This is a genomic window from Dermatophilus congolensis, from assembly GCF_900447215.1.
GTDB lineage: Bacteria > Actinomycetota > Actinomycetes > Actinomycetales > Dermatophilaceae > Dermatophilus > Dermatophilus congolensis_A.
On record NZ_UFYA01000001.1, the window covers coordinates 2,476,125 to 2,533,795 of the forward strand.

The following is a 57,671-nucleotide window of genomic DNA, read 5'->3' on the forward strand; positions in this document are numbered from 1 at the left end:
GCCATGGGCGATGCCGCACTCGAATTCCTCATCGACGTCGTCGGCGACATGGATCCCTGGATGACCGACGTACCCAGCGTCCAAGTGGAACACGCCAGCATCCTGCCCGAACCACTACAACAGCTCATGCTCCGCTCCCGCATGAACTTTGGTATCGTCACCCACTCCATCTTCGACTTCGCCGAAATGGACGTCTACAGCGCCAACCTCAGCACCCGCGCCCTCGTCGACGCCTACCCCCTGCAACGCATATACCGCTCCTTCCACGCCTCATGCCTGTCCTCAGACAGTCCCGCCACCACCTGGATGGACGCAGACAACGTCTTCACCTCCATCCAAGCCGCCGTGGACCGCACCGCCAGCAACGGCACCACTCTCGGATTCGCCAACGCCCTCACCATCCCTCAAGCCATCCTCATGTACACCTCACGAGCAGTGCGCGTGGCGCCCCATACCGGCCTAGGACGCATCGCTCAAGGCGCCTTCGCCAACTTCGTCATCCTCGACCGCGACGTCTTCACCACCCCAGCCAAAGAACTCGGCCAAGTGCGCGTCGCCTCCACTTGGATCGACGGCGAACGCGTCTACCGCCGCGACACCTAAAACACAGATCACCACCGGTCGATGCATACACCCCACCTGCCAGCCCCACCCCAGCAACCATGAATATCAGCCGCACTATTCAGCCGCGCCACCGACAAACCGATTGGGCACCAGGGAACCCCGATGAGGTGCACACACCTCACCTATGAACACAACCCAGGGAAGGTGCCATGCCTCAGTCCGCCACACCACACCGAAGCATCCATGAAGCAGGCACCGACAGCGTCCTGACCCCCAGCGACGCCCAACGCCTCTCCTCCGAAGGCCCCCGAAGCCCCCGTGTCAATCTGCTCATCCTCGGAGCCTCCGGCGATCTCACCCGACGCCTCCTCCTACCTGGACTGGGCACTCTCCTCCTAGCCGATCCCGAACGACGGGTCCGCATCCTCGGCGCCGCCGCCGATGACCTCTCCGACGAAGAATGGCGCTTACGCGTCCTGCAAGCTCTTGCCGAAGGAGGCTGCGGACAACGCGGTGCCTCCCGCCTGGCCGAACGATCTAGCTACACCAAAGTTGACCTACTCAGCTCCGCCGCAGTCCGCGACCTCATCGCCGAACTAGGCGACGAGCCCGCCATCATCTACTTCGCGCTGCCCCCACGCATCACCCGCAAAGTTCTTGAAGTGCTCGCCACCATAGGCATCGGCCCCAACATTCGCCTCGGCCTAGAAAAACCCTTCGGCAACGACCTGCAAACCGCACGCGAACTCAACGAACTCCTACACAGCTTCGCCGACGAATCCCAGATCTACCGAGTAGACCACTTCCTTGGCCGATCCGGAGTGCTCAACCTTCTCGGATTCCGATTCGCCAACCGCGTCTTCGAACCCCTCTGGAACTGCACACACATCGAATCCGTCGACATCATCTTCGATGAATCCCTCGCCCTCGAAGGCCGCGCCGCCTACTACGACCACGCCGGCGCCCTCATCGACATGATCCAATCCCACCTCCTGCTCATGCTGGCCCTGACTGCCATGGAAGACCTCTCCCGACTCGAAGAGCTCGAACTACGCGACCTACAAACCCACCTCCTACGCTGCGTATCTCTCTGGGACGAAGACCCCGCCCAATCCTCCCGCCGTGCTCGCTACTCCGCCGGCGTTGTCGAAGGCAAGAAAGTACCCGCCTACGTCGAGGAAAAAGGCGTCAACCCCGACAACATGACCGAAACCCTCGCCGAGGTCACCGTCCGCATCAACAACGAACGCTGGGCAGGCGTGCCCTTCCGCCTGCGCAGCGGCAAAGCCCTAGGAAAAAACGACCGCCGAATCGTCCTGCACTTCAAACCCGTCGGACACCTACCCACCGGATTCGGCCCCGCCCCCGGCGCCAACACCCTCACCATCTCCCTGTCACCAGAAGAACTCCAACTCGACATCGCCACCAACGGCTCCGGCGACAAATTCAAACTCGAACGCAGCCGCATGACCGCAGTCCTTGGAGAAAGTGCCATTCGCCCCTACGGCGAAATCCTCGGCCACATCATGGACGGTGACCAACTCCTATCCGTCCGCGGTGACACCGCTGAAGAGATGTGGCGCATCCTCACCCCCGTCGTCGAAGCCTGGCGCAACAACGAAGTACCCATGCACGAATACTCCGCAGGCACCCACGGACCCGACGAATGGGACACCTTCGTCTAACACCACCACGAGGGCCGACGAGCCTTAACCCGCCGTCGGCCCTCGTCATTTAGCCTTCCACCATGGCTCGTTATCTCGACATCCACCCCATCGACCCCCAACCGCGCCTCATCGCCCAAGCAGTCACCATCCTGCGCGAGGGCGGAATCATCGCCTACCCCACCGAGTCCGGATACGCACTCGGCTCAGCCATCGGAAACGCCACCGGGAAACAACGCATCAGCGACATCCGCAAACTCGGCAAAGAACACCAGTACTCACTCATGTGCAGCGACTTCGCTCAACTAGGGCAACTGGTCATGCTCTCCAATAGTCAATTCCGTCTCGTCAAAGCAGCCACTCCCGGCCCCTATACCTTCATCCTCAAAGGCACTTCCGAGGTGCCACGCAAACTTCTAGACCCCAAACGCAAAACCGTCGGTGTACGCATCAGCGACCACAAAGTCGTCCAGGCACTACTCACCGAACTGGGCGAACCTATGCTTACCAGCACACTCATCCTCCCCGACGAAACCACCCCCATGATCAACGGTTGGATGGTCAAAGAAGAACTTGACCACCTCGTCGACGCCGTTATCGACGCCGACGACGCTGGCATCGATCCCACCACTGTTATTGATCTCACCAGCGATATTCCCGAAATTCTGCGCCGCGGAGCCGGAGACACCGCCCTTTTCGACGCATGAGCAAACCCTCAGCCGCAATAGTCACCACGACAGGCCTAGACTTGCTCCATGAGTACGCCCCTGGATGTCATCACCCCTAAAGTCTCCGCCGCGATCGCAGCTGCCCTCGGCGACGAATACGCAGGCGCAGACCCCGTACTCCGACCAAGCCAATACGCCGACATCCAAATCAACGCAGCCCTCGCACTGGCCAAAAAAGCAGGCAAGAAGCCTCGCGACGTCGCCGAAGCCATCGTCGCCAATCTCGACCTGGCTAACGAAACAAGCAACATCGAAGTAAGCGGCCCCGGATTCATCAACCTGACCTTCTCCGACGAATGGCTCGCCACCCTCGTCACCGACCTCGCCCATGATGAGCGCCTGGGTATTCCCGCCCAAGAACCCACCAACATCCCGATCGACTACTCCGCCCCCAACGTCGCCAAAGAAATGCACGTCGGGCACCTACGCACCACCGTCGTCGGTGACTGCCTTGCCCGCACCCTCGAAAAACTTGGGCACAACGTCATTCGCCAAAACCACATCGGCGACTGGGGAACCCCCTTCGGCATGCTCATTGAGCACCTCCTGGAAGTCGGTCTCGAATCCGAAGAAGCAGCACTGCTCAAGAACAACCCCAACGCCTTCTACCAAGCTGCCCGCGCCAAGTTCGACGGCAACGCTGAATTCGCCACCCGCTCCCGCAGCCGCGTAGTCAAACTGCAAGCCGGAGACCCCCAGACCCTTGAACTGTGGGGAACCCTCATCGAACTATCCAAGGCCTACTTCAACCGCATCTACACCGCCCTGGATGTCACCCTCACCGACGATGACCTCGCCGGTGAATCCACCTACAACGACGAACTTCCCGACGTCTGCCACCAACTCGAAACCAGCGGCATCGCAGTCGTCGATGACGGTGCCCTGTGCGTCTTCCTCGAAGAATTCACTGGCCGTGAAGGCAAACCCGTACCACTGATCATCCGCAAATCTGACGGCGGATACGGCTACGCAACCACCGACCTAGCCACCATTCGCCACCGCGTCCGTAACCTCAAAGCCAGCAGAATTCTCTACGTTATCGGCGCACCTCAGGCACTCCACCTCAACATGATGTTCGCCACCGCTGCCAAAGCTGGCTGGCTGCCCGAAGACGTCGAAGCCACTCACATCAAGATCGGTAACGTGCTCGGCGAAGACCGTAAGATCCTGCGCACCCGCTCGGGGGCTCCCCTGCGCCTCATGGACCTTCTCAACGAATCCGTTGCCAAAGCTAAACGTCACATCGATTCTGCCCGTCCCGAGCTTGCCGAAGAAGAACGCGCAGAAATCGCCCGGCAAATCGGCATCGGCGCCGTCAAATACGCAGACCTCTCCGTCGCTCACGACTCCGAGTACGTATTCGACCTAGACCGCATGCTCAACCTCACCGGCAACACCGGCCCCTACCTGCAATACGCCGCTACCCGTCTACGCTCCATCTTCCGCTCCGCCGACGAAGCTGGAATCGCCGTGGCAGACACCATCTGCCTACAGCAACCCCACGAACGCGCCCTAGCACTACACCTGCTCGAATTCGGTAGCACCGTCGCCGCAGTCGGGGCTCTATGCGAACCCCACCGCCTCGCGGCATACCTGTTCGACCTGGCCCAACTCTTCAGCGCCTTCTACGAAAACTGCCCCGTCCTGGGCGCCGAGGACGAAGATATCCGCGCATCCCGCCTAGCCCTGTGCAAAGTAACCCTCGAGGTACTCATTACCGGCCTAGACCTCCTGGGCATCCGCGCACCCGAACGCATGTGACCCCCAGAGGCGGGCGACGGCTCCCTGGCCCGCCCGCCCCTGGCAATAACCCCATCCACCGGGACAACAAAACCCGGCGAAATGTGCGTCATATCCCACCGACCTCAGAACCCTAGAGACAGCGCACCGCCCCCACATACCCTGCAGTATGGCGACGGTGACCCAAACTATGCGTCAGCTGCAAAATCCGCAGCTCACAAGCACTCTGAGGGATTTATGCATACAGCATGAAATCGCCCTACTCATGCTCCACGGCACCTGTGTGACCAGCACCACTGACGCTCCCCGACTCGACCTGGCCTACCTACCCACCCACCAAAACATCGACCACCTCCGCGTCGTCACAGCCTTCCTCGCCATCCTTCCCACCGAACGGCTGGACGTCATCGCGCTCAACTGGGATGACCCCATCGCCGCCCACACCGCGTTCGAAAATGGACGCCCCCTCTACGAAAACGAGCCCAACCTCTTCACCACACTGCGCCATCAAGCCGCCATCGACTACGCCCACTCACACTGGCTCCACGATTTCACCCTCCCCACCCGCACCCCCTACTGGGAAGCGTGACCTACCACCAAAAATCGCCTGTTAGCCTGGACACGAATCCATCACGACCGGCTGAGGGACTGGACCGATGATGCCGGGGCAACCACGCCAAACCCCTGCGCGCACGGTGCCACATCCTGCGGCCTTCACCCGAAAGCCGACAGATGGACTCAACCGCGCACGAATGCGGACATGGATGTGGCCTCCTACGCACAGAACACATCCATGAGAGGCCGCACGCACATGCACGACATCTCACCGATCACCCGCGCCATCCGCACCGGCATCGCCGAAGACCCCAACCACGGCGCCGTTATCCCACCGCTATACCTCAGCACCACATACACATTCGAAGGCTTTAACACCAAACGCATCCACGACTACAGCCGCGACACCAACCCCACCCGAGACATCCTCACCCGCGCCCTCGCCACCCTTGAAGAAGGTGTAGGCGGTGTCACCACTTCTTCGGGAATGGGCGCCATCACCACCCTCTTATTCATGCTGACCAACAGCGAAGACCACATTCTCGTCCCCGCCGACTGTTACGGCGGAACCTGGCGACTCTTCGAATCTCTCGCCGAACGCGGACACTTCACGTGTACCACCGCCGACTTCACTGACATCAACGCAGTACGCGCTGCCCTCCAGGCCCACCCAACTGCACTTGTGTGGATCGAAACCCCCTCCAACCCCACCATGCGCATCACAGATATCGCTGCCGTCGCCGCCGCGGCCCATGAAGCAGATGCTGTCGTCGTCGCCGACAACACCTTCCTGACCCCACTGCAACAGCGACCCCTGAGCCTTGGTGCTGACTACGTCATGCACTCCACCACCAAGTACATCAACGGACACAGCGACGTTATCGGCGGAGCCATCATCGCCTCCACCCAACAAGGCGCAGACAACCTACGCTTCTGGGCCAATAACCTCGGAACCGCCGGCAGTGCCTACGACAGCCACATGATCATGCGCGGACTACGCAGCATCGGTCCCCGTATTGCTGCACACCGCACAAACGCCCAAGCAATCGCCGAAGCACTCCAAGCTCACCCCGCAGTAGAACGTGTCTACTACCCAGGCTTGCCCGACCACCCCGGACACGATCTGGCATCCCGCCAACAAGACGGTTTCGGCGCCATCGTCAGCTTTGATTTGTGCGGTGGCCTCACTGCAGTCAAAGCCTTCTTAGACGGCCTCCAACTGTTCACTTTCGCCGAATCGCTTGGCGGCACCGAGTCCCTCATAGAACACCCCACCACCATGAGTCACGCGACCATGACCGAACAGGCACGCCAAGCCGCAGGAATCACCGAAGCAATGCTGCGCCTAGCTGTGGGGATCGAGGACATCCAGGACCTGCTGACAGATCTCACCATGGCACTCGATCGTGCCCATCGGTCCTGAGGAGAGCAACGCACCAACTCACGTGGCGGCACAGGAACACCGAACGCACCTTGCCGTCACGTGAGTGGCGAATTCACCTTCGAAATCACTATAAAAATTCCCGCCGCGGCGATAGAGCAGCAGGTAAGGCGGCTGTCGCTGCTGTTGCTGACCCCGGTGCGTGGTACGTAAGTTGTGGCATCCAGGCCATGTAGGCCCTTTGTGCCTCGGGGTTAATAGAGAGAGCACATTTGCAGTAGTCGTCGGGCTCTTCGAAGTATGTATCGAAAGCCATGATGTCGCGATTGGCGTACATCCACCCATATGCGTAATGAATGTATTGAGGGTTATCTCCGCCGGATTCCTCTGATCCCCGTATGACACCCCACTCGGGAAGAGCGAACTTTTTGCCGTGCGTGCGGGCAAACGTGCCCCAGTAGTCCCAGCCTTGCGGACGTGTCCTGTGTTCTTTCCACCCTTTCTGGTCGTACGGCGGGGACCAGTCGTAGGCGTCGATACCGACAATGTCTACGACGTCGTCTCCAGGCCAGGCAGTCGTTGCATCAGGCAGCGAATTTCCGCGACCCTCATTGGGGTTCCAGACAATCCGAAGGTCGGGACCGCCGGATTTAAGCGAGGTTGATGCCTGCCGAAAAGCTGTTTTAAAGGTGCCGACATTGGACGGTGTTGCTTTCCAAGGCCAATTCACGATGTTGAATTCCCACCCAGGGCGGACATACGCATTGGGGTACTTCGTGGCGATCAAAGCGCCTAGTCGTTTGAAATCTTCGTTGTATGCGCCTTGGGCGGCTTTCTCTAACGTCCCGTCTTTAGGGAAGAGCTGCACAGAGATGTTGAGTGTTCCGGAGAAACCGGCAGGAATGGTTTTCTCGGTGAGCCACCAGTCGCTGAGGTGTTCCTCCCAGCTTCCGCGGGTAGGGGACACGCCCAAGACATCTAGTTTGTGTCCTCGCATTTTTTCAAACGCGCCAGTGATTTTCGGATCATGTCCAAATACGCCGCTGTCCCAGAGAAGTCCGCTGGGTCTGGGAGTGTATCGATAGTTCTTATTGGGTGATCTGTCGATATCGTCAGGAATTCCAGAAGAAGAACAAGAAGAGACTGCAATTAACGTTGCGAGAAGCGTTGCGATAGTAGCTGTTACGCGTACCCAGCGGCCGCGGTATTTAACGACGCATGATGTAGCTGTCATGAGACCCCCGGGTGTGTGCCGTGACGTAGTGGAGCCCCCCGCTCCGACCCTTGTCCTTTTCGACGATACCGGGAGAATCTGGATATATACAGAACACAGATATGACTTCTGTTGGGATACGGGCAAGTGCGAGGCATCTCTGCTGGGTCAAGGGCTCTACGATGAGTTGTCATGGACATATCCCGACAATCAAAGGGTCGCCTCGCGAACAGCCCGGCGACCCTACGTCCGGTCGTTCTTCTTTCACCGATAACAACCGTGGGGGCTCACCACGGTGAGGGTGGCCGATGACCTCTGCATGGTTCCTCCTCGGTATTTTGATTTTGTTGATTGCTGCGAATGCATTGTTCGTTGCGGTGGAGTTTTCATATATCACCGTTGACCGATCTCGAGTGCAAAAAGCTGCGGCTGAAGGAGATCCGACGGCGCAACAAGTCGAGCGCGGTCTGGGTAAGTTGTCCGAACAGTTGTCGGGAGCTCAGTTAGGTATCACAGCCTGCAGCCTGATTACTGGATATGTGGCTGAGCCTTCTGTAGGTCAGCTTCTGGCTGCTGCCCTGAATGCAACAGCCCTTCCGGCCTCGGTGTCGATGGCTGTATCCGTATCCGGAGCCTTCATTATTGCCACTTTTACTCAGATGGCTTTCGGGGAACTAGTTCCTAAAAGTTGGGCGATTGCTGAACCAAACCGCGTAGCCCGTTTGGTTGCTTATCCGCAGGCTTGGTACATGCGTTTGTTTGGTTGGTTGGTTCGTTTTTTTGATCGAGCCGCCGAACGAGTGGTGCGCGCGTTAGGTATGGAACCCGCAAGCGAATTAGATCAAGCTCGTAGCCCCGCAGAATTGACTGCACTGGTGCAGTACTCAGGCGAAGAAGGCACACTCGATAAAGCCACAGCAGAGCTGGTGGCGCGGTCAATTGAATTCGGTGACCGCACAGCCGCTGAAGTGATGGTTCCGCGCCCACGTGTGAACTTCGTGGAACGAGAAACCACAGTGGAAGAGCTGATCGCCCTTGTTATCGAATCAGGACACTCCAGATTCCCCGTCCAAGGTGATGACGTCGATGACATTGTGGGCATCGTTCACTACAAAGCCACATTGGGAGTACCCATCCAGATGCGCGCGCAGCGTCGCGTCGAAGAATTCATGGTTGCACCGTACGTAGTTGCCGAAACGATGACGCTGGATCCGCTCATGCGTGAATTGCGTGAGCCTGGGCTGCAAGCAGCAATCGTGATTGATGAATATGGCGGTACCGCAGGTCTGGTGACTTTGGAAGATCTCGTCGAAGAAATCGTTGGCGAGATTCGAGACGAACACGACCAATATGTGCGCAGATACCGGCGCACCAATGACGGCGGATGGATGATTTCTGGATTGCTCAGGCCAGATGAAGCCTCAGCAATTATTGGCCTAGAAATCCCCGAGGGTGAAGACACCGACACGATGGCTGGGCTCGTAGTGGAGCAGCTGGATCGGATCCCAGAGCCAGGAGACCAGACCGTTCTTGAAGTGAAAGACCCACAACGTCTTGATGACAAAGAACGAGCCGTGCCTGCGTGGATCAGACTGACGGTGGTGAGCCTGGATGGCCATCGCGTGGATCGGATGATCGTGCACCGCTTCGACGAAGATCCGCGCGTATCTGAGCTTGGTCATGGCGACTCGTCTGTGGAGTCCGAGAATACGGCTAACGACGTTGAGGGTGGTGCACGATGAACGAAGGTGCCGCGCTGGCGATCATGCTGGTGTTTCTCGTGTTTAACGCGATCTTTGTGGCTGCAGAGTTTGCACTGGTTTCAGTTCGCCGCGACCAGCTAGAGCCACTAGTCCACGAAGGTAAATGGTCGGCGCGAATCACCATGAAGGTGGTTAAAGACGTCAACGTCGCGATTGCCGGCACCCAGCTGGGTATTACAGCCTCGTCGTTGGCAATTGGTGCAGTAGGTGAACCTGCACTGCATCACCTCATGGCGGCTCCGTTTGCATTCATGGGGGCGCCAGCGTGGCTGGTAGGACCGGCAGCGTTGGTGTTGTCTTTGGTCATCGTTATCTACCTGCACATGGTGTTGGCAGAGATGGTCCCCAAGAACATTGCATTGGCGGGGCCCTTGAGGGCCTCGTTGGTGCTGGGACCTTTCATGTACTTTTTTGACTTCCTCGCTCGACCGTTTTTGTGGTTGATGAATGCGACGGCGAATGTGGCGCTGAAACTGATGCGGGTAGAGCCTAAGAATGAGGTGACGGCGGCCTTCGATCGGGATCAGGTGCGGTCTTTCATTGAAGAGTCAGGGCGCGAAGGCGTTCTGGATGAAGATGAGACGGCGCTGCTGGCACATGCCCTTGACTTCGAAACGGGCGTGGCCTCGGATGTGGCATTGCCTGCTGACTCGTTGAGGACAGTCCCGGATTCAGTGTCGATTTTAGAGCTGGAGCAGTTGGCTGCCCAGACAGGATTCAGTCGCTTTCCGGTGGTGGGGGGCAAGGGCATGTACATCGGTTACGTGCACGTCAAAGATGTATTGGGTGCCCCGGATGCCTCGCAGCCAGCAGTGCCGCGGTACCTGAGCCCGTTGCCCTCGATTCCAGCGGACATGGGTTTGCGCGAGGTAGTCAGGCGTATGCAGCGTAGCCAAGTGCATTTGGCAGTGCTGACCGGGGAGGAGGGGGTTCCGGCGGGCTCTCAGGGCGCGGTAATTGCGTTGGAGGACGTGCTGGAAGAGCTGGTCGGTGATGTGCGAGAGGCGATTGCGGTGCCTGATGCTGCATCGGCGGGGCGTGGGCCGCAACAGAATGTGTAAATAGTTTTACGACAAACAACGTCAGGGGCTTGGCCATAACAAATGATGCGTTATGACCAAGCCCCTGACGTTGTTGCTTGAGGTAACCAGCTCCGGATTAGCCGTGCTTGGCGTGGAGGGCATGTGCCTCGGCGAGGTGTTTTTCGAGTTCTTTGTGCTCTTCTACCAGGTGTTTGAAGCGGTCATCGATGCTGCGCAGGCTGCGCTCTTCGACGAGCATTTTCTGGTAGGTCTCTTCGCGGTATTCGGCGTCGACATCGCTGTCCAGGTCGATGTAGGTCATGGCGTGGCGGTTGGTGTTGTTGATCAAGGAGACCGCTTTGCCCTTGGGGGACAAGAGGGAAGCAATGACCGTGATCGCTAGAACGCCGATGATGACGCTTAGAGATAGGCCGATGCCTACCTCAGGTACATGGATGGGTTCGCCGTTGTTGAGCCATGGCAGGTTGTTCTCGTGCATGGCGTGCAAGATCAGCTTGACTCCGATGAAGAACAAGATCGTGGAAAGGCCCCAGCTGAGGTAGATGAGTCGGTCCAGGAGCCCATCGATGAGGAAGTAAAGCTGGCGCAGCCCCATGAGGGAGAAGGCGGTTGCCGTGAAAACGTTGAAGACGTTTTGGGTTAGGCCGAAGATCGCCGGGATTGAGTCCAAAGCAAAGAGTAGGTCCGTGCCACCGATGGCGACCATGACCAGCAGCATGGGAGTGAGGTGGCGTTTTCCGTCCACCATCGTGGTCATGCGGTCGCCGTCGTAGTAGTCGGTGGTGTGGAAGATCTTACGTGCGATGCGGACGATGATGTTGTCAGCTTCTTCGGTAGGGTCTTCTTCTTCACCGCTGAGTTCGCTTTTAACCATGCCGAACGCGGTCCAGATGAGGATGGCACCGAAGATGTAAAACACGGCAGCGAAGGCGTTGATGACTGCGGCGCCGACGAAGATGAATGCGCTGCGGGCCAAGAGCGCGAAGACGATGCCGAAGAGCAGAACTTTTTGTTGGTCTGCCCTGGGCACTTTGAAGCTGCTCATGATGATGAGGAAGACGAAGAGGTTGTCGACGCTCAACGCTTTCTCGGTGATGTATCCGGCGAACCATTCCCCGCCCATTTCGGCGCCGCCGATTACCCATACCGCTGCTCCGAATGCGACGGCGATGCCCACATAGAGAGCCGACCAGATCGCGGCTTCTTTGAGTGTTGGTATGTGTGCCTTCCGGATGTGGAAGAAGAAGTCATACGCCAGGAGCGCGACGATCAGAGCGATCGTTCCCTCCCACACGATGGCGGGGATATCCACTTGCTGCCCTCTCTCGAGTCTGGGTCGGTAAGCCACGAAGGAAGCACACGGGGGGGCGATCTGTAGGGTGTTGTCGTGGAACACCCTTGCCGAAGCAGCAGGGGACGGAGCTGGTCCGGCCTCTGGGCCTGTGGCCCCCGTAGCGCTGCCGACACCGGGACGAGCGAGAACGTCGTCGCATGTCGGTGATCCGTGTGGCGATTCCGCGGACCCGGTCCACGCAAACACCAGAGCTCGTTACGTGCCGGTACCCCGGGCAGGGTGTCGGTCGTTCTCGAACTCGTCTTCGCGAACAGGGATGTGACTTGAGCCTACACGGGAGTTTGTGCGGCGTTGAAGATGGTGCAAGCCAACCTTTAGCGCGGGTCGTCTCCAGAGGGCTGGTGATGCAGGCAGGTCAGTAGGTGCTGGCTGCTTGTGCGGGGGTTTATCGGGGCGTTCCTTCGAGGCGGTTTCGTGCTTCTTGCACGATGCGTGCTGCGGCGGCCAGGGCACGGCTTTCGGCGTCGTCTCGGGCTTGCGCTGCGAGCATGTCGGCGCGTAGGCCGCGTAGCAGGGTTGGGAGTGCATGGCGTACGTCGAGGTCGTCGGTGGCGACGATTTCGCAGGTTGCGAGGTGGTGGACGAGTGCGGTGAGGCTGGTGCGTGCCACTGCGGTGCCGATGTATTTGTCGATGCTTGGTTGGGTTCCTGACTCGAGGCTGTCGAAGAGTGCCCCTCCGGCGATGGATAGGGGGCCGCGGTTTTCGTGGGAGCGCATGAGGGCTATGGCGGCGATGAGCCCGGATTCGTAGCGCACGCACATGGCGTTGGACATTGCTTCGGCGAGAGCTTCGTGGGGATCGCCTTGGGCGCGGGGGGTTGCCTCGATTCCGCTGTGTCGGGTGGTTTGCCACAGGGTGCGTTGGATATTTCGGTGGGAGCGGACGAGGCGGGTCAGGTCGGTGCTGGAGATGTTGAGGTCCAGTAGTCCGGCTATGTCTGAGATGAGTAGTTCGCTTCGGCGGGCCCAGTGGTGGTGTTGGGGGACGTCGATGGAGAAGAGGAGGTCAAGCAGTACGCGGCGGCAGATTGTGACCGACTCGTGTTCAGCGAGGACGTTCAAGGCGGTGCGTAGCCGTTCTGCGAGCTGCACACCTGTGGTTCCGGGGAGTGCGGTGCTGCTTGTGGGGCCGGTGGGGGGCCGTTCGGTTCCTGTGGTGGGGCAGTGGTTGTCGTATCGGTTGCTGCGTTCGAGTTTGGTGAGAGTGCTGACGGCGTCGAGGCGTAGTGCGTCCAGGCCTTCGAGCTTCAGCTGGGTGATGGTGGGGTCGGAGCGGTAGGCGTCTCGCATCAGGACGTGCAGGCGCGCGAGTCTGATGAGGCATTCGGCGTCGGCAGTCGCGATGAGAGGATTGCGTATACGCACGATGACCTCGCGGGGCAGCAGCGGACATGGGCAGGGTGGGCTTCGCTGGAACGTCACGCCCGTGTGAACCGGTCCCCTATTCCGGTGTTGCTACCGCTGCGGCCCGTTGTCTGGACCTCGAGCACTTCGACGATGGGCGAAGCTAACAGCAATCTCGTTAGACCAGTGGTTTGCTCGCGACCTGGGTTGGGTCGCGGCCGCTGGAACGATAGTTGCGGTCACTCTGTGAGTGAGCCTACTCGTCGTGTGTCCCACGGGGCTGAGGCGTGGCTTCCTTGGTGGTCAAGATCGGGTAAATGAGTGATCTGTGATGGGTTGGTTTTTTTGGTGTCAGAAAGCTTCTTTCCTGGTGAGGAACGGGGGCATGATGGGGGTGTGGGCGTGGCTATGGCCTCGCATGGATTGTGTTCTGGCTGAAGGAGTCTGCTGTGCAAAGTGTGCGTAGGTCGCTATACAAGATGGGTTTGGTCCGCGACACGGACCGTGGCTGGCTGGGTGGAGTGTGTGCTGGCCTGGCAGGCAAGTTTGGTATGGACGTGAAATTGATGCGGGTGTTGGTGTTTGCGGGCATGGTGGTGGTGCCAGGAAGCCCAGCGGTGCTGTATCCGATTATGTGGGTATGTATGCCACGCCAGGACTGGCGTCCTGGCGTGATGGGTGGGCATTCGATGCCGGTTATTGGCCATAGCCCCCAGGACTACGTGCCACCTCGCCGTTGACCTGTGCGCTGGGTGGGGTAGCGGCGTTGGTTTTTAGTAGCGGCGTAGTACTGACACGAGGAAGTTTCCGTTTTCGTACGGTTGGAGATCCCAGCTGGCCAGGTTCAGGGATGGGGTCAGCCCTGCTTGGGCTGCGTCCTGGAAGAATTCGTCGAACTCGTATCCGCGTCCTGCGCCGAATCCGATGACCGCTCGTCCAGCGGGTGTCAGGTGTGCGGCCAAGCGGGTGAGTACGCGCTGGCGAGTGCTGGGGGCTAGGAAGGTCATGACGTTGCCAGCGCACACGATCAGGTCGAATGGGTCAGTGATCTCATGCGCGGGCAGGTCGAGGGCTGCGAGGTTTTCGGTGATCCAGGTGGCTTGGGGGTAATCCTGGCGCGCTGCCTCGATGAGGACAGGGTCGCCGTCGACGCCAACTATGGTGTGCCCGTGTTGGGCCAGGTAGCCGCCGACGCGTCCGCTGCCACATCCGGCGTCCAGGATGCGGCAGCCTCGGGTAGCCATGGCGTCGATGAGTCGGGCTTCGCCGAAGATGTCTTCACCGTTGGCGCTCATGGTGCGCCAACGGTCGCGGTACCAGATGGAGTGGTTGGGGTTCTGGGCAATGATGTTGTCCCAGGCGCTGGGTTCGTAGTCGTTGGCGGGCGCGGTCATGGAGGCCTCTTTTCGTAGGGGTAATGATTGGTTGCTGCGTTGCACCCTACGTGGATGTGTTGGGTGGTTAGCGGCGGTGTATCTGTCCCACGGTGAGGTCGCTCAGGGTGCAGGTGGCGGCTTTGATTCCGGCGAAGAGCTCACGGATTTCGCCTTCGGCCCATTCAGGTGAGGTGTTGGTGGTGTCGTCAGCGATGCCGATGGCGTCAATGCCGGCGGCGCGGGCTAGGGCCACAGCGCGAGGTAGGTGGAAGCGTTGTGAGACGACGTACATCTGGGTGATTCCAGCTTCAGCGGCGTTACGCATGGAGGCGTAGGTGTTGATGCCGATGGGGTCGTGGTCGATTTTGTCTGCAGGGATTCCGTGTTCGCGTAAGTAGTTGGCCATGGTGGTGGTTTCGCCCAGTCCCCCGGAGTTGCCGTCGCCGGTGACGAGGATGCGTTCGGCGAGGTTGGCGTTCCACAGTTGTAGAGCAACATCCAGGCGGGCAGCCAGGAACGGGCTGGGGCGCCCTTCGGGATATGCCTGGGCGCCGAGAACCATGACGGTGGCTGGGTGTAGGCCCTCGCTGTTGGTGCGGTCGGTTGTGATGCCGAGTTGGTGGGCGGAGAAAACACGCCATTGGGAGGCTCGATAGATCCACAAGCTGGATCCGGCCATGGCGAGGCTGATGCCTCCAAGCGTGACGCCAGTGGTGAGCAGGGTGTAGATGAGGGGTTTTGGCAGTGCGATGTTTTTCATGGCAGGTGCGTTCCGGCAGGAACGGTTCTAGCTCCGTCGTGTTCAGTGGCGGTCAGGGTGGTTGTTCCGGTGATGACGATGTCGTTTTCGAATGTCCAGTCACCTTCAATGGTGAGGGATTCTGCCTGGCATAGGGAAGGCGGTCCGGCGGGGAACCGTGCTTCGAAATCAGCGATTTTCTTGTAGTGGTTGGGGTCCAGGGTGATGGTGGGGGCGGTATCGGCGGTCATGACCAGGTGTCCGTGTGCGTCTCGGTGGTAGACGTCGGAACGGATGAGCAGGAGCTCGTTGGTGGTTTTGACTGGAAGGAAACGGGACCGGGGGACTTCGATGGCGGTGGCGTCGTCAAAGATTTCGATGGCTGCGCCCATGGCAGATTCGATTTGGATGACGGGGGTGGTGGTGGCGTCTTTGGGGTCGACCGTTTTTCGGTTGGCGATCATAGGCAGGCCGATGGCGCCGTTTTTGTGTTGGAGGGTGCGCAGAAGTGCAGGTAGGTGGAGCCAGAGGGTGTTGGTGTTGAAGTAGGCGTGCTTGGTGATGTCTTGGAAGTCATCGAGGTCTTCGGGCAGGGTTTGGGCGACTTCGCGTAGGACGAGCCGGTTGTCGCTGAGGCGTTGGGCGAGGTGGCCGCCTTTGCGGTCCATTTGGGTGCGTTTGCACACTTCCATGGCGAAGGCTGAGCCGGTGGAGGCGAACCAGCCTGCTAGTTGGGCGTTGGGTGCGGCCCCGAGGTTGTCTGCGTTGGAGACGTTGGCGTATTCGTATCCGGCTTCGATGAGTTGTTCGAGGATACCGGTGTCTAGTAGTGAGGGGTAGAGGTCGCCGTGGCCAGGTGGGCACCATTCGAGGGCGGGGTCGGTGGGCCAGCTGACTGGTTCAAGGGTGTTGGCGTGGAGTTTGGGTTCTTGGGACTGCAGGAAGTCAATAGGTAGGTTCTCGACGGCCAGGTGAGGATATTTTTTCAGGGCCTGGAGGGTATCGGTTTGGGTGTTGAAGCTGTTCATGAACAGCAGGGGGAGGGGTGCTGCGTAGGCTGCGCGGGCTTTGGTGACTTGGTCGACGATGATGTCGAGGAAGTTCATACCCTCACGCACAGGAAGCAATGTTTTGGCTTTGTCTAAACCCATGGAGGTGCCTAAGCCGCCGTTGAGTTTGATGATGACGGTTTTTTTCAGGGCGGCAGCGTCGGCTTCGGGGTCGGTGCTCCTCTCGGCGAGGGTGGGCAGTTCCCAGATAGGGGTGATGCTTTCTTCGGGGATGAGTCCGGTGCTGCCGGAAGCGAGTTGATGGTAGTAGGACTCGAATGTGGCGATCGCTGCGGGGCTGGCTCCGGCGTCCTGCATTTTTTGGCGTGCGTGCTGTAGTCCGGGAGGCGTGATCGCTGTCATGGCCCGATCTTAGGTGTGGATTGGTGGTTTGGGCGGGGGTCTGCTGGTAGGTCAGGGTGTGTTGCGTGGGGAAGCGGTGCGCTGCAGCCAGCGCAGCACAAGAATGGGCAGGATGAGAGGTAGGAGTAGGTATCCGATGCCGTAGTAAGACCAAACGGTGGCGCGAGGAAAGAGCTGGGGTTGGAGGATGCTCAGGGTGCCGATGATGAGCACGCCCGCTAGCTCGATGAGGCATATGGTGCGCAGCGCGGCGCGGGAGCCGGGGTGCCCCCAGCGCAGGAGAAGCACCAGCGCGATGACGTAGATGGTGGCCGACAGTGCCGAGAGAGTGTAGGCCAATGGTGCTTGGGCGGCGTTAGTAGCTAGTTGGTAGACGGCGCGTGAGGTGGCGCCAACGGCAAAGACGCCATAGATGAGGGTGAAGAGGCGTCCGGGGCCGGAGGTGGTTTCGGTGGTGTTCATCAGTGACTCACGTTGAGATAGCCGAATGGGATTCCGAGGGTTTGAACTTGGCGGATGAGCATGAAGGTGGCGATGAGGGTGGCGACGCCGATGATCACCAGTCCCCAGCGGTCGAGTTTTTTGTAGGTGAGGGCGAAGCCAGCGGGAACGATCAAAGGGGTGCTAATGAGGTAACTGATGTGCGTTGCGATGCTGGGGATGTGGTGGGCTTCGCCGGTGATGAGGGCGATGATGTCGACGATGACACCAGCAAAGACCACGAGGGTGCAGATAGCGGTTATTGCCAGGCCGATAGGGCGGGGAATGGCAGGTGGAATAGCCAGCAGGAGGGCCAGGCCAGCCAGGCAGGCGGTGATGATGGAGATGATTTCGAGGGCTGCGATCATTGCGGCGCGGCTCCTGCGTGTGGATGGGCGGGGTAGTCCCCACTGTACGTCCGAAAATTAGTGAAATTTTTTCTTGGACGGGTGTAACACTTCGACGGCAGTGCCGATGTAGAGAGTGTCAGCGCGGGCGCGGCTACGGGGAAGCGAAGTCGTTCGTGTTGATGTGAGTCAGTGACGTAAGGGGGATCGCGTCACTGGTTCTACTGGGAGGGGAACGTGACGGCCCGGCTTAGCTCGGTGGGGGAACCGAGTGAGCCGGGCCTCACACGTGTTGATGGGGTGATTAGACGCCATCAGGTCGTGCTGTCAGCACGATCGGGCCTTCTTCTGTGATGGCGATGGTGTGTTCAGAATGGGCGCCGCGGGAGCCGTCTTTGCTTCGCAAAGTCCAGGTGTCTTCTGGGTCGGTGTAGATCTCGTGGGTTGTGGCCATTAGCCACGGTTCAATCGCGATGACCAGACCGGGGCGCAATTTCAATCCGCGGCCGGGGCGGCCATCGTTGGGCACGTGCGGTTCTCCGTGCATGGTTCGGCCTACCCCATGTCCTCCGAACTGGGTGTTCACGCTGTACCCCTGCGAGCGGGAGTACTCCCCGATAGCTGCGGAGATGTCACCGAGTTTGTTGCCCACACGTGCTTTGTCAATCGCGCGGCAGAGAGCTTCTTCGGTGGTGGCGATGAGTCGTTGGTCTTCTTCGCGGGGGGTTCCCACAATGATCGAGCGTGCCGAGTCAGCCACCCAGCCATCGACAGATACCGCGAAGTCCAGGCTCAACAAATCTCCGTCTTGAAGGACCTGGTTCCGGGGGCGCCCATGGAGGACAGCGTCGTTGACCGACAGACAGATCACGTGACCGAACTTCGAACCACCGAAGCTGGGGTGATAGTCCAAGTAACAGCTCTGCGCGCCCCGCTCTTTAACCAGTTCGTGTGCACGTGCATCAATGTCGAGCAGGTTGTCTCCCACTCGCACTTCGGCGGCTAGCGTCGCCAATGTCGCGGCAACGAACTCACCAGCTGGACACATCGCCTCGATCTCGGCAGCAGTGCGGTACTCGAGCATCCACATTCCCTTTCTTATGGTTCATCACGCCCCACCTAGCCGCTCGCGGCCAGCCCAACTTTGTGCGCGGTTGCTGTGGCAGACAATTCCGGCGCATTCAGGCCCCCATATCTTTATGTGGGTGCATCGGGGATAGACCACTGCCCGGCGGCCTCACTAGAATCCAATACGCTGCTCACGAGATGCGAGCAGCTAGCCGCCCGAACATGATCCTTGTGTCTTACGGCGGTATGAATGGGGTCGTTATCACCAGGCTACGCGGGGGGAGCGCGCTGGTGAAGACCCACTCACCAGCGGGGGAATGGACGGTATAGGTGCGCAAACTAGCAACGCGTGCAAGCTGGAATCTGATTGACCAGGGGATCTACTCACTGGCCAACATGTTCCTGAGCATCGTGGTGGCGCGCCACGTCGGTGACGAATCTTTTGGTGCCTTCGCCATCGGTTTCCTTATCTACGGCATCGGAGTAGCAGTAGCGAAGTCTGCCTCCGGGCAACCCCTGCAAATTCATCACAGCGCAGACAGCATCGAACAGTTCCGAGAAGCAACCGCCCGCGCCAACGGAGCCACTCTCGCGATGGGGCTGCTCGGCTCAGCTATCTGCCTGCTGGCCGGGCTCGGCATCGGAGGGGCAGTCGGTCACGTACTCCTCGCACTGGCGCCATGCCTACCCGCCCTTATGGTGCAGGACAACTTCAGGATGGCGTTCTTCGCCAACGGGCAACCCCACTTGGCTGCCCTCATCGACGTCATCAAAGCGGTCCTGCAGTTCGGATTCCTCTTCGCTCTCGTTGCCCTCGGCTGGACCGAAGTTGGCATCCTCACCCTCAGCTGGGGAGTAGCTGGAGTTCTGTCAGCCATCGTCGGCGCGTTGCTTCTGCGTAGCTGGCCTCGACTCAGCGCCACCGGCGACTGGTTCCGCGACAAACGTGACCTGGTCAAGTACCTCTTCGGCATGTATGTCCTCGGACTCGGCGCAGCACAGCTAGGGCAGCTACTCATCCCCGTTTTAGGCAGCACCCGCGACTCCGGATCAATCCGTGGTGTAGACACCCTGCGCGGCCCACTCAATGTTCTGGGCCAGGCTGCGCTCGCATTTGCTGTGCCGGAGATTTCTCGTCGCGCAGAGATGGGACCCAAAGCCCGCATGCGCGGAATGTGGGCGCTGTCCATCGGGACAGGCCTTCTTTCAGCGTTCTACGTGACTGTTTTGCTGCTTATCCCGCACGATGTGGGCTTAGCCCTCTTGAACGAAACCTGGGATGGCACCCGCGAAGTGATCCTGCCTATGGGTGTCCTTTCTGTTGTAGCGAGCTTCACCTCCGGGGCAGGTGCGCTGCTGCTGGGTATGGGGCTAGCCCGCCGCACCTTCCGCATCAATGTGCTTAAAGCCCCGCTTTTGCTGGCGATGCTCATTCCGGGAACATACTTTTGGGGAGCGTTCGGTGCGGCCTGGTCGATGGCTCTAGCAGAGATCATCATCATGCCGTTCTGGTATTGGGCTGCCATCCGGGGTGCTTACGGGCACTATGACCATGAGATTGAGCGTGACCACGCCTCTGAGACTTCTGCTGAAAAAGCGAAGGAAGACAACGCCTCCTGAGCAAAGGGCTCGGCGCGTCGATAGCGGCGCTACGGCATCCGCTAACGTTGCATGCATACCCTTCCCGTGTATAGACGATGACACGGGAACAGGTGATTCACGATGGAGACCCCCCTCAACGACACGCCTACGCTCACCCGCCGCGCAGTGATCAGCGGGGCCTTAGGACTAACTGGTCTGGCATGCCTAAGCGCCTGCGGAACAAACAACAAAACCGCAGACCAAGGCACAAAAGGCCACAACGACTCCTCTTCCACACAAAACCCAACAAACACCCCCGGTACACCTGCCCAAATGGCAGCCCGAACCATCGTTCCCGTCCTGTGCTACCACCAGATCCGTGACTGGACCAGCGAAGACACCGAGTACACACGCAGCATCCTCGTGCTTCCCCCAGACAGGTTCTCCGCACAACTAGACGCCATCAAAAACGCTGGCTACACCACCATTTCTGGCGACCAATACCACCAACACATCACGACAGGTGCCCCGCTACCACCCAAACCAGTGATGCTCACTTTCGATGACGGCAAAGACAACCAACACGCACACGCCTTCCGCATCCTCAAAGAAAAAGGCATGACCGGCACCTTCTTCATCATGACCGTCGTTATCGGCAACAACGGATGGGTCACCAAAGCCAACATCAAAGAAATGGCCGACGCCGGAATGACCATCGGCGCCCACACCTGGGACCACCACCGCGTCGACCAATTCACCCAAGCCCAGCTGCAACAACAACTTCTCGGCCCCAGACAAACACTGGAAAAAATCACCGGGAAACCTGTTCTCGACCTCGCCTACCCCTATGGAGTCTGGGACGCTGACGGCGCCGACCTAGTGAAAAAAGCCGGATATCGGGCGGCTTATCAACTTCAAGACAAACCCGTTGACCCGACCCGGCCGCTCTACACCATCCGCCGCCAGCTCGCTGGCGCCACAATCACTGCCGAAAACATGCCAAAAACCCTGCAAGGATTCGCCACCGCCGGGAAAGACCCTCGCTATAGCGGCTAGGGCATGAGCGCAGTTCCGCCGGATCAACATCGAAACCTGCGGGCTCGGCCCCCAGCACAACGACCTTCGCTCCGAGATCGAATCAGCCATAGACGAAGAATGCGCCAGGCGTCGGTAACCCAGATTCCAGAGCTAGCCCAGTCGAGGGCCACTTTTAACCTGAACTGACCGACTGCGGCAGAAGAAGACGGCGGCGGTCAAGAATCGGCCGTCCGAGGCGAACACAGAACCACGACAGCACAGTGCCCCTTCTCGACCACGCGGGCATTTGGCAGACACCCCTAGCCCCCATCAAGGAAAAGAAATGACAGGCCGCCTCAGCTTCCCGTAGCGGCCCACCACGATCAAGCAGTAGCAGGCGGGTTAGCGGACTGCACTTCAGGACCCGTCGACTTGCCCAGATCCTCAGCATTTTCGTCCCACTCCTGCCACGTCTCGTGACGTTTCTCATCACTTTCGGCCAGAGCACCCTGCAACGCATCTTCATCCAAGTGATCGACATACAAAATGCCGTTCAAATGGTCGATCTCATGCTGCAGGCAGCGAGCAAACAGCCCCACACCCTCCAGATGAATCGGGTTACCCCGAATATCGAAACCATCTGCACGCACCCGCGTAGGACGCGTCAACTCAGCAAACGCACCCGGAACAGACAAACAACCCTCTTTGTCTGTCACCGTCTCGTCCTCATCCAGCACCGTGTAAGTCGGGTTGCACATGTGACCCACATGCCGCACCTCATACGCGTCCGGGCAGTCATACACAAACAGCCGCAACCCCACACCAACCTGCGTGGCAGCCAACCCCACCCCGTTAGCGCACTCCATCGTCGCGAACATGTCATTGACCAGTTCGCGCAACTCCTTAGACCCAAAATCAGTGACGTCAGCAGCAGGCTCGTGCAGCACGCTCTCCCCACGCACCGTGATCCGCAACCGCTTACCTCGCCGCACCTCCACCAGAGGATCCGGCAGCTTATTCACAGGCTCACCCATGAACCGAGGCCGAGAATCCCGACCTCCCACCAGCGACGATGAACGCGACTGGTCACGGCTGAACGATCCAAAAGAGGAAAAGCTGGGGCACATGTAAACCATTGTCCCCGATCCGTGCCCCACGGGAAGACCAGCACGAGCGCCGCGCCGACAACACCTCTAACCAACTCGCCCAAGACCGGCCAATCCCCTAGAAGTTCGCAAGATCTACATGCCACTGGGCGTATGGCACACATTCCGCAACGGACGCCCCTGACGCAGCGCCATCACGTTCTGCACAATCAACTCATCCGCGCCCAACGGCCGCCCACCAGCAGCATGCGGCGTAATAAACACATTCGGCGCACTCCACAGCGGTGAATGCGATGGCAACGGCTCCACCGAAGCAACATCCAACGCCGCACCCCCCAAACGCCCCTGACGCAACGCCGCCACCAACGCATCCTCATCCACCGTCGACCCACGCCCCACATTCACCACCAACGCCGTATCAGGCAACAAATCAATCACCCCCGCATCCAACGCCTTCACTGTCGAAGCAGAATGCGGCAACACCATCACCAGCACATCAGTACGCGGCAACACCGACGCGAACTCATCCGAGGTCACCACCGGAAAACCCGCACGCTCACCAGCAGAACGCGCAACCCCCGTCACCTCTGCACCCAACGCCCGCAACACCGGCGCCAACGTCTGACCAATGCTGCCAAACCCCCACACCGTCACCCGCGCACCAATCAGCGTGGTTGCCCGACCGTCTTCACGACGCATCGTCTGCACGCCACCAATGTCGTCATTCCACTCACAACGCTCCTGGCTCACCCACGCTTGCGGCAACTGCCGCAGCAACGCCAAAACCAGCGCAAGAGCATGCTCGGCCACCGGACGATCATGCAGACCAACCCCGGCACAAACCGTCACATCCTCCCCAAATCCCGCAGCCAACACCGCATCCGGACCAGCCGCTAATGCCTGCACCAACTGAAGATCGGTCATGGTGGCCGCAGCATCTGCCAACAGCTGTGCCCCCTGACCCCACACCACCAACACCTGCGCATCACGATGCTGCGGCGGCACCCCACCAGATCCGGAATACCGCACCACCTCCACCCCAGAACCAGCTGGGAAAATCGGCGCGGGACCGGTGTATTCCACAGGAAGCAAAACCTTCATCAGTGAACTCCTCACTCAGCAACGTTGCATCAACCACGTTCGCCCCCCCACCCCACACCGCACGCAATAGACACGCCCACAAACACGACTGCACACCACGCACAGCGTGGCCACCGCAGTACGCCCGGAGGTCGGTAGGCTGAGCGGCGTGCTGACGATGCAAGACGCCCTCATCAAGCTCAACGAATACTGGACCGAGAAAGGCTGCCTTACATGGCAGCCAAATAACACCGAGGTCGGTGCCGGAACCATGAATGCCGCCACCGTTCTACGTGTACTTGGCCCCGAACCCTGGGACGTCGCATACGTCGAACCGTCAGTGCGCCCCGACGACTCCCGCTACGGCGAAAACCCCAACCGTCTCCAAACCCACACCCAATATCAAGTCATCCTCAAACCCGAACCAGGCGACCCCCAAGAGCTCTACCTCGGCAGCCTCGAAGCTATCGGCATCGACCTGGACGCCCACGACGTGCGCTTCGTCGAAGACAACTGGGCCCAACCTGCCATCGGAGCCTGGGGACTTGGGTGGGAAGTCTGGCTTGACGGAATGGAAATCACACAATTCACCTACTTTCAGCAAGTAGGTGGCCAAACCCTGGACCCCATCCCTGTCGAACTCACCTACGGGATGGAACGCATCATCATGGCCCAACAAGGCGTCACCGACTTCAAAGACATCGTCTACGCCATCAAACCCAACGGCGAACACATCACCTACGCGGACGTATTCCTCCAACAGGAATACGAAATGAGCCGCTACTACATCGACGAAGCAGACGTTGAGGCTAACCACGCCCTCTATGAGCATTACGTCGCCGAAGCCCAGCGCATGATCGACGCGCGCCTTCCCGTCCCGGCACACCAGTACGTGCTCAAATCCAGCCACGCCTTCAATATCCAAGACTCTCGCGGAGCAATCTCCACCACCGAACGAGCCAAAGCCTTCGGCACCATGCGTCGTCTTATGCGCGACACCGCGGCCCTATGGATCGAACGCCGTGAAGAACTCGGCCTACCGCTCATGCGTGAAACCCCACGCAGCGAATTCACCCGCGAACCCCTCGACACCACCACCCTGCCATCCACGCCTCAAACCCTCGCTGTGGAAATAGGTGTCGAAGAACTACCCCCGCACGTTCTTCCCCAAACCATCGACGCGGTCCGTGAAGCTCTCACCACAAAACTCGCCGCCACTCGCCTGAGCCACGGCGACATCACCGTTGAAGGCACCCCCCGCCGCATCGTTGCCATCATCAACGACCTCGCCGCCGTTGAACCCGACGCCGAACAACTACGCAAAGGCCCCAAGTGGAGTGCTGCGTTCGACGCCGAGGCAAACCCCACCCGCGCACTGCAAGGCTTTATGCGCGGTCAAGGAGTCACTGAAGAACAGATCATCAAAGCCAGCATCGGCGGCAACGACCACGCCGCCGTCGCTGTGAAAATCGCTGGCCGGGGTGTACTTGAGGTCGCCAGCGAAATCATCACCGAAACCATCGAATCCCTCCGCGCTGAAAAGAACATGCGCTGGAACGACCCCAACCTGTCGTTCTCCCGCGCCATCCGCTGGCTTGTAGCGCTCTGGGGATCGAGCGTCGTACCCGTCGACGTCTCCAACGTGCACTCCGGACGGCGCACCTACCTGCAACGCACCACCGCAAGCACCGCCTTCACCGGCCGCCGCGCAGACGGAGCTGCCGTCGGATGGGTCGACATCCCCGACGCGAACGCACTTACCAGCACCATCTGCGCCGGGCACATCGAGCTATCCACCCAAGCGCGCCGCGACGCCATCATCGAACAAGCCACCGCCCTTGCCGCCGAAGTCGGCGGAACCATCGACTTCGATACCTACGCCGAACTCGTCGACGAAATCACCAACCTTGTCGAAGACCCCCACGGCGTCCTCGGGCACTTTGACGAGCGCTATCTAGACCTACCCGAGAAGGTACTCGTCACCGTCATGCGCAAACACCAGCGCTACCTGCCTGTCTACGGACCCGACGGCACCCTCAAACCCCACTTCGTCACCATCGCCAACGGTTTATGCGATGACAATGTCGTCCGCGCCGGAAACGAATCCGTCATCCGTGCCCGCTACGAGGACGCCCTATTCTTCTGGAACAGCGATCTAGCCGAAGACACTCTCGAATCATTCATCCCCGGCCTAGAAAAACTCACCTTCGAGAACCGCCTCGGCTCGGTAGGTATGCGCGCCCGCCGCATCGCCGATGTGGCCACCGCGCTGAGCACACGTCTGGAACTCGCTGACACTGAACGAGACACCCTCACCCGCGCAGGAACACTTGCCAAATTCGACCTCGCCAGCAAAATGGTTGTCGAAATGAGCTCACTAGCTGGGTTCGTTGCCCGCGAATATGCCCGCATTAAAGGCGAAACCGAGGCTGTAGCGACTGCCCTGGCTGAAATGGAAGAGCCGCACACCTCCGCGGACCCAGTACCGGCTACCCTGCCCGGAAGCCTGCTGGCCCTGGGGGATAGGTTTGATCTGCTGGCAGCCATGTTTGCCGTCGGAGCCAAGCCCACCGGTTCCTCAGACCCCTACGGACTACGCCGCGCCGCACTCGGCGTGGTTCGCATTCTGCGCGAGGCAGCAGGTACCCCGCTTGCCGGAATCACCATTGCCGACGGCCTAGCAGCTGCGCTGGAACGGCTACGCGAACAAGGAATCGAACCTGTTGACGGTGCCGACCAAGCCGCGCTGGACTTCACAATCGGCCGTTACGCACAACTGCTCCGCGATGAAGGTATCCCCGCTGAGGTCATCACCGCGATCCTGCCCGCCGCGAATGCACCCGGACGAGCCGCTGTACTCCTCAACCAGATCACCGAGCTCATGAACTCCGATAGCACCAGTCACGAGTTCGCTGACGTGGTCGCAACCATGGTGCGCATCGTGCGTATCATCCCCGCCGGAACCAACGCCGGGATTGACCACGACCACCTGAACGAACCCGCTGAAAAAGCCCTCGCTAACGAGGTCCAATCCCTCCAGAGCGCCGGAGACTGCCCCGCCAGCTCCTCGCTCACGGATTTCGTGCACTCCGCAGGAACACTCGTCACAACAGCGGCAACATTCTTCGACGACATCCTCGTCATGGCCCAGGATCCAGCAGTGAAAGCAGCCCGCCTAGGACTGCTCGCTAGCGTTCTTGACCTCGCTCCCGAAGGCATCGACTGGAAAGCCGTAGATATCGCTCTCACTCAACGCGGATAACCAGCCAAAAAAGGGGGGGGATCCATGGAATCCATGGATCCCCCCCCTTTTTTGGCCCAGAAAACTTCTTCAACAAGCCCCCGAGCACCACCGGCCTTAAATACAACCCACCACCCACACAGCTCGCGCTATGAAACTGCATTTGCCCACGCCAACCACATAGAGCCGCCACAGACACGACATCCTGAAAAGACACCCCGCAATTTATATGCGAGTTGGATACGACAATACGGGACTCAAACGCCCTCACCCCGTTGAATGGTGAAAACCACCAGGGACAAGTCGTGAGGGGCTGACACAGCTGATGTTGGGCGGATTCGCACGTAACCGAAAAAACCACGAGGACCGTGCCGCGGACGCACATCACGCGAAAACCACCAGCGATCACAACCTCAACGAAACCAGCACCCCAGCCACACCCAACACCAAAATCATCAAACTCACCCGCGGGCACATCAGCGGAGTAGTAGCAGGGCTCGCCGCAGCGGGCATCGTCACCACTGGCGTGCTCAGCGTCGGAGCAGCCACCACCACTCCACCGCCAGCCACATCCCCGGCCACCTCTACCTCACCGGCCACCACCCCCAGCGGGCATCCCCTCACCCCCGTAGAAGCAGCACAACTCATCCAAGCTGCGATGAAGACTGCCTCCGCCGCAGCCGTGCCCCCAGCAAGCAAAGTCACCGCTGCCCCCGTGAACGGCACCATCCCCGCACGCATGGTCCTGGCCTACAAACGGGGCGAATACCTCGCTGCTAAACGCGCACCTTCCTGCAAAATGCCCTGGTGGCTCCTCGCCGGAATCGGCCGTGTCGAATCCGGACACGCATCTAACGGCGACGTCGACGCCAACGGAGTCACCCGAACCCGAATTCTCGGCCCACGCTTAGACGGCCAAACCCCAGGAATCGCCCGCATCAACGACACCGACCACGGTGCCCTCGACGGCGACACACTCTTCGACCGAGCAGTTGGCCCCATGCAATTCATCCCCGGCACCTGGAACGCAGGTGCCGGCACAGACGGCAACGCAGACGGAACCGCAAACCCCTCCCAAGTTGACGACGCTGCTGCCAGCGCCGCCCTGTATCTATGCGGCGGCGGCGGAAAAATGACTAACAGCACCGACCTCGCTAAAGCCATTCTGCGCTACAACAACTCAAGCCAATACGTTCAAGACGTCATCGCCGGAGCCATGGCCTACCGAGATGGCCGCGTCCCAGTCACGCCACCGCGTGAAGTCCACGCAGTACCAAGCAAAACCACAGACACCACCGCTTCGGAAACTCACCCCGCCCCCACAGCCACAGCTTCTCCCACGAGCACCAAACCCACTGCCACCAGCAAACCCAGCACACCTACCAAGAAGCCCACCACACCTATCACCACACCCACCACGCCGCGCCCGCCAGCCACAACACGGCCCAAGCCAACACCTACCACGCCCACACCCACCACGGCGAGGCCTACCCAACCAGCTCCCACTTCCACCACACCAACTAGCCCCAACCCCACCTCCACCACTACGCCCAGCGCCCCCACCACGCCCATGCCAACTTGCCGTCCCAACCCCACTGCCAGCCCGACGTGGACCCCTGGTCCAGGGGAACCCACCATCGACTGGACAGAACCTGACCACGCGAAACTGCCTGTCTGTGAGAAGGATCAACTTCCCTTCCCAGCTCCCACAGCTTCCGCCTCCTCAAGGTGACCTGAATAGGCTCAGGGATGTCTCAGAAACGCTTGTAGCAGCGACGCTACCTCCACCGCGTATTCCAATATCCGAGAAGATACGCCGTCAATCTCGATATTGACTTGCCCAGCGCACAGGCGAACTGGGACCAGGGTTCCGTCAAACCGCCACCTGCGGGTAGGTTGGCCCCGAAAAACTTCCATGCACCGGATGTGACTGCTCGATTCCCCCGGTGCCCGCTTTGTGCTGTCTCATCGCCCTTCCCTCACAGGTGGTCGACGAACCAACTCAGGCGGAATCGAGCCAGGAGAAGAAATGCAAGAGTCTGACGAAGTCACCAGGCTAGGGGAGAGCGACACCTCCAACAGGCGCGGGGGTCGACGCAAAGCCCTCGCGATCGGGGCCAGTGCTATCGCAGTTGTCGTGACAGGAGGCCTGGTCGCCGCCGCATTCGCGGATCGAACCGAAACCCCCCGATCCATGCCCCGCGCCAGTAGCACCCCCCACTACGTCGCTCTATCTTCATATGGCTATCCTCTGTCCATCACCGACAGCAAAGTCAAACAAACCCTCAAAGACGCCCAAGGCGCCCTAGCCGGAAATATCACCGCACCACAAAACGCCAACAACTCTGGCCCCATCCCACCCCGAGCCTTGGCCGCCTACCGCCGCGCAGAAGCAGCAGCAAACACCGAATTCCCCCGCTGCCACGCCTCCTGGTGGATGCTCGCAGGCATCGGAAAAATCGCCAGTGACCACGGCGCAGGAACCACCTACGACGCCGCAGGCACCACCGTCGCCCAAATCCGTGGCGTACGCCTGGATGGCCGCAGCATCGGCACCGCCCTGGTTCTTGACACCGACTCCGGAAAACTCGACGGAGACGGCAACTACGACCGACCCATGGGACCACTGCAATTCCTACCAGGCAGCTGGTACCTCGACGCCCACGATGGCAACGCCGACGGCACCGCCAACCCCGACAACATCGACGACGCTGCATTCACCGCCGCCGCCGCGATTTGTCGAGGCGGAGACGACCTCAACAACGCTGAAGGACTCGCCCGCGGCCTCTACCACTACACCAACGACCCAGCCACCGTAGGAGCCATCCTCTCCTGGGGAAACCACTACAAGAACACCCTGCACCCCGACCCAGCCACCTCCGTGCCCTCCACCGGCACCCGGGCACCCAACGTGAGCACCAGCCCTCGCCCCAGCGACAACGACAACACCTCCTCGGGTAAAGAAACGAATAAACCCAAAGGAAAACGTCCCGACATCATCGCCCCGAACGAGCCGCCGGTACCCGGACGCCCCACTCGTCGCCCCACTCCGCCGCGCCCTGAAGGTTCACGGCCCAAACCACCTTCCTCGCCCCAGACCCCCAGACCGCCACGCGACAAAACTCCCGACGACCGCTGGACGCCCCCGCCGCCACGGGACAATGTTCCGCCACCGCCACCCCCGCCGCCGGCGGAAGACGACCCGCCTTACAACCCGCCGGAAGCCTCCCCACCCCGCTCCAAAACCCCTGTAGTACCAGCAAACTCGCAATCTCCAGGGAATCTGAGCGGACAGATTTAAAAAAACCGAAAACTCACTCCGGTCATGCGGTCAACCACTCGTACAGTTGACCGCATGACCGACGCCACCAACCACCGCCTGCGCACCCGACCCGCCCTCGAGGGAGTCGTCTCCTACAAACCCGGCCGCCCCCCTCAGCAGGCAGATGGCGTCGACGCATTCAAAATGAGCAGCAACGAAAACCCTTACCCCCCGCTGCCATCTGTCATCAACGTCATTAACCACGCCGTGGCACACCTCAACCGATACCCCGGCATGGACATGCACGACCTACGCACCGCCCTAGCCACCCGCTGGGACGTCAGCCCCGACCACATCATCCCCGGTGCCGGCAGCTCTGGAGTACTCCAACAACTCGTCACCGCCACTGTAGAAACCGGAAAAGAAGTCATCTACGCCTGGCGCTCCTTCGAGATGTACCCCATCCTCATCGCCCTCGCCGGAGGACGCTCCGTCCAAATACCCCTCCTAGCTGACGGGCGCCACGACCTAGAAGCCATGGCCGCTGCCATCACCCCCGAAACCAGCCTGATCCTGCTCTGCACCCCCAACAACCCCACCGGCCCCATCATCACCCACCGCGAAGCCATCGACTTCCTCGAACGCGTCCCCTCCGATGTGCTCGTCGCCATCGACGAGGCCTATATCGAATTCAACCGAGACCCCGCCGCCATTGACAGCAGCGCCCTCCTACGCAAATACCCCAACGTCATCATCCTGCGTACCTTCAGCAAGGCCTACGGACTTGCTGGCCTACGTATCGGCTACGCAGTCGTCTCACCCGCATCCGCAGACACTCTTACCAAAACGCGCCTGCCATTCGTCGTCACCGATATCGCCCACGACGCTGCAGTCGCCTCTCTAGCCGCCGACGAAGAACTCACCGAACGTGTCGATACCATCGTCGCCGAACGCGAACGCGTAGAAGCAGCCCTGATTGACATGGGCTGGAAATTCCCCCACTCCGAAGCCAACTTCGTCTGGCTTCCCCTCGGCAACGCCACCGAAGCATTCGTCGCCGCCTGCGAAGCAGCCCATCTCACCGTCCGACCCTTCGCCGGTGAAGGCGTGCGCGTCTCCATCGATATCCCCCAAGCCAACGACACATTCCTCACCGTCGCCCGACAATTCGCCGACCAAGGTCTGCTACCCACCGACGCAAGCACGCCCATCACCCGCACCAACTAAAACTCAGGTGGGTAGCCTCGGTTCGTGGCCGAGGCCACCCACCTTGAACCAGGTACCGCTACGCCTCACCAACCTCACCCACAACGTCCTCATCCACGATCGGCGCCGACTCCAATACCCGCCGTATCCAACTGACCATGAACCCGGTGAAACACACCGCCAAAAACACCAACAACACCGCATCTGACACGGCACTCCACCCGGCCACATGCAACACCCCGCCACGCTCCACCACCGACAACTCATTCCCCTGCTGCGGAGCAAACAAACCCGGATCGTGAATCACCCGTATCTGACCACCAGGCCACTGTGCCCGACACACCCCATCCACACACCCCACTGACCGTGCTGTCACAACATCATTGGCCGACAGCCACGACACCGCCGACCACGACACCACCACCGCGCGCATCCACAACAGCGCCGTCAATAACGACACCACGAACAACATCACCACCGGCAATGCTCGAGACACACGAGCACCCAAAGACCTGCGAGCAAGACGCAGACGGGACACAGACATACGCCCCTATCGGCTCAGCCACCCACGCCGTCAAGACGAACAACAGACCTGCGGCCTGCTCAGACTTAGGGTGGGAACATGCCTATCCCGCCCCACAGCAAAGACAAAGCCACCACCCGCCCCGGGGCGCAACACCACCCAGGCACTCCCTTTGCCACTATCACCACCGCCAGCCTGATCACCTGGCCTGTCGCCGTGTTGGCCACCATCCTCGCCGGATGGCTCGGCGGAGCCCTCGCCGGTGTCCCCGGCTTCGCCGACGGTGGACCCACTGCTGTGTGGGGCGTACCGATCGCCAAAACCATTCACGACATCAGCGCTGCTATCACCATTGGCCTACTCCTGATGGCTGGAACCATCATCCCAGAACGGGCCACTACCCAACGCCGTCGCACCGCCTGCCGTATCGCTGTCACTACTGGCATCGTGTGGGCCCTTTCTGGCGGCATTCATATGCTTCTTCTGCTCTCTAACGTTTCTGGTGTTCAGCTCTCCTCTCCTCTTTTTTCTGGACAGCTGCCCTTCCTGTGGGAGATTGACCTTTTCCGCGTCTACTTGTTCTCCTGGGGATTCGCCATCGGCGCGACCGCCCTAGCCACATGCGCACGCACCGTGAACTCCATTACCTGGGCAGCTGCCCTAGGGGTTATTGCCCTGGCCATTCTTTCTTTGGCCGGGCACGCCGCAGGCGCCGCTGCTCATGACACGGCCGTTAACTCTCTAGCAGTTCACATCATTGGCGCTTCTGTATGGTTCGGTGGTCTGGTGGCTCTAGGAATACTGCGGCCGCTGCTCAACCGTGATTTCGGCACGTCGGTACGCCGCTATTCCGCTTTGGCGGGTTGGGCCTATTTTGGTGTGCTCGTCTCGGGAATTTTGGCGGCATCTTTGCGGCTGACCGGAATCGGTGACCTGAGCAGTCAGTACGGGCTTATTCTCCTGGCCAAGTTGCTTCTGGTGGTGGTGCTTGGCGTTGCTGGCTGGATGATGCGCAAGCGCATCATCGCTGAAGTTCATGACGGTGACTCTTCAGCAAAAGCCTTCGTGCGTTTGGCCATGACCGAAATTGTGCTCATGTCAGTTGCGATGGGTTTGGGGTCGGCGCTTAGCCGTACAGCTCCTCCTGTTGCTCAAGCAGAATCTCCTGACCCAGCTGTTTCCATTACTGGGTATCCACTTCCTGCCGCGCCCCTTACCGGATCGACATGGTTTACCGCTATCCGGATTGATTGGCTTTTCCTTACGGTGGTTGTTCTCGCCGTGGGGTTGTATTACGCCGCTGTAGCGCGGTTGCACCGTCGGGGGGATCGGTGGCCAGTTGGTCGCACGATCTGGTGGACCCTTGGATGGTTGTTTTTCTTCTGGGTGACCAGTGGTGCACCGGCCATATACGGGCGGATTATGTTTTCTGCGCACATGCTGCAGCACATGACTTTGACGATGGGGATTCCGTTGTTCTTAGTGCTGGGTGCGCCGTTGACGTTGGCGTCTCGGGCATTGAAAGCGCGGCGGGATAAAACCCTTGGGCCCCGCGAGTTTTTGTTGTCGACGGCGCATTCGCGCTGGATGGGATTTTGGACCAACCCGATTGTGGGTGCGGTGAACTTTGTTGGTTCGATCTATGTGTTCTATTTCACCGACTTGTATGAGTTGGCGTTGACCACTCACGTGGGGCATATCGCCATGGTTGTGCATTTCATGGCCGCTGGGTATGTGTTTGCTTGGTCGTTGATTGGTATTGATCCGGGCCCGAATCGGTGGGCTCCGAGTCTTCGTTTGGTGTTGTTGTTTGCCACGATGGCGTTTCACGCATTTTTTGGGGTGGCAATTATGACGGCGGCGAATGTGATTGCCGGGGATACTTTCCGGGCATTAAAGGTGCCGTATGTGACTGACCTGATTGCCGATCAGCGTGTAGGTGGTGGGATCACCTGGGCTATTGGTGAAATTCCGATGCTGATTTTGGCGTTGGCGGTGGCAGTGGTGTGGATGCGAGCTGATGAGGGGGAGGCACGCCGTAAGGATCGTCAAGCGGATCGGGATGGCGATGCGGAGTTGCGTGCCTATAACGAAAGGCTTGCGGCGTTGCGTGGCCGTGGTGGTCAGGGGTGAGGTAGGTGTGAGGGGTTCCTTGTTTATGGGGTGTTGTTGTCGGTGGTGTCGGTGTGTGGTTGTTGTGTTTTCTGAGGGCCGATGAGGGCTCCTAGCAGGGGAGTCCAAAAGATTTGCCCAGACCATAGCAGCCATAGGCACATACCAATTAGTGGTTGGAAGGGGGAACTGTTGCTAGTGGTGGCTAGCAGAGGGATGGTTTCGAGGATGCCGACGGCCAGGGCGCAGGCGAGTAGGACGGCGGCGTTGATGGTGGCGAATTGTCGTCGGCGAGCGCGCCACCAGTGGGGGTGTTTGCGTGAGCGGAACCACCACGCGATTAGGACTGGTCCGGTGATGATGGGGGATACGGGCCAGGTGCTTAGTAGCAGGCTGGTCATGAGGTTGGTGGTGATGAAGCTTGGGTTGGGGCTGGCGAGCAGGGCGGTTCCGATGGCTAGGAGCCATGCTCCGGTGAGGGTGAGGATGGCGCGGGCGAGGTCGGGTATGCCGGTGGTGGTGCGCGGTGTGGTCCCCACGTGGTCTGTCTCCGCTCGGGATGTGGTTGAAAGGTTGGTCGTGTGTAGGACCGGTTGAGGTGGGGGTGGTGTTCCCGGTTAGTAGCGGGGTTTGTGGGGTTCGATGTGTTCGATCCAGGCGAGGATGCCTCCTTGGAGGTGCCAAACGTCGTCGCGGCCGGTGTTGAGGAGGGTGGTGAGTGCTTCGCTGGAGCGGGTGCCGGATTTGCAGAAGAGGATGGCGGGTTGGTGGGTTGGGACGGTGGTGGAGTTGGTGATGATGTCGTTTTTGGGGATGAGGGTAGCTCCGTCGATGGTGACGAGTTCGTGTTCGGTTGGTTCGCGGACGTCGATGAGGGTGAATTCGATAGTGCCGTTGGTGCGGTCGCGTAGGAGGGTGTGGAGTTCGGTGGGGGTGATGGTGTGTTCGGAGATGAGTGGTTGTGGGGGTTGGGTGCAGGTGGTGGGGTAGGTGGTGAGTGTGGTTGTGGGGGTGCGGTTGGGGTCGGGGTGGATGGTCAGTTCTTTCCAAGTTCCGGTGAGGGCGTTGTGGATCATGAGGCGGCCGATGAGTGGGGTGCCGATTCCGGTGATGAGTCGGATGACTTCCATGGCCATGGCTGATCCGATGGAGGCGCAGAGTGCTCCGAGTACTCCGGCTTGGGCGCAGGAGGGGATGCTGTTGGGGTCGGGGGGGTCGGGGAAGAGGTCGCGGTAGACGGGGCCTTTGCCGGGCCAGAAGGTGGATAGTTGGCCGTCGAATCGCAGAATGGCGCCCCATACGCAGGGGGTGTTGAGGATTTCGGTGGCGTCTGCGATGAGGTAGCGGGTGGCGAAGTTGTCGGTTCCGTCGACGATGATGTCCCAGCCGGTGAGGATGTCGAGGGCGTTTTCGGGGGTGAGTCGTTGGTTGTAGGTGGTGATGTTGATGGTGGGGTTGATGTTGGTGATGGCGGTGCGGGCGGAGTCGACTTTGGTGGTGCCGATGTTGTTGGTGGTGTGGATGATTTGTCGTTGGAGGTTGGATAGGTCGACGGTGTCGTCGTCGATGATGCCTAGGTGTCCGATGCCAGCGGCGGCAAGGTAGAGGAGGATGGGTGATCCTAGGCCGCCGGCGCCGATGACGAGGACTTTTGCGTTGAGTAGTCGTCGTTGGCCGAGGGTGCCGAGTTCGGGGAGGATGGCGTGGCGTGCGTAGCGTTGGGCTTGGTGGGTGGTGAGTTCGGGGGCGGGGTCGACTAGTGGCGGGTAGGTGTTCATGGTGTAACCATGCCTGTGGTGGGTGAGGACGCGTGGGCGTGGATGCGTTGGGGGATGCGTCCGGCGTGGCGGGCGAGGTAGCCAGCTTCGACGGCGTGGGCGAAGGCGCTGGCCATGTGGGTGGGGTGTTGGGCGCGGGTGACTGCGGTGGCAAGAAGGACGGCATCGCAGCCTAGTTCCATGGCGCGGGTGGCGTCGGAGGCGGTTCCGATTCCGGCGTCGAGGATGACGGGCACGTGTAGGCGGTGGGTGATGAGTTCGATGTTGTGGGGGTTGAGGATGCCCAGGCCGGTTCCGATGGGGGCGCCTAGGGGCATGACGGCGGTGCAGCCGAGGTCGGCGAGGCGTTGGGCGGTGATGGGGTCGTCGTTGGTGTAGGCGAAGACTTTGAAGCCGCGGTTGACGAGTTGTTCTGTGGCGTCGATGAGTTCGATGGGGTCGGGGAGGAGGGTTTGGTCGTCGGCGATGATTTCGAGTTTGATCCAGTCGGTTTCGAGTGCTTCGCGGGCGAGTTCTGCGGTCAGGAGTGCTTCATGTGCGGTGCGGCATCCGGCGGTGTTGGGCAGGATGCGGATGTTGAGGGAGCGTAGGAGGTCGAAGAGGGATCCGGTTTGGGTGGGTGTGTAGCGGCGGATGGCGACGGTGGTGAGGTTGGTGTGAGAGGCGATGAGCGCTTCGCGGAGGATGTCGAGGTTGGGTGCGCCGCCGGTTCCGGTGATGAGTCGGGAGGCCAGGGGGGTGTTGTCGATGGTCAGTGGGGGGATGGTGGGGGTCATGGTTTTACCCTCCTTGGACGGCGGTGACGATTTCGATGCGGGCGTTGGGGCCGGGGATGGTGGTGGCCCAGTTGTTGCGGGGGATGATTTCGTTGTTGAGGGCTATGGCGATGCCGAGGCTGGTGCCGGTGGGTGTGCGGCCTTCGGGGGTGATGGTGTGGCCGGTGATGTGGGTGATGATGTCGCGCAGGGTGGTTTTGGTGGGCAGGGTGTGAGGTTTGCCGTTGATGGTGATGGTGGTGTTCATGGGGTCCTTTGGTGGTGGGTGGTTAGGGGTTGGTGGTGAAGCGGTGGGGTGTGAAGGCGGTGATGTCGGGTAGTGGGTGGGTGGTTGGTGGGGTGGTGATGGTGGCGGTGATGGCGGCGCCGATGGCGGGGGCTAGGAGGATGCCGTTGCGGCCTAGTCCGGTGGCTAGGGTGATGGTGGTGCTGAGGGGGCCTAGGAGTGGGGCGTTGTCTTTGGTGACGGGGCGGGGTCTGGCGATGGTTTCGGTGATGGTGAATTCTTCGATGCAGGGGAGGAGGTGGATGCCGTCTCGTAGGAGTGTGTGGATGCCGCCGGCTTGGACGTGGGGGGTTTCGTTTTCTCGGGTGGTGGCGCCGAGGATGAGGTTTCCGTTGGTGCGGGGGACGATGTATATGGGGTTGCCTTTGACATGTCCGCGGATGATGTGGGTGAGGTTGTGGCGGAGGTTGGGTGGGGGTGTGAGGCGGATGACTTCGCCGTAGGCGTTGCGGATGAGGCTGGTGAGGTTCAGGGGTAGGCCGCTCAGGTTGGTGGCGTTGGTGGCGTTGGCGATGATGGCGTGGTCGGTGGGGATGGTGTGGCCGTTGGTGAGGGTGATGCCGGTGACGGGGCTGGTGGGGTCGGTGTTGTCGGTGTGGGTGATGCCGGTTGCTGGGGTGGGGTGGATGGGGATGTTTGCGTTGGTCAGGGCGGTTAGGAGTGCGTGGGCGAGGAGGCGGGGGTCGACTTGGTGGTCGTGGGGGGCGTGCAGGGCGCTGGAGATGGTGGGGGTGAGGAGGGGTTCGAGTTTGCGGGCTTGGCGGGTGGTGAGGGGTGTGAGGGTGAGGCCGAGGCTGTGTGCGTAGGTGGCGAGGTTGTGGAGGGTTTCTCGGTCGGCTGTGTCGGTGCCGATGTGGAGGGTGGGGGTGTTTTGGTGTCCGGTGGGTAGGTTTGTGGTGGTGGTGAGGCGGTGGATGAAGTGGGGGTAGAGGGCGGCGGAGGCGAGCATGAGGGGGGTGAGGTGGTGTTCGTTGTAGGTGGTTTCGCTGGTGGCTGCGAGCATGCCGGCGGCTGCGTGGGTGGCGCCGTTGGCTGGGGTTGGGTCGATGAGTTCGACGTGTGTGCCTGCTTCGTGCAGGTGCCATGCGATGGATAGTCCGATGATGCCGGCGCCGATGATGGCGATGCGCACAGCTTCCTCCCTTCGCCGGTGTTAACCGGACAGGTTCGAGCGGTCGGTGGGCGCTTTGGTTGCGTGCCACCCTCTCAGCCCGTTTGTGGGGCTCCCGCGGATGCTGCGGTTTACCGTACCTGCATGGCTTCTTGTGAGGGTGTCGGGTTGGAGAATTCGGGTGTGGATGTTGTTCGTCGGCTCGGGCGGGCGCGGTTGTATTTGTGTACGGATGCGCGGGATTCGGCGGGGGAGTTGCGGGATTTTGTGCGGCGGGTTTTTGCCGGTGGGGTGGATGTTGTTCAGGTGCGGGATCGGTCGATTTCGACGGCTGATGAGGTGGAGGCGTTGCGGATCGTGCGTCAGGAGGCGCGTGCGGCGGGGGCGTTGTGTGCGGCGAATGATCGTGCTGATGTGGGGTTGGTGGCTGGGGTGGATGTGGTGCATGTGGGGCAGGAGGATTTGTCGCCGGTGCATGTGAAGTCGGTGTGTCCGGGGGCTTTGGTGGGGGTGTCGACGCATTCGCGGGAGCAGTTTGTTGCGGCGATGGCGGCGCCGGAGGTGGATTATTTCTGTGTGGGGCCGGTGTGGGCGACGCCGACGAAGCCGGGTCGTGCTGCGGTGGGGTTGGGTTTGGTGGCTGAGGCTGCGCGGGCGGGGGTGGGTAAGCCGTGGTTTGCGATTGGGGGTGTTGATGTCTCGTCGGTGGGGCGGGTTGTGGATGCTGGTGCTGAGCGGGTGGTGGTGGTTCGGGCGTTGACGCAGGCTGATGACCCTGAGGGTGCTGCGCGGGCGTTGCGTGCGTGTTTGCCTGGGGGGTGAGTGTGGGTGGTGGCGGCTGGTTATTGCGGCGGACTTCTAGCAGTTATTTGCGTTGTGACGCAATGAATTTGCCAAAGATTAAGAAGATCGTCCGATAGGGGTGGTCAACTGACCGACTCGCAACTAAAGTTAGGCTTACCTTAATGAGGAGGCGATACATGGCCGTCAACCCAACACCGAGCATCTGCTCCAACGCGCGAGCAACGTCCCTGGCACGACGTCTCGTGGGTGGCGAGGGTGCGGCAACGCTGATGCGCTATCGGATCGACCCCGAGTCCTGCCTCGAGGTCGCAGCGCATGGTTTGGATTCAAAGGGCCGGATCCTGCTCGCCTTCTCGCGTCATTCCGGCATGGGTGCCCCATCGACAGACGTGCTCGAGGAGGTCCGAGTCGACATCAGACTCGAATCCCCTGACCCGCGCGTACGAATCCTCGCGGCAACACTGCACTACCTGGGGGTGTTGCAGTGGATCCCCGAGGATGAGCGCGATGGGTGGGCCAATAGTCCTGGGATTCCGGAAGACGTGGCCGCGGTAATCGAGGCCGGCGGCGCGCTCGCAGTCGTGAACATCAATCGGGTGCTAGTTCATGACAGCGCGGGAGTGGCGCCGGTCTCGGCCATCGCGATGAAAAACTACCCGGTTTCGCCATTGTGCGGATCGGGGGTGATGGGCAGCCTCGAGGCTCACGATGCTGTTTTATCGTTCCCTAACCATGAACTTCGAGCCGTCATTACTGCTGTGGTGGAAGGTCTTGCTGATGGTGATGTGCTTGATGAACGCCCATCTCATGGGGGCTGTGAGCATACCCAGGATCGCGTCTATTGCGTAGATGTTGATTCCACCGGCATTACGCTCATGCACATTGGTCCGCTTGGGGGAATGAGCCGGATCGTTCACGTCGAACTTCCCACTGCTGCCACGGTTGATGATGTCCAATCCACGTTGGCAGCAGCGGTTTCTCAAACTCGATCTCATCGCGTCCATCCGCGCATGTGATTGAGATCAAAAGTGTGTGGCCTCCACGCTGGTGGGGGCCACACACTTTTAGGCACCTGTTTTTATGACGCCAGTAATTTCGGCTGTGAGGGCTCAGGCGTTGCTGTAGTGCTCGCAGGTCGCGGTGTCACCGCCGACGCTGATGGCTTCGGCGGTGCACATCAGGTCAGTGTTGTGGGTGCATTCCAGACGCTGGCATGCCCCGACGCGGCCGTTGGTGTCAGTGAGTCCGCCACGGGCGTCGAGGGCAATGAAAGTACCGCAGGAGGCGGTGCCGTTTGTGCCACCAACGGTGATTGCGCCAGCGGTACAGCCGGAGTCGTTGAAGGAGCAAGAAGTGGTGGTGCAGGAGGAAATGATTGGAAGCGTGGACATGGTGCCTACTTTCTGAGAAAGGATTGTGCTGTCCGCAGGTCTGTTGTTTTCAGGTTAGGGAACCGTTTTCGCAGCGATAGTGAGGTGAGGCTGCCCTCAATGCTGCTGGCGGGCGGTGTGATGGGGTTCGTAAGTCTCTGAGCTGGGTGCATATTCGGGCAGTGGGATGGTCTAATTTTCCGTAAAGTGAGCTAGATCACACATGCATCCATCACTGTATAGACGTGGGGCGGTGTTGCCGCAATACCCGCGACAACACCGCCCCACGTAGCACCTACAGGAAGATCAGGATTCCCTTGGGGTCTTGTCCTCAAGTGAAGGCTGCTGGCGACCATGCTGGGGAACCAAGGTGAAATACGCGATCGTGAGTAGGGCAACCCAGATCAACCCCACCCACAAAGCCACCCGCGTATCAGGGAACCAACCAATCACGCCCACTACGAACACAAGAAACGCGAATGTTGCCCATGTTCCGACAGGGTGGAATGGCACCGGGTACTCGGACTCCTGTAAACCCCGCTGCTTGATCTCCCGGCGCATTGCCAAGTTAGACAACAAGATCATCAGCCACACAAGCACCGTCGCGAACGTTGCAATCGAGGCGATGATTTTGAATACGTTCTCGGGAATAACCGCATTAAGTACAGCTGCTACCGCTAATGCTGCACACATGACCACTACGGTCATCCATGGGACACCATGCTTTGATACTTGAGCAAACACTTTCGGTGCCTGTCCCTGCTTAGCTAATCCGTATAGCATGCGGCCAGCACCGAAAGTATCTGAATTAATCGCAGAAACTGCAGCCGTAATAATGATCACGTTAAGAATCGAAGGTGCAGCGGGGACTCCAAGCGTAGAGAAAATCTGCACAAATGGACTCGAGTCACCCGTAATTCGATTCCATGGAACTAGTGACATGATGACAACCATGGTGAGTACGTAAAAAATCAAAATACGTACCGGAACAGAGCCCACTGCCCGCGGAATTGCTCGCTTAGGATCAGATGCTTCACCTGCAGTGATGCCAACATTCTCTACTCCGCCGAAGGCGAAAACCACAATCGACAAAGATGCGATAATCCCAGCCATTCCTGTAGGGCTGAAGCCGCCGTGGTCAAAAAGATTGTGCGGTCCCACGGCTACGCCGGGTTCGAAGGTGATTCCTTTAAACATGAGGAATGATCCACCAATAATCATCGCGACAATCGCACTGACCTTCACGATCGTCAACCAAAACTCGAGCTCACCAAAAACTTTGACGTGCCGAGTGTTCACAGCTCCGATAAAACAGATCACAGCTGTGACCCAAATCCAGCGAGGCGTTTGCGGCCACCAAAAAGCCATATAAACAGAAAAAGCAGTCACATCTGCGACCGCAACGACAAGCATCTCGAAGGCATACGTCCACCCGGTTAAAAACCCAGCAAACGGCCCCATGTAGCGAGCTGCGTACTGCCCAAAAGATCCCGAGACAGGGTGCCGGACAGCCATCTCACCCAAAGCACGCATCACCATATACACGGCAGCGCCTGAGGCGAGATACGCCAAAATCACCGCAGGGCCAGCAGCCTGAATAGCCGCGGCTGAACCGTAAAACAGGCCTGTTCCGATAGCCGAACCGAGCGCGATGAAAGTGATGTGTCGCAGGGTGAGGCCGCGCGTAAGTTCGCCATGCTCATGCACCGTCGTGGCTGTGGTCGTGGCGTGTGTTTGTCCACCGTTGGGGTTGTTCGGTTTGGACATGTGGGCCCCCTCTCCAATGAATTGACACGATGCGATCGTTCGACAATTTCTATCGCTCCCAGCAAATACACACTGAGATCGACCAATTCTGTGCCGTGAACTCGTTATCGTGCGGATGATGTCGCACCAGAACACGGTCGGCAGCATGAAAACAACGTAGGGAGTTCGTGTGGCTCAAGTTCCCGCCGCGATGAGTGCTCTTAGGATTCTGCGCTATTTAGGGACGAGGCGGGGACCTGTTTCAGCTGCGTCAATCGCAACAGCACTTTCTTTGCCTCGATCCAGTGTCTACCACCTGCTTGCCGCACTCATCGAAACCGGTTTCGTTGTCCACCTCGAAACCGAACATCTCTACGGAATAGGACCAGCTGCAGCTGAACTTGGAACCGCCTACTCCCGGCAAGTACCCATCGCCCGTATCGCCACCCCGGCTCTCGATGCCCTCGTTGAACGCATAGGAGAAAGCGCTCACTTATCGGTCCTTCTAGGCCAAAACGTTGTCTACGTATCCGAAGTACGTGCCCCCCGACGTCCCATGCTCGTCTCAGAAACAGGTGTACGCCTACCCGCGCACCTGACCGCCAGCGGCCGGGCGATCCTTGCTGCACTACCTGCCAAACAAATCCGCGCTCTCTATCCCGATGCCGCAGCCTTTCCGCATAGCAGCGCTGACAAAACCAGTTGGTCTCCAGGGCGTCTGCGTACCACCCTCCAAAAGGTCCGCGCCCGCGGCTGGGCCGTTGAACGAGGTGAAATCACCGCTGGCATGAGTAGCGTCGCGGTTGCCATACATGACCATCTTGGATGGCCTTGCGCAGCACTGGCTTTCACTGTCGAAGATGAACGCCTTCCTACAGAGCGCGAGCCCGTTCTCATTAATGCCCTACGTGCCGTCGCGAACAAACTCGAAAACACTCTCTGCGCAGAAAACTCACCCAGGGCCCACCCCAGTGCTTAAGGCAAGTCTGAAATACGAGACAGCAAAACAGTGTTGATCCACCATCAGTGTCCCAACCAATGGTGGGATACGGTCAGCCGCGGTCTGCCAACGTCGGGAGACTGAATGCCGGGTAGCCCGCGACCACAGCGTGTATACACCACGAAAGGGACGTCATGGGCAAAGACCAGGCTCTGCGCGCAAGTCACCTCGAAGCAGCCGCCGCCACCATCGCAGCCGCAGCACACGTAGGAGACCGCAGCGGCGTTGAGACCATGACCACCTACCTCGAACGCTTCTACCACCACGTCGCTACCGAGGAACTCCTCACCCATACCCCCGAAGAACTCGCCGGCGCCGCAGCATCCATGCTCGCCACCGCCCATCAACTCACTACCACCACCCGCGAACGCGTCCGCGTCTTCACCCCCACCGTTGAACGTGACGGTTGGGCAAGCGGCCACACCGTCGTCCACGTCGCCACCGACGACGCCTCCTTTCTCGTTGACTCCCTACTGGAACACCTCGAACACACCAAAACCCGCGTCCACTTCATTGCTCACCCCCAGATCTACGTACGCCGCGACGACGAGGGCACCCTCACCGACGTCGTCGATGTTGCCTCTGGGGCACAAACAGACCCCACCCCTACCGACGCCCTGCGCGAATCTTGGATCCATATTGAAATCGACCGGCTCAACGACCACGCAACCGAAGAAAATCTCGCCGCTGAACTCCTCAACGTCGTCCGCGACGTCCACGCCGCCGTCGACGACTTCGATGCTCTCCAAGCCCGCGCCATAGAAATCCGCGACAACCTCACCGAAAACATTCCCAACGTTGACCCCGACACTGTCCACCGCGCCCGATCTCTCCTGGACTGGGTCGCCGGAGGGCAATTCATTTTCATCGGCGCCGCCGACTACACCGTCGAACGGAAGCAAGACGGCCACGGTCGCGACACCGTCGAACTACGTCGCATACCCGAAAGCGGTCTAGGCATCCTCTCGCCCCGACGCTCACCCGAAACCACCATCGACCACGCCAAGAGCCTTACTGGCGTTGCTGCACAACTTGCACTCAAACCCGTCGCCTACGTCTTCACAAAAGCCAATGCCACCTCCACCGTCCACCGGCGCGTGCGCCTCGAATACATCGGCATCAAACAATTTGACACTGCCGGAAACGTCACCGGCGAACGTCGCATCATCGGCCTATTCACCGCCCCCGCCTACGTCTGGTCCGTCACCTCCCTGCCTTACGTCCGCGACAAAGTCCAAGCTGTCATCCACGAAGCCGGCTACGTCCCTGACAGCCACCTCAGCAAGGATCTCCTCGCGGTCCTAGAGTCCTACCCCCGCGACGACCTCTTCCACGACACCGTCGAACACATCACCGCAGTCGCCACCGCCGTCGTCCACCTGAGAGAACGACGACGAACCCGACTCTTCCTGCGCCATGACCCCTTCGGCCGCTATGTCACCGCCCTCATCTACCTACCCCGCGACCGCTACAACACAGACGTACGCATCCGCATCCAAGACATCCTCATGTCCGCCTTCAATGGCGACGAAATCGAATACCGAACCCGAGTCAGCGACGCCTCCCTTGCACAGATTTACGCCATCGTCCACGGCGTCGACGCATCCGATGCGCGCCAAATCGACCTCAACGAACTCGAAGCCCGCATCGTTGAAGCCACTCGAAACTGGGACGAAGGCTTCGCCGAAGCCGCCACCGCCCGCTTCGGCGAAGGACCCGCTGCCGCCATCATCGCCCGCTACGGGCGAGGGTTCGATCAGGTCTACAAAGCCGATGTGGCTCCCCGCGTCGCTGTGGCTGATGTCGTGGCCCTCGAAGCCTTCGAACACGAACCCGAACGTTCTATCCGCCCCGTTGTCCACCAAACCCCCGGCGCACCTAATAACCAGCGCCGCATGAAAATCTACGCCCGTCAAGAAGTCTCTCTATCCGACCTTGTTCCTATCCTCCGTGACACCGGCGTACGCGTCACCGACGAACGTCCCTACCGCCTTCACCGCGCCGACGGAACCTCTTTCTGCGTTTACGACATCGGCCTATCTATTCCCGACAACGTCATCTGGCGCCGTGGCACCGGACGCGTCACCGCCAGCCGTGAAACCTCCACCCTGGCCTTCGAAGACCTCGTCGCTGATGTGTGGGCAGGCCGAGCCGAATCAGACGCACTCAACGCCCTCGTCCTACGAGCAGGCCTAACTGGCGACGAAATTGCCGTGCTGCGTGCCATCACCTCCTACATCGCCCAAGCTGGATCGACCTTCAGTCGCCAATACGTCGAACAAGTTGTCCTCGACAACCCCGAGCTCGCTGCCACTTTGTTGCGCTACTTCGAGGCCCGTTTCGACCCAGAGGCCTTCCCAGGCGGCACCGACAACCCGGGGCGTATCGACGCCGTTACCGCTATCGAGAGCGAACTCATTGACAACATCGCTCACGTAACCTCCCTTGATGAAGACACCATCTGGCGTCGCCTGCACTCCGTCGTTGCATCCACCGTCCGCACCAACCGATATGCTCACCGCCGCGTCGACACCCTCGCCTTCAAACTTCACCCGGCAGGCATTCTCGGCATTCCTGAACCCATTCCTGCCGTAGAAATCTGGGTCTACAGTCCTCGCGTTGAAGGAACTCACTTGCGCTTTGGTCCCGTTGCCCGCGGTGGGCTGCGCTGGTCAGACCGCCGAGAAGATTTCCGCACCGAAATTCTGGGCCTGGTCAAAGCCCAAATGGTCAAAAATGCCCTCATCGTCCCCACCGGCTCCAAAGGCGGTTTCTACGCTAAGCGCCTACCAGCTGCGACAGACCGTGATGCCTGGATGAATGAAGGAATCGCTGCTTACAAGCTTTTCGTTTCCTCCCTTCTAGATGTCACAGACAACCGCACTGACGAGGGAATTCACACTCCTGCAGGTGTGCTCCGCTATGACGAAGAAGACCCCTACCTCGTTGTCGCAGCGGATAAAGGCACAGCCCGCTTTTCTGATATCGCCAACGACATCGCCGTCGACTATGGATTCTGGCTTCAAGACGCCTTCGCTTCTGGTGGGTCAGCTGGATACGACCACAAAGGAATGGGCATCACCGCACGCGGCGCCTGGGTCTCTGTGCAACGTCATTTCCGTGAACTAGGCATTAACGTTCAAACCCAAGATTTCACTGTTGTTGGTATCGGTGACATGAGCGGCGACGTCTTCGGTAACGGCATGCTGCTGTCTGAACACATCCACCTCGTCGCTGCATTCGACCACCGCCACATTTTCTTGGACCCCACTCCCGATGCAGCGGCCACATACGCTGAACGGCGGCGCATCTTTGATCTCTCTCGCTCTTCCTGGGATGACTTCGATCGCAGCCTGCTCTCTGAGGGAGGGGGGATCTACCCTCGTGCCGCTAAGCACATCGACATCAGTGAACAAGCAGCCGCAACTCTCGGACTGGAAAACACGAGCTCACTGACGCCCTCCGAGCTCGTCGCGGCTATCTTGCGCGCACCCGTTGACCTCCTGTGGAACGGCGGTATCGGTACCTACGTCAAAGCCACTACCCAAACCAACGCCGAAATCGGTGATCGCGCTAACGATGCAGTTCGTATTAATGGCAACGAACTACGAGCACGTGTTGTCGGAGAAGGTGGAAACCTCGGCTTGAGCCAGCTTGGCCGCATCGAAGCAGCCCGCAACGGCGTTCTTCTCAACACCGACGCTATCGACAACGCTGCTGGCGTCAACACATCTGACCACGAGGTCAACATCAAGATTCTGCTGGGTGATATCGAACGCACCGGAGATCTCACCCGAAAACAGCGCAACGAACTCCTTGAGTCCATGACTGAGGAAGTCGCCGCAGCCGTCTTGCACGATAACTACGAACAAAATGTTCTCTTAGGCAACGCGCGTATGCAGGCTCCGGCTATGGCAGGAGCACACGCTCGTCTCATGGACGCTTTGGAGAAAACCGGACAACTTGACCGGAACCTCGAATTCCTTCCATCGCACGAAGAATTCGCTGCTCGGCTCAGCCGTGGTGAGGACCTTACTTCACCTGAGATGAGTGTCCTTGTCGGGTACGCCAAAATCTCCCTCAAGAACGCGCTCGGCAACTCCCGTTTGCCGGATGACCCGTGGCTTGATCGCTATGTAGAGAAGTACTTCCCTAAAGCACTACGAGAACGATACGGAGATCGTTTTTCTGAGCATCCGCTTCGCCGCGACATCATCATCAATGTTCTTGTTAATGGCCTGGTTAACCGCGGTGGCGTTACGTTCGTGCACCGGTGCCAGGAAGAAACTGACGCGACAGTTGAACGTATCGGCGCGGCCTATGTGATCGCCTCTGAAGTTTTTGGGCAGCGTGCTTTCGCTGAACGTGTCCAGGCGCTAGACAATGAGCTTGCTTCCACTGCTCAGACCACACTTCACCTAGAGTTCCGGCGTCTCATTGATCGAGCGGTTCGGTGGATTGTCACTAACCGGCCGCCGCATTTGAACATCGGTGACGAGATCGAGGCATTTGCCCCCGTCGTGGAGTCACTGCGTGATCGGGTACCAGATCTTCTTACTGGGCCTCAAATCGATGAGTTCCGCGAAGACGTCTACGCCCGCATCGATAGTGGTCTTCCTGAGGGTCTTGCCCGTGATGCTTCAGCGTTGATCTTTGTTTTCTCGTTGCTCGATATTGCCGAGATTGCTGTGAATACAGGTGTTGATCCAGCTGAGGTGGCCTCGATCTACTACGCGGCGCTTGGTCAGATCCGTGTTGGTGAACTGCTTGTTCGAGTAGGAGCCCTCGATCGTGATAACAGGTGGGACTCCCTGGCCCGCCAGGCTCTGCGCGATGATCTTTATGACGTGCTTCGCAGCATCACCACAGTTGTTCTGGAGTCTGAAGCTAGCGAGGGCGGTGCAGCTGATGCTCATGAACGTGTGCGTACTTGGGCTCAGGTCCACGCTGATGTTCTTTCTCGTCTAGGTGGGATCATGGATGCTATTGACACGATGCCCGAGGCTGGTCTTGCACCTGTTTCGGTAGCTGTCAGAAGTCTGCGTGGGGTGATTCGCACTACATCTGCGCGGTGAAAGCTCTGCAAATGTAAAAGGAGATCCGCACCACTGGTGCGGATCTCCTTTTAATCGAGCGAGTGACGGGAATCGAACCCGCGTATTCAGCTTGGGAAGCTGATGTTCTACCATTGAACTACACTCGCATGCCTGTTCGATTCCAAAACTTTACCAGTCTATCTAGTGGATTGTCTTGGTCTCGAAGGTTTTTCTTCAGCACAGATGTGGCGATCGCTGAGTGCTCCACACCGTTTAAAGCTAGGCGCCAGTCTACAGCTAGCTCACTGGTGGTACATCCACGCCAGAAAAAGGCGGCGATACTTTGTCACCTCACTCATCCGCGCATCAGCGCCACGCCATGAGGTAGTAGAGGACCGGTGACATGACCGCCATCAGTATTCGATACGTTAAACAACGCGCCCGTAAATGTGCTGGACGCATTTTGCGCTGCGTTCAAGGAGCTAGCCGTCGCAATCCCTCGTACGAACAGAAACCACTTGTTCCGGCCCCTCGAACTGTTGGAACCAGCATTCTTTATCTTCATCACAGCACTGGTGAGAACGTGTGGAAGGGGGGCGTGCCTGAACTTCTTGCCGCGCATAACAGCGAGCACGGTACTGCGTACAGCATCACCAAAGCTGCATACCCGCACTGGCCACACTCGTGGACTAATGATCCTTTCGATTACTGGCGTGCCTGGGTGAAGCATCGCGGGAAGCGGCGCTTTTTCCGTCAGGAAACCCTCGATGAGTTGTGTGCCTCGTACGACGTTATTGTCTGGAAGCACTGTTTCACTGCTGCTCAGATTGCTGCGGCGGATGCCCCCGGAGCCAAAAGTGAAGGGGATGTGCGTTCTGCGTTGAAAACATTGCCGAACTTTAAAGCGCAGTACATGGCGCTTCGTGAGGTAATGCGGGCGCATCCTGACACCACTTTTGTGGTCTGGACAGTGCCGCCACGAGCCGTGGAAGACACAACTGCAGAGGAAGCGGCGCGTGCTGAAGAGTTCGCGCGCTGGGTGCGGCAGGAATGGGATGAGCCGGGGGACAACATCCACGTGTTCGATTACTACGGGCTGGCTGCCCCTGGTGGGGTGTTGCGTTCGGACTATGCGGTGGCGCCGAATGATTCGCATCCGAGTGAGGAGTTTTCACGGCAGGCCGCTGCCGCGCTGGTGGCTCGACTCACTGCGGTGTTGGAGGGATGTCAAGAGTGAGGGTGTTGCGGCCGTGCAGTGTTGCGCTGCCCGGCCGCGTATCAGTGGTCTAAGCGGTGCGAGCGGAATCCCGGCGGACGGTCAGGCCGGTAAGTAGCATGGTTGCTCCCAGGATGGCGCCGACTCCTTCACCTGCTCGGATGCGAGCGTCGATGAGGGCTTCGAGGCCAAGTTCTTGAAGTACTGCTTGGTGGGAGAATTCGCGGCTTACTTGTCCTGCTACGAGGTAGGCAGCTACGCCGGGTTCTTCGCGGGCGGCTAGTAGTGCAGGGATGGAGGTAGCTAGACCGTCGAGGACGACGATTCCGGACTTCTCGGCGGTGCCGAGTATCAGGCCGTAGAGGTAGGCGAATTCTCCTCCGCCGAGGTGGGTGAGTAGCTCGGCGGAGGTAGTAGATGCGGGGGCCTTTTTTCCTTCGGTTAGGCCGATTCGTTCGAGGGCGGCGCGAACTACGTGGGTTTTGCGTTCGAGCATGGCGGTGTCAGAGGCGGTTCCTAGACCGACGGCTTTGTGTGCGGGGAGGCCGACTGTCGCTGCGGTCAAGGCGGCGGCGATGGTGGTGTTGCCTAGGCCAACTTCGCCGAGGAGGACTAGACCTTGATCTGCGAGGGTGTTTCCACGTGTGCGGCCAGCTGTGATGAGCATGTCAACGTCGCGGGGGGTCAGGGCGTCGGTGTGCATGATGTCGCCGCGGGGCCCGGTGGGGCGGTGGGTATGGTCGGCGGCGGTGATGGGGGAGGAGTCGCTGCTGGTGCCTACTCCGCAGTCGATGATGATGGAGTTAAACCCGTTGGCGGCGGCCATGGTTGTGCCTACTGCTTTTCCGGCGATGCCTGCTTCGGCGACGACGCGAGTGATGGAGTTGGGGAAGGCAGTAACGCCTAAGTCGTGCACGGGGTGGTCGGCGCATGCTGTGACGAGGGTTGCGGTGGTGAAGTTGATTCGTCCAGCGGTGATGATTTTGTTGATGGCTATGTCGAGTTTGCCTAGAGACCCGGGGGCGGTGAGGAGAAGATCGGCTTCGTCGTAGGTGGCTACGTGTGCGTTTTGGTCGGGAGCGTGTAGGTGTGAGGTGGGTGCGGGGGTGGTATTGTTCCACCGTTCTCGCATGATGAGGGGTTCGAGGGGGAGGCGTTTGGACCAGGCGCGGCGTTCGAGGCCTGGGCTGGGGGGAAGTTCGTCAGGCCAGCCGATGCATAGCCAGCCGAGTGGTTCTACGTTCTGGGGTAGGTCGACGAGTTGGGCGAGTTCGTCGGGTTCAAAGAGAGTTACCCATCCCATGCCTAAACCTGCGGCGCGGGCGGTGAGCCACATGTTTTGCATGGCGGCGGCGCAGGACCATAGGTCGGCGTCGGGGAAGGTTGCTCGGCCGAGGACTCCGGGGGCTGGGGTGCGGCGGTCGCAGGCGACGATGATGCCGATGGGGGCTTCGCGGATGCCTTCGACTTTGAGGTCGAGGAGTTGGGAGCCGCGTTCGGTGGTCATGGTTTGTGCTTGGGCGATTTTTGCGCGTTCGGCCATGAGGGCGGCGTGGTCGCGGGTGCTGGGGTCGGTGACGATGATGAAGCGCCAGGGTTGGCTGTGTCCGACGGAGGGGCCAAGGTGGGCTGATTCGAGGATGTAATGGATGAGGTCTTCGGGGATGGGGTCTGGGCGGAAGCGGCGTACATCGCGTCGGGAGGTGATGATGTCGCGTAGGGCTCCTTGGGCGCTGGTGGGGTAGGCCCAGCCGTTGAGGGTTTCGGCGCGTTGAGCAGCCGAGGAGGTGTCGCCGATGTTGGGGACTGGACGTTCCCAGAGGTGTTGGGTGGTGCTTGTCTGTGGCGGTGTGTTCCTCGGCTGCGTCATGTGTTCCACGCTAGTGGTGTGTTTGCTGTGTTCTTTGTCGTGGCTGGGGTGAGGTGGTGAACGCCTCAGTAATTGGGGTTACTTGCAACCGACGAGGGTGGTGGCGGCTTGGTCGATGGCGATTCGGGTTGCTCCGATGTTCGTGACGTTATTGACAAGGAAGGCAAAGGCGTAAGTGCGGCCACTGCGTGCTTTGGCGATTCCAGCGAGCGAGACGACGTCGCCGAGGGTGCCAGTTTTTGCGATGACGGCGTTGCGGGCGCAGCGTTGGCTGGGGATGGTGAAGCGGTTGGCGAGGGTTCCGGTGCTGCCTGCGCGGGGCATGGCGCTGATGTCGAATGCGACGGTGTTCATGCTGGGGGTTCTGTGCAGTGTACGGATTGTTCCGGTGAGGGTGGCGACGGGCATGCGGGTGCCGCGAGAGAGACCGGAGCCGTCTTTGATAGTTAGGCCGGTGGTGTTAATGCGGTATTTGGTGAGGGATTTGTGGGCGTTTGCGGTGGCGGCGTCCCAGGTGGGCACCATTCCGCGGGTCGCTGCTGCGTGGCGTAGGAGGTATTCGGCGTAGGTGTTGTTACTGGTGCGCAGCATGGTGGCGACCATGGTTGAGGTGGAGGCTGACCAGGATGCTGAGAGTTGTTGGCTAGCTGCGGGGGCAGTTGCTCGGGAGAGGGTTTTGACGGTGATGCCGTTGGCGGTGAGGGCTTTGCTCAGGGCGCGTCCGGCGGCGAGGTCGTTGTCGGCGCCTTTGTATCCGTAGAGGGTGAGGCCGCGGACGGGTTGCACTTCGGCGGGGACGTAGCTGGTTTTCCAGCCGGAGGCATTGGTGGGGGCTGGGAATGCGGAGGAGTCGACGTAGAGGTTGATGCTGGTGTGTTTTTTGTTTTTGAGGGCGGTTGCTGTGCGTTGGGCAAGGGTGGTGAGTCGTTCGGAGGTCAGGGTGGGGTCGCCTGCGCCTTTGAGGTAGATGTTGGTGGGTTTGGCGGTGCTTTGTGTGGTGGTGGTGATGAGTTGGGTGCCGTTGGGGATGGCGTCGAGGACGGTCAGGGCGGTGATGAGTTTTTGGGTTGATGCGGGCAGGCGTTTGGTGGCGGCGTTGTGGTTCCAGATGCGGGTGTTGGTGGAGATGTCGGTGACGTATCCGGAGAGTTTGCCTCGGAGGTACTGGCTGCTGGCTGCGCCGTTGAGGGCTTTGGCCAGGGCGGGGTTGGGGGCTGCTGTGCGGATGATGGGGGTGGCGCTGTTGGTGTGGCTGGCGGCTTCGGTGGAGGTGGCTCCCAGGGAGGTGACAGCGGTGAGGCTGAGCGCGGTGGCCAGAGCGAGTGTGGTGCGGGAAGGCATGCAGTTCCAATCGGTGGCGCGGGCAGGACTCGGGGGTGTCCTGGCGGCGCGGTGCGCGCGCACTTTCTCCCATCGACTGGTTGATGCTTTTGTTGAGTGGGATTGAGTAGCAATGTTTGTCGCGTTTTGGGTGGTTGTTTTTTCTGGGAGTGGGTGTGGGGGTGACCTAGCCTTGTGTTGTGTTGCTCTCAGACGGTGATATTCGTGCTCAGTTGGAGTCGGGTCGGGTTCAGATCGATCCGTTGGATGTGGGGATGGTGCAGCCGTCGAGTATTGATGTGCGGCTGGACCGTTTTTTTAGGTTGTTTGATAATCACAAGTACCCGTTCATTGATCCGGGGGCGGATCAGCCTGAGTTGACGCGGTTGGTGGAGGTAGAGGAGGGGGAGCCATTTGTGCTGCACCCTGGTGAGTTTGTTTTGGGGTCAACTTTTGAATCGGTGACGTTGCCTGATGATGTGGCTGCGCGCGTGGAGGGTAAATCGTCGTTGGGGCGTTTGGGGTTGTTGACGCATGCGACGGCAGGGTTTGTTGATCCTGGATTCATGGGGCACATCACGCTGGAGTTGAGCAATGTTGCGACGTTGCCGATCAAGTTGTGGCCGGGCATGAAGATTGGTCAGTTGTGTTTCTTCCAGCTGACTTCTCCTGCACAGAACCCGTATGGGTCGGCGGCTACGGGTTCGCACTATCAGGGGCAGCGTGGGCCGACGCCGAGTCGTTCTTTTGAGAGGTTTGTGCGTTTCTGAGGCGTGTTGGTTGGGGTGGGCTGGGTGAGAAGGTTTCAGTGTGTGAGGCCTGTTCCGATGGGGTGTGGGTGGTCTGTGTTTGTCGTGCGTCATTTTTTGGGCGATAGTCGGAACTATTTATAAGCCAGTGTTTGTTGCGTCATAACGTAAACAGTTGTTTGGTGGCGGTTGACGCTTATGCCGCTGCCAGACGCAGGGGAGTGAGGCTGTGAGTCTCGTTTAAAGGAGGGGTTGGCATGGCTGTCTATAACGACGTCACGGAACTGGTTGGTCGTACGCCTTTGGTGCGAGTCAATCGCATTTTTGATGCCAAGGCTGCGGGCGTGACCGTGGCTGCGAAGTTGGAGTTCTATAACCCGGCGAATTCGGTGAAAGACCGTATCGGTGTGGCAATCATCGATGCGGCGGAAAAGTCGGGGGAGTTGAAGCCGGGGGGCACGATTGTTGAGGCGACGTCGGGTAATACCGGTATCGCGTTGGCGATGGTGGGGGCAGCGCGCGGGTATGACGTTGTGCTGACGATGCCAGAGACGATGTCTAAAGAGCGTCGGGCGCTGTTGCGTGCGTATGGCGCTGAGCTCGTGTTGACCCCTGGTTCGGGCGGCATGAAGGCAGCGGTGGAGAAGGCCAATGAGATTGCAGACCAGCGTGGTGGGGTTCTAGCTCGTCAGTTCGCGAATGCGGCCAATCCGGCTATTCACGCGGCGACGACGGCTGAGGAGGTGTGGAGTGACACTGATGGTGAGGTGGATATTTTTATTGCGGGTATCGGGACTGGGGGGACGATTTCGGGTGTCGGCTCTGTGCTGAAGCAGCGCAAGCCTGGGGTCCAGGTGATCGGGGTGGAGCCTGCAGAGTCACCGATTCTTAATGGTGGCGAGGCTGGGCCGCACAAGATCCAGGGTCTGGGGGCCAATTTTGTGCCTGAGACCTTGGATCGTGGCGTGTATGACGAGATCATCGACGTGGATGCTCAGACGTCGGTGCAGTGGGCGCGTAAGGCAGCCACAGATGAGGGGCTGTTGGTGGGTATTTCTTCTGGTGCGGCGCTTGCTGCAGCGAATGAGGTTGCGTCGCGCCCAGAGAATGCGGGTAAGTTGATCGTTGTAGTGATTCCTAGTTTTGGTGAGCGCTACCTGTCGACGGTGTTGTTCGAAGATATTTTGGACTGACTCTGTGGACGGCAAGGTCGTGGTGTACTGTCTTTTGAGTTATTTGCGGGTTCGAGGGTTGGCTCTTGGCTGTGTTCAGGTAACGTTAGGTTTGTACGCCGCGACTGTTCGTTTCGGTGTTGGAGGGCTCGCATAGTGGCCTAGTGCGACGGTCTTGAAAACCGTTAGGGGTGCAAGCTCCTCGTGGGTTCGAATCCCACGCCCTCCGCGTAGTTCCGCACGTGTTTCGTGTGAGCAAGGTGTGAGTGCAAGAGAGCGTCAGTTTCCTGTGAGAGGGGGCTGGTGCTCTCTTTCCTGAGGGCCCGCTGTGGGGGAATGCGTGGTGCTGTGCCCTGCGGGGCTGTGGATGCTCACAGGAGTGGCACAAAAGCAAAAAATTGCGCAACCATATGTGCATGGGTTCCGTGACGATGACAACTGTGGCCCGCGAGGCGGGCGTGTCGGTCAGCACCGTATCTCACGTCGTTAACGGTACTCGACCTGTAGCGCCGGAGACTAAGCGGCTGGTGCTGGAGGCAATGGAAAAGGTGGGGTTTACCCATCGTCCGGTGGCCCGGTCTCTGGCCGCAGGGTCTACGACAACAATCGGTGTGGCTATGTCGTTTCTGGCAAGCATTTATGGCCAGGAACTTGTCGCCGGTATTGAGGAAGAGGCGTTGCGTCACGGGATGCAACTGCTGTTTGCCGATACCCGTGATGATGCTGAGCGTGAAGGGCGTGTAATTGCGAACCTGCTTGCTCATCACGTGGCCGGAATGATCATCATGCCCAGCCCGTCATGGACGGGGACTGCGTTGCGTTTGTTGAATGAGCACGACACGCCGTTTGTTGTGGTTGATCGCCATCAGGATCTTGATGTTGATCAGGTGTGTGTGGAGAACGAACAAGCCTCAGCAGCGATCGTCGACCACCTGTTGCAGATTGGGCATACGCGGGTCGGTTTTATTGACGGTATGGCTGGGTTAGCGACGTCGGCGGAGCGTAGGGATGGGTATCTGCTAGCCCACAAGCGTCGCGGTGTTCCGGTGGATGAGTCGCTGATGGTCAATGGTGGTTCGACTGAGCATGATGGTCGTAAAGCGATGCAGCAGCTGCTGGCGATGCCTGCCGGGACTGCTCCGACTGCTGTTTTTGTCTCGAATGACGCGATGAGTATTGGTGCGGTGCGGGCGCTGCGCCAGGCGGGTATGCGGATTCCTGATGACATGGCCTTGGTGTGTTTCGATGAATTTCCGTGGGGGGACTTGTTGACTCCGCACCTGACGACGATTGCGCAGCCGTGCTACGCCCTAGGGGCTCGTGCCGTGCAGTTGTTGTTGCGTCGTTTGCAGCAGCCGGAAGTGCCTGGGCGCACGATCCGGCTCGCAGGTGAAATTAGCCACGGGACCTCATGTGGTTGCCGGGGTATTTCTGGGGGGATTGTTTCGCCGCATGCCAAAGCTGAGGCGGCTTCTCGCTGAGGGGGAGTGGGGTGGGTGTGTCGCGGCGTGTTCAGCGTGTTCTTGGTTGTTTGGCGCCACGAAGAACATCTATAGATCGAAGATCTACTGTTGTCAGACTGGTGCGTGCTAGGCTGAAACTGGTTGCAAGAGCAGTTCCAAGCAATGTTCCAAGCAGTTTTGCACGGTGACATCGACTCCCCGGTTCCGGGTAAGTCTGGATTCTGGTTTTCGGTGTTTGTTTTGCACGCAGGGCTAGTGGCCCTTCGTGGGATGGTTCGGCAGCCTCGACCTCGCGCAGTGCGAGGTCTTCCGGCCACCAGTAAATGAGGTTTTTCCCATGGCACAGGGTACCGTCAAGTGGTTCAACGCTGAAAAGGGCTTCGGCTTTATCGCCCAGGACGGCGGCGGCCCCGACGTCTTCGTGCACTACTCGGCTATTCAGACGAACGGTTTCCGCTCCCTCGAAGAGGCGCAGCGTGTGGAGTTCGAAGTCACTGAGGGCCCCAAGGGTCCCCAGGCCGACAACGTTCAGCCGCTCTGATCTGACTGATCTTTCTCGTTCGTGCCGTTTGTGACGGCGCGTTCGTGGACAGTGCCCGGTGGCTGCGCTTTGCGCAGCTGACCGGGCATTGTCGTGTGTGGGGCATCCGTATGAGTGGGGGCGCCTGTGAGGAAGGCAGGTTATGCGGGTGAGGTTTCGTTATGAGGGGAACTCGGGATGGGCAGCGGCATTATGTGGGATTTCGCTGTCGGTAGTGGCTGTTTACCAGGTGGTGTCGTTGCTGGCCAGGCCGGTGCTGTTGGCATTGTCGCCTGCAGTATTGGCGATGTTGACTGGTTCGCGTACTGCGCTGGTTGCCTTGGGGGTGCTTGCAGCTGGTCGGGGTGAACCGTGGTTACTGGCACTGGTGGTGAGCATCGCCTCGATCATGAAGTTTCACTGGGTGTATTGGTGGGCTGGTGCACTGTGGGGTGAGAAAGTGATGATCGCCCTGGCGGGAGGCTCACCGCGGGCAGTCAAACGAGTGGAACAGGCTGAGGCGGTGGTGCGTCGGTATCGCGTTCTGGCAGTTGCGCTTGCGTATGTCCCGTTGCCGCTTCCGCGTGAGCTGATTTATGCATTTCTGGGGCAGTCGCGAGTGCGATTATGGATATTTGTTGCGGTGGATGTCGTGGCAGCGGTGGTGACGCAAGTGAGCTTTTTTGCTGCTGGTGTTGCGTTGGGAGAGGCAGCGCTGCCGTTGATTACTTTTTATGCCAAGTGGGTTGGTGTTTTTGCCGTGGCAGTGATGGCGTTGGCTGGGCTGCGTTGGTGGTGGGGTAGAAGCGATAAGAAGGTGGTTTAGCAGGCTGCTGCTGCGTCAGTGTCTGTAGCGTCCTCAATGGGAGTGGCTGGGGCAGGTGTGGTGGTGGATGAGGTGCTGGTGCTGTTTTCTGGGGTGGGGGAGGGGGTTGGGCGGCTACGGAAGGCTGGTGGAACGGCGCGGCCGTCAGTGTAGGTGGGGGTGGGGAGAGGCTGCCCGAACATGGATGCCTGGATCATTTCGCGGATGTGTTGGTAGTCCGGGTTTGCCACATTTGTGTTTGATGCGTTGAGGCCGAAGCTGCGAATTTTCCCTTTTTGCATTTTTTCGACGAGATCTGCCCAGGCGGGTAGATGGTCTTGGGGTACATCGGTGTGGATGTGTTCGTTGATGACCGCTGCAACTTGGGGGAAACGGTCGATCATCGTCCATGGGTCGACTTGTTTAACGAGGGCGTTGACCATGCAGCGTTGGCGTGCGGTGCGGTTGTAGTCGTCGGTGGTGGCGCGGCCACGGGCATACCACATGGCGTGATAGCCGTCGAGGTGTTGTACGCCGGGTTCTATCCAGCCTTTGATGGACCCGGGGACGATATTGCCATTAGCGACTTCTCCGCCAATGGGGATGCGGTGTTTGACGTTGATGTCGACACCACCCATGGCGTTGACGAGTGCTTGGAAGCTTTTCATGTCGATGACGACAGAGTAGTCGGGAGTGAGCCCAGTGATTTCGGAGATGGACTCTTTGAGGGCTGTCAGGCCAGGGCGTGG

49 protein-coding genes, 2 tRNA genes and 2 riboswitches (2 of these 53 cut by a window edge) are annotated in these 57,671 nt (G+C 59.7%); of the genes, 27 read left to right on the forward strand and 24 right to left on the reverse strand.

Annotated elements, in window-relative coordinates:
* The 6 genes from DXZ77_RS10855 to metB all read left to right on the forward strand — a co-directional run.
* Positions 1-603: the final stretch of an amidohydrolase gene (locus DXZ77_RS10855; protein ID WP_115032123.1), read on the forward strand. Its footprint begins 1,041 nt before the window's first position; the window shows 603 of its 1,644 coding nt (coding positions 1,042-1,644); its start codon lies off the left edge, out of view; its stop codon occupies positions 601-603.
* Between the two features lie 170 nt (positions 604-773).
* Positions 774-2,249 (forward strand): glucose-6-phosphate dehydrogenase, encoded by a 1,476-nt coding sequence (locus DXZ77_RS10860; protein WP_115032125.1) that lies wholly within the window; start codon positions 774-776, stop codon positions 2,247-2,249.
* Positions 2,250-2,311: 62 nt separating this feature from the next.
* Entirely contained in the window at positions 2,312-2,935 is a 624-nt protein-coding gene (locus DXZ77_RS10865) for an L-threonylcarbamoyladenylate synthase (RefSeq protein WP_115032127.1), read from the forward strand.
* A gap of 48 nt (positions 2,936-2,983) precedes the next feature.
* Positions 2,984-4,717: an arginine--tRNA ligase gene (argS, locus tag DXZ77_RS10870; RefSeq protein WP_115032129.1), complete on the forward strand. Its 1,734-nt coding sequence runs from the start codon at positions 2,984-2,986 to the stop codon at positions 4,715-4,717.
* Between the two features lie 262 nt (positions 4,718-4,979).
* Positions 4,980-5,285: a hypothetical protein gene (locus tag DXZ77_RS10875; protein WP_147279286.1), complete on the forward strand. Its 306-nt coding sequence runs from the start codon at positions 4,980-4,982 to the stop codon at positions 5,283-5,285.
* Between the two features lie 35 nt (positions 5,286-5,320).
* Positions 5,321-5,435, forward strand: a riboswitch (SAM riboswitch).
* A gap of 54 nt (positions 5,436-5,489) precedes the next feature.
* Complete coding sequence (gene metB, locus DXZ77_RS10880; protein WP_258553278.1) at positions 5,490-6,674, forward strand: cystathionine gamma-synthase; 1,185 nt, start codon at positions 5,490-5,492, stop codon at positions 6,672-6,674.
* Positions 6,675-6,762: 88 nt separating this feature from the next.
* On the opposite strand, the gene DXZ77_RS10885 is transcribed toward metB, so the two are convergent.
* Positions 6,763-7,605 carry a glycoside hydrolase family 26 protein gene (locus tag DXZ77_RS10885; protein ID WP_147279287.1) on the reverse strand — a complete coding sequence of 281 codons (843 nt, stop codon included), beginning with the start codon at positions 7,603-7,605 and terminating at the stop codon, positions 6,763-6,765.
* Positions 7,606-8,153: 548 nt separating this feature from the next.
* On the opposite strand from DXZ77_RS10885, the gene DXZ77_RS10890 reads away from it, so the two are divergent.
* Complete coding sequence (locus DXZ77_RS10890; protein WP_115032134.1) at positions 8,154-9,587, forward strand: hemolysin family protein; 1,434 nt, start codon at positions 8,154-8,156, stop codon at positions 9,585-9,587.
* Entirely contained in the window at positions 9,584-10,669 is a 1,086-nt protein-coding gene (locus tag DXZ77_RS10895; protein WP_115032136.1) for a hemolysin family protein, read from the forward strand. Before DXZ77_RS10890 ends, DXZ77_RS10895 begins: the two co-directional genes overlap by 4 nt.
* 97 nt (positions 10,670-10,766) lie before the next feature.
* Here the strand turns inward: DXZ77_RS10895 and DXZ77_RS10900 are convergent, their stop codons facing one another.
* Positions 10,767-11,963 carry a TerC family protein gene (locus DXZ77_RS10900; RefSeq protein ID WP_115032138.1) on the reverse strand — a complete coding sequence of 399 codons (1,197 nt, stop codon included), beginning with the start codon at positions 11,961-11,963 and terminating at the stop codon, positions 10,767-10,769.
* Positions 11,964-12,390: 427 nt separating this feature from the next.
* The gene (locus tag DXZ77_RS10905; RefSeq protein WP_115032140.1) at positions 12,391-13,371 is read right to left on the reverse strand and encodes a hypothetical protein; all 981 of its coding nucleotides are present in this window, start codon (positions 13,369-13,371) and stop codon (positions 12,391-12,393) included.
* Between the two features lie 428 nt (positions 13,372-13,799).
* On the opposite strand from DXZ77_RS10905, the gene DXZ77_RS10910 reads away from it, so the two are divergent.
* The gene (locus tag DXZ77_RS10910; protein ID WP_258553279.1) at positions 13,800-14,090 is read left to right on the forward strand and encodes a PspC domain-containing protein; all 291 of its coding nucleotides are present in this window, start codon (positions 13,800-13,802) and stop codon (positions 14,088-14,090) included.
* Positions 14,091-14,123: 33 nt separating this feature from the next.
* Here the strand turns inward: DXZ77_RS10910 and DXZ77_RS10915 are convergent, their stop codons facing one another.
* The 6 genes from DXZ77_RS10915 to map all read right to left on the reverse strand — a co-directional run bounded on the left by DXZ77_RS10915 (position 14,124) and on the right by map (position 18,788).
* Complete coding sequence (locus DXZ77_RS10915) at positions 14,124-14,744, reverse strand: class I SAM-dependent methyltransferase (RefSeq protein ID WP_115032142.1); 621 nt, start codon at positions 14,742-14,744, stop codon at positions 14,124-14,126.
* A 67-nt stretch (positions 14,745-14,811) separates the two neighbouring features.
* Positions 14,812-15,486, reverse strand: a complete 675-nt coding sequence (locus DXZ77_RS10920; protein WP_115032144.1) for a SanA/YdcF family protein — start codon at positions 15,484-15,486, stop codon at positions 14,812-14,814.
* Positions 15,483-16,877 carry a UTP--glucose-1-phosphate uridylyltransferase gene (locus DXZ77_RS10925; protein ID WP_258553280.1) on the reverse strand — a complete coding sequence of 465 codons (1,395 nt, stop codon included), beginning with the start codon at positions 16,875-16,877 and terminating at the stop codon, positions 15,483-15,485. The genes DXZ77_RS10920 and DXZ77_RS10925 overlap by 4 nt, the downstream gene beginning before the upstream one ends.
* Before the next feature lie 51 nt (positions 16,878-16,928).
* A complete protein-coding gene (locus DXZ77_RS10930) occupies positions 16,929-17,339 on the reverse strand; it encodes a hypothetical protein (RefSeq protein ID WP_115032145.1) in 411 nt (136 codons plus the stop codon).
* Positions 17,339-17,725: a hypothetical protein gene (locus DXZ77_RS10935; RefSeq protein WP_115032147.1), complete on the reverse strand. Its 387-nt coding sequence runs from the start codon at positions 17,723-17,725 to the stop codon at positions 17,339-17,341. Before DXZ77_RS10935 ends, DXZ77_RS10930 begins: the two co-directional genes overlap by 1 nt.
* Before the next feature lie 283 nt (positions 17,726-18,008).
* Positions 18,009-18,788 (reverse strand): type I methionyl aminopeptidase, encoded by a 780-nt coding sequence (gene map, locus DXZ77_RS10940; protein WP_115032909.1) that lies wholly within the window; start codon positions 18,786-18,788, stop codon positions 18,009-18,011.
* Between the two features lie 380 nt (positions 18,789-19,168).
* Here map and DXZ77_RS10945 point away from each other — a divergent pair, with 380 nt between their 5' ends.
* Both DXZ77_RS10945 and DXZ77_RS10950 read left to right on the forward strand, forming a co-directional pair.
* Positions 19,169-20,392, forward strand: coding sequence for an MATE family efflux transporter (locus DXZ77_RS10945; RefSeq protein ID WP_147279288.1), 1,224 nt, complete (start codon positions 19,169-19,171; stop codon positions 20,390-20,392).
* Positions 20,393-20,494: 102 nt separating this feature from the next.
* Positions 20,495-21,409 carry a polysaccharide deacetylase family protein gene (locus DXZ77_RS10950; protein WP_115032161.1) on the forward strand — a complete coding sequence of 305 codons (915 nt, stop codon included), beginning with the start codon at positions 20,495-20,497 and terminating at the stop codon, positions 21,407-21,409.
* A 344-nt stretch (positions 21,410-21,753) separates the two neighbouring features.
* Here DXZ77_RS10950 and def read toward each other — a convergent pair whose 3' ends face one another.
* Together def and DXZ77_RS10960 are read right to left on the reverse strand one after the other, a co-directional pair.
* On the reverse strand, positions 21,754-22,392 hold the full coding sequence (def, locus tag DXZ77_RS10955) for a peptide deformylase (RefSeq protein ID WP_258553281.1): 639 nt from the start codon (positions 22,390-22,392) through the stop codon (positions 21,754-21,756).
* A gap of 219 nt (positions 22,393-22,611) precedes the next feature.
* A complete protein-coding gene (locus DXZ77_RS10960) occupies positions 22,612-23,577 on the reverse strand; it encodes an NAD(P)-dependent oxidoreductase (protein WP_115032163.1) in 966 nt (321 codons plus the stop codon).
* 157 nt (positions 23,578-23,734) lie between these two features.
* Here DXZ77_RS10960 and DXZ77_RS10965 point away from each other — a divergent pair, with 157 nt between their 5' ends.
* From DXZ77_RS10965 to hisC, 4 genes are all read left to right on the forward strand, one after another.
* Positions 23,735-26,818, forward strand: a complete 3,084-nt coding sequence (locus DXZ77_RS10965; RefSeq protein WP_258553333.1) for a glycine--tRNA ligase — start codon at positions 23,735-23,737, stop codon at positions 26,816-26,818.
* Between the two features lie 304 nt (positions 26,819-27,122).
* Positions 27,123-28,529, forward strand: coding sequence for a lytic transglycosylase domain-containing protein (locus tag DXZ77_RS10970; protein WP_115032167.1), 1,407 nt, complete (start codon positions 27,123-27,125; stop codon positions 28,527-28,529).
* A 297-nt stretch (positions 28,530-28,826) separates the two neighbouring features.
* Positions 28,827-30,098, forward strand: a complete 1,272-nt coding sequence (locus DXZ77_RS10975; RefSeq protein ID WP_115032169.1) for a lysozyme family protein — start codon at positions 28,827-28,829, stop codon at positions 30,096-30,098.
* 54 nt (positions 30,099-30,152) lie between these two features.
* Positions 30,153-31,286, forward strand: a complete 1,134-nt coding sequence (gene hisC, locus DXZ77_RS10980) for a histidinol-phosphate transaminase (RefSeq protein ID WP_115032911.1) — start codon at positions 30,153-30,155, stop codon at positions 31,284-31,286.
* A 58-nt stretch (positions 31,287-31,344) separates the two neighbouring features.
* On the opposite strand, the gene DXZ77_RS11940 is transcribed toward hisC, so the two are convergent.
* The gene (locus tag DXZ77_RS11940) at positions 31,345-31,809 is read right to left on the reverse strand and encodes a phage holin family protein (protein ID WP_147279289.1); all 465 of its coding nucleotides are present in this window, start codon (positions 31,807-31,809) and stop codon (positions 31,345-31,347) included.
* A gap of 78 nt (positions 31,810-31,887) precedes the next feature.
* Here DXZ77_RS11940 and DXZ77_RS10985 point away from each other — a divergent pair, with 78 nt between their 5' ends.
* Positions 31,888-33,921, forward strand: a complete 2,034-nt coding sequence (locus tag DXZ77_RS10985; RefSeq protein ID WP_115032171.1) for a bifunctional copper resistance protein CopD/cytochrome c oxidase assembly protein — start codon at positions 31,888-31,890, stop codon at positions 33,919-33,921.
* A 23-nt stretch (positions 33,922-33,944) separates the two neighbouring features.
* Here DXZ77_RS10985 and DXZ77_RS10990 read toward each other — a convergent pair whose 3' ends face one another.
* The 5 genes from DXZ77_RS10990 to thiO form a co-directional block, all read right to left on the reverse strand.
* The gene (locus DXZ77_RS10990; RefSeq protein WP_115032173.1) at positions 33,945-34,439 is read right to left on the reverse strand and encodes a hypothetical protein; all 495 of its coding nucleotides are present in this window, start codon (positions 34,437-34,439) and stop codon (positions 33,945-33,947) included.
* A 78-nt stretch (positions 34,440-34,517) separates the two neighbouring features.
* On the reverse strand, positions 34,518-35,678 hold the full coding sequence (moeB, locus tag DXZ77_RS10995; protein ID WP_115032175.1) for a molybdopterin-synthase adenylyltransferase MoeB: 1,161 nt from the start codon (positions 35,676-35,678) through the stop codon (positions 34,518-34,520).
* Positions 35,675-36,454, reverse strand: coding sequence for a thiazole synthase (locus DXZ77_RS11000; protein ID WP_115032177.1), 780 nt, complete (start codon positions 36,452-36,454; stop codon positions 35,675-35,677). Before DXZ77_RS11000 ends, moeB begins: the two co-directional genes overlap by 4 nt.
* A gap of 4 nt (positions 36,455-36,458) precedes the next feature.
* Positions 36,459-36,701, reverse strand: a complete 243-nt coding sequence (gene thiS / locus DXZ77_RS11005; protein ID WP_115032178.1) for a sulfur carrier protein ThiS — start codon at positions 36,699-36,701, stop codon at positions 36,459-36,461.
* A gap of 22 nt (positions 36,702-36,723) precedes the next feature.
* The gene (gene thiO, locus DXZ77_RS11010) at positions 36,724-37,872 is read right to left on the reverse strand and encodes a glycine oxidase ThiO (RefSeq protein WP_115032180.1); all 1,149 of its coding nucleotides are present in this window, start codon (positions 37,870-37,872) and stop codon (positions 36,724-36,726) included.
* Positions 37,863-37,980: riboswitch (TPP riboswitch) on the reverse strand. It overlaps the preceding gene by 10 nt.
* Before the next feature lie 15 nt (positions 37,981-37,995).
* On the opposite strand from thiO, the gene thiE reads away from it, so the two are divergent.
* Both thiE and DXZ77_RS11020 read left to right on the forward strand, forming a co-directional pair.
* The gene (gene thiE / locus DXZ77_RS11015) at positions 37,996-38,673 is read left to right on the forward strand and encodes a thiamine phosphate synthase (RefSeq protein WP_115032913.1); all 678 of its coding nucleotides are present in this window, start codon (positions 37,996-37,998) and stop codon (positions 38,671-38,673) included.
* A 158-nt stretch (positions 38,674-38,831) separates the two neighbouring features.
* Positions 38,832-39,671: a hypothetical protein gene (locus DXZ77_RS11020; RefSeq protein WP_115032182.1), complete on the forward strand. Its 840-nt coding sequence runs from the start codon at positions 38,832-38,834 to the stop codon at positions 39,669-39,671.
* Positions 39,672-39,764: 93 nt separating this feature from the next.
* Here the strand turns inward: DXZ77_RS11020 and DXZ77_RS11025 are convergent, their stop codons facing one another.
* Complete coding sequence (locus DXZ77_RS11025; protein ID WP_115032184.1) at positions 39,765-40,046, reverse strand: DUF1540 domain-containing protein; 282 nt, start codon at positions 40,044-40,046, stop codon at positions 39,765-39,767.
* Positions 40,047-40,331: 285 nt separating this feature from the next.
* Entirely contained in the window at positions 40,332-41,792 is a 1,461-nt protein-coding gene (locus DXZ77_RS11030) for an amino acid permease (RefSeq protein WP_115032186.1), read from the reverse strand.
* 169 nt (positions 41,793-41,961) lie between these two features.
* On the opposite strand from DXZ77_RS11030, the gene DXZ77_RS11035 reads away from it, so the two are divergent.
* Together DXZ77_RS11035 and DXZ77_RS11040 are read left to right on the forward strand one after the other, a co-directional pair.
* A complete protein-coding gene (locus DXZ77_RS11035) occupies positions 41,962-42,750 on the forward strand; it encodes an IclR family transcriptional regulator (protein WP_258553282.1) in 789 nt (262 codons plus the stop codon).
* 155 nt (positions 42,751-42,905) lie between these two features.
* Complete coding sequence (locus DXZ77_RS11040) at positions 42,906-47,846, forward strand: NAD-glutamate dehydrogenase (RefSeq protein ID WP_115032188.1); 4,941 nt, start codon at positions 42,906-42,908, stop codon at positions 47,844-47,846.
* A gap of 57 nt (positions 47,847-47,903) precedes the next feature.
* On the opposite strand, the gene DXZ77_RS11045 is transcribed toward DXZ77_RS11040, so the two are convergent.
* Positions 47,904-47,974 (reverse strand) — tRNA-Gly (locus DXZ77_RS11045).
* 431 nt (positions 47,975-48,405) lie between these two features.
* Here DXZ77_RS11045 and DXZ77_RS11050 point away from each other — a divergent pair.
* Positions 48,406-49,044: a hypothetical protein gene (locus DXZ77_RS11050; RefSeq protein WP_147279290.1), complete on the forward strand. Its 639-nt coding sequence runs from the start codon at positions 48,406-48,408 to the stop codon at positions 49,042-49,044.
* Positions 49,045-49,093: 49 nt separating this feature from the next.
* On the opposite strand, the gene bluB is transcribed toward DXZ77_RS11050, so the two are convergent.
* Both bluB and DXZ77_RS11060 read right to left on the reverse strand, forming a co-directional pair.
* The gene (gene bluB, locus DXZ77_RS11055) at positions 49,094-50,893 is read right to left on the reverse strand and encodes a 5,6-dimethylbenzimidazole synthase (RefSeq protein WP_115032917.1); all 1,800 of its coding nucleotides are present in this window, start codon (positions 50,891-50,893) and stop codon (positions 49,094-49,096) included.
* A gap of 78 nt (positions 50,894-50,971) precedes the next feature.
* Positions 50,972-52,234 carry a D-alanyl-D-alanine carboxypeptidase/D-alanyl-D-alanine-endopeptidase gene (locus tag DXZ77_RS11060; RefSeq protein WP_115032192.1) on the reverse strand — a complete coding sequence of 421 codons (1,263 nt, stop codon included), beginning with the start codon at positions 52,232-52,234 and terminating at the stop codon, positions 50,972-50,974.
* Positions 52,235-52,413: 179 nt separating this feature from the next.
* Between DXZ77_RS11060 and dcd the strand changes: the two genes are divergently transcribed.
* The 5 genes from dcd (at position 52,414) to DXZ77_RS11085 (ending at position 56,138) form a co-directional block, all read left to right on the forward strand.
* Positions 52,414-52,983 (forward strand): dCTP deaminase, encoded by a 570-nt coding sequence (gene dcd, locus DXZ77_RS11065; RefSeq protein ID WP_115032193.1) that lies wholly within the window; start codon positions 52,414-52,416, stop codon positions 52,981-52,983.
* Between the two features lie 236 nt (positions 52,984-53,219).
* Positions 53,220-54,155 carry a cysteine synthase A gene (cysK, locus tag DXZ77_RS11070; RefSeq protein ID WP_115032195.1) on the forward strand — a complete coding sequence of 312 codons (936 nt, stop codon included), beginning with the start codon at positions 53,220-53,222 and terminating at the stop codon, positions 54,153-54,155.
* 121 nt (positions 54,156-54,276) lie between these two features.
* Positions 54,277-54,363, forward strand: a tRNA-Ser gene (locus tag DXZ77_RS11075).
* A 187-nt stretch (positions 54,364-54,550) separates the two neighbouring features.
* On the forward strand, positions 54,551-55,615 hold the full coding sequence (locus DXZ77_RS11080) for a LacI family DNA-binding transcriptional regulator (protein ID WP_115032919.1): 1,065 nt from the start codon (positions 54,551-54,553) through the stop codon (positions 55,613-55,615).
* A 319-nt stretch (positions 55,616-55,934) separates the two neighbouring features.
* On the forward strand, positions 55,935-56,138 hold the full coding sequence (locus DXZ77_RS11085) for a cold-shock protein (protein ID WP_028327516.1): 204 nt from the start codon (positions 55,935-55,937) through the stop codon (positions 56,136-56,138).
* A 222-nt stretch (positions 56,139-56,360) separates the two neighbouring features.
* Here the strand turns inward: DXZ77_RS11085 and DXZ77_RS12535 are convergent, their stop codons facing one another.
* Positions 56,361-56,528 carry a hypothetical protein gene (locus tag DXZ77_RS12535; protein WP_258553338.1) on the reverse strand — a complete coding sequence of 56 codons (168 nt, stop codon included), beginning with the start codon at positions 56,526-56,528 and terminating at the stop codon, positions 56,361-56,363.
* On the opposite strand from DXZ77_RS12535, the gene DXZ77_RS11090 reads away from it, so the two are divergent.
* Entirely contained in the window at positions 56,506-56,943 is a 438-nt protein-coding gene (locus DXZ77_RS11090; RefSeq protein WP_503465807.1) for a VTT domain-containing protein, read from the forward strand. The two genes, DXZ77_RS12535 and DXZ77_RS11090, sit on opposite strands and share 23 nt — an antisense overlap.
* Here the strand turns inward: DXZ77_RS11090 and DXZ77_RS11095 are convergent.
* A protein-coding gene (locus DXZ77_RS11095) for an LCP family protein (protein ID WP_181816133.1) crosses the window boundary here: on the reverse strand, positions 56,940-57,671 show its end. It continues 798 nt past the right edge of the window; only the last 732 of its 1,530 coding nucleotides appear in the window; its start codon lies beyond the right edge, outside the window; the stop codon is at positions 56,940-56,942. The genes DXZ77_RS11090 and DXZ77_RS11095 overlap by 4 nt on opposite strands.

Excerpts from the sequence above, each read along its gene's own strand:
- DXZ77_RS11040 (WP_115032188.1), top strand. The coding sequence starts at position 42,906 with ATGGGCAAAGACCAGGCTCTGCGCGCAAGTCACCTCGAAGCAGCCGCC.
- DXZ77_RS10970 (WP_115032167.1), top strand. The coding sequence starts at position 27,123 with ATGTTGGGCGGATTCGCACGTAACCGAAAAAACCACGAGGACCGTGCC.
- DXZ77_RS10985 (WP_115032171.1), top strand. The coding sequence starts at position 31,888 with ATGCCTATCCCGCCCCACAGCAAAGACAAAGCCACCACCCGCCCCGGG.
- DXZ77_RS10890 (WP_115032134.1), top strand. The coding sequence starts at position 8,154 with ATGACCTCTGCATGGTTCCTCCTCGGTATTTTGATTTTGTTGATTGCT.
- DXZ77_RS10860 (WP_115032125.1), top strand. The coding sequence starts at position 774 with ATGCCTCAGTCCGCCACACCACACCGAAGCATCCATGAAGCAGGCACC.
- argS (WP_115032129.1), top strand. The coding sequence starts at position 2,984 with ATGAGTACGCCCCTGGATGTCATCACCCCTAAAGTCTCCGCCGCGATC.
- DXZ77_RS12535 (WP_258553338.1), bottom strand. The coding sequence starts at position 56,528 with ATGATCGAGGCGATGCTCACCACCAGTGCCAGTAACCACGGTTCACCC.
- DXZ77_RS11940 (WP_147279289.1), bottom strand. The coding sequence starts at position 31,809 with ATGTCTGTGTCCCGTCTGCGTCTTGCTCGCAGGTCTTTGGGTGCTCGT.
- DXZ77_RS11060 (WP_115032192.1), bottom strand. The coding sequence starts at position 52,234 with ATGCCTTCCCGCACCACACTCGCTCTGGCCACCGCGCTCAGCCTCACC.
- DXZ77_RS11025 (WP_115032184.1), bottom strand. The coding sequence starts at position 40,046 with ATGTCCACGCTTCCAATCATTTCCTCCTGCACCACCACTTCTTGCTCC.
- map (WP_115032909.1), bottom strand. The coding sequence starts at position 18,788 with ATGCTCGAGTACCGCACTGCTGCCGAGATCGAGGCGATGTGTCCAGCT.
- metB (WP_258553278.1), top strand. The coding sequence starts at position 5,490 with ATGAGAGGCCGCACGCACATGCACGACATCTCACCGATCACCCGCGCC.
- DXZ77_RS10960 (WP_115032163.1), bottom strand. The coding sequence starts at position 23,577 with ATGAAGGTTTTGCTTCCTGTGGAATACACCGGTCCCGCGCCGATTTTC.
- DXZ77_RS10915 (WP_115032142.1), bottom strand. The coding sequence starts at position 14,744 with ATGACCGCGCCCGCCAACGACTACGAACCCAGCGCCTGGGACAACATC.
- DXZ77_RS10920 (WP_115032144.1), bottom strand. The coding sequence starts at position 15,486 with ATGAAAAACATCGCACTGCCAAAACCCCTCATCTACACCCTGCTCACC.
- DXZ77_RS10935 (WP_115032147.1), bottom strand. The coding sequence starts at position 17,725 with ATGATCGCAGCCCTCGAAATCATCTCCATCATCACCGCCTGCCTGGCT.
- moeB (WP_115032175.1), bottom strand. The coding sequence starts at position 35,678 with ATGAACACCTACCCGCCACTAGTCGACCCCGCCCCCGAACTCACCACC.
- hisC (WP_115032911.1), top strand. The coding sequence starts at position 30,153 with ATGACCGACGCCACCAACCACCGCCTGCGCACCCGACCCGCCCTCGAG.
- DXZ77_RS11030 (WP_115032186.1), bottom strand. The coding sequence starts at position 41,792 with ATGTCCAAACCGAACAACCCCAACGGTGGACAAACACACGCCACGACC.
- DXZ77_RS11080 (WP_115032919.1), top strand. The coding sequence starts at position 54,551 with ATGGGTTCCGTGACGATGACAACTGTGGCCCGCGAGGCGGGCGTGTCG.
- DXZ77_RS11020 (WP_115032182.1), top strand. The coding sequence starts at position 38,832 with ATGGCCGTCAACCCAACACCGAGCATCTGCTCCAACGCGCGAGCAACG.
- DXZ77_RS10895 (WP_115032136.1), top strand. The coding sequence starts at position 9,584 with ATGAACGAAGGTGCCGCGCTGGCGATCATGCTGGTGTTTCTCGTGTTT.
- DXZ77_RS10930 (WP_115032145.1), bottom strand. The coding sequence starts at position 17,339 with ATGAACACCACCGAAACCACCTCCGGCCCCGGACGCCTCTTCACCCTC.
- DXZ77_RS10950 (WP_115032161.1), top strand. The coding sequence starts at position 20,495 with ATGGAGACCCCCCTCAACGACACGCCTACGCTCACCCGCCGCGCAGTG.
- thiE (WP_115032913.1), top strand. The coding sequence starts at position 37,996 with ATGGCTTCTTGTGAGGGTGTCGGGTTGGAGAATTCGGGTGTGGATGTT.
- DXZ77_RS10925 (WP_258553280.1), bottom strand. The coding sequence starts at position 16,877 with ATGACAGCGATCACGCCTCCCGGACTACAGCACGCACGCCAAAAAATG.
- cysK (WP_115032195.1), top strand. The coding sequence starts at position 53,220 with ATGGCTGTCTATAACGACGTCACGGAACTGGTTGGTCGTACGCCTTTG.
- thiS (WP_115032178.1), bottom strand. The coding sequence starts at position 36,701 with ATGAACACCACCATCACCATCAACGGCAAACCTCACACCCTGCCCACC.
- DXZ77_RS11085 (WP_028327516.1), top strand. The coding sequence starts at position 55,935 with ATGGCACAGGGTACCGTCAAGTGGTTCAACGCTGAAAAGGGCTTCGGC.
- DXZ77_RS10945 (WP_147279288.1), top strand. The coding sequence starts at position 19,169 with ATGTTCCTGAGCATCGTGGTGGCGCGCCACGTCGGTGACGAATCTTTT.
- DXZ77_RS10975 (WP_115032169.1), top strand. The coding sequence starts at position 28,827 with ATGCAAGAGTCTGACGAAGTCACCAGGCTAGGGGAGAGCGACACCTCC.
- bluB (WP_115032917.1), bottom strand. The coding sequence starts at position 50,893 with ATGACGCAGCCGAGGAACACACCGCCACAGACAAGCACCACCCAACAC.
- DXZ77_RS10965 (WP_258553333.1), top strand. The coding sequence starts at position 23,735 with ATGCAAGACGCCCTCATCAAGCTCAACGAATACTGGACCGAGAAAGGC.
- DXZ77_RS10865 (WP_115032127.1), top strand. The coding sequence starts at position 2,312 with ATGGCTCGTTATCTCGACATCCACCCCATCGACCCCCAACCGCGCCTC.
- DXZ77_RS11000 (WP_115032177.1), bottom strand. The coding sequence starts at position 36,454 with ATGACCCCCACCATCCCCCCACTGACCATCGACAACACCCCCCTGGCC.